General features: G+C 71.0%; 52 protein-coding genes and 1 pseudogene (1 of these 53 running past the window's edge). 39 read left to right on the forward strand and 14 right to left on the reverse strand.

The window, feature by feature from the left end:
• Positions 1-126 precede the first annotated feature (126 nt).
• The 9 genes from sigJ to ACGFYQ_RS32670 all read left to right on the forward strand — a co-directional run bounded on the left by sigJ (position 127) and on the right by ACGFYQ_RS32670 (position 7,075).
• Positions 127-1,080 carry an RNA polymerase sigma factor SigJ gene (gene sigJ / locus ACGFYQ_RS32630; protein ID WP_393749790.1) on the forward strand — a complete coding sequence of 318 codons (954 nt, stop codon included), beginning with the start codon at positions 127-129 and terminating at the stop codon, positions 1,078-1,080.
• A gap of 80 nt (positions 1,081-1,160) precedes the next feature.
• The gene (locus tag ACGFYQ_RS32635) at positions 1,161-1,742 is read left to right on the forward strand and encodes a hypothetical protein (protein ID WP_393749791.1); all 582 of its coding nucleotides are present in this window, start codon (positions 1,161-1,163) and stop codon (positions 1,740-1,742) included.
• A 183-nt stretch (positions 1,743-1,925) separates the two neighbouring features.
• Positions 1,926-2,867, forward strand: coding sequence for a hypothetical protein (locus ACGFYQ_RS32640; protein WP_393749792.1), 942 nt, complete (start codon positions 1,926-1,928; stop codon positions 2,865-2,867).
• 49 nt (positions 2,868-2,916) lie between these two features.
• The gene (locus ACGFYQ_RS32645) at positions 2,917-3,396 is read left to right on the forward strand and encodes a hypothetical protein (protein WP_393749793.1); all 480 of its coding nucleotides are present in this window, start codon (positions 2,917-2,919) and stop codon (positions 3,394-3,396) included.
• A 67-nt stretch (positions 3,397-3,463) separates the two neighbouring features.
• Complete coding sequence (locus tag ACGFYQ_RS32650) at positions 3,464-4,015, forward strand: hypothetical protein (RefSeq protein WP_393749794.1); 552 nt, start codon at positions 3,464-3,466, stop codon at positions 4,013-4,015.
• Positions 4,016-4,108: 93 nt separating this feature from the next.
• Entirely contained in the window at positions 4,109-4,441 is a 333-nt protein-coding gene (locus ACGFYQ_RS32655; protein WP_393749795.1) for a DUF1330 domain-containing protein, read from the forward strand.
• Between the two features lie 458 nt (positions 4,442-4,899).
• Positions 4,900-5,241 (forward strand): hypothetical protein, encoded by a 342-nt coding sequence (locus ACGFYQ_RS32660; protein ID WP_393749796.1) that lies wholly within the window; start codon positions 4,900-4,902, stop codon positions 5,239-5,241.
• A 100-nt stretch (positions 5,242-5,341) separates the two neighbouring features.
• Positions 5,342-6,307: a glycosyltransferase family 2 protein gene (locus tag ACGFYQ_RS32665; RefSeq protein WP_393749867.1), complete on the forward strand. Its 966-nt coding sequence runs from the start codon at positions 5,342-5,344 to the stop codon at positions 6,305-6,307.
• A 405-nt stretch (positions 6,308-6,712) separates the two neighbouring features.
• Entirely contained in the window at positions 6,713-7,075 is a 363-nt protein-coding gene (locus ACGFYQ_RS32670; protein WP_393749797.1) for a transglycosylase family protein, read from the forward strand.
• A 60-nt stretch (positions 7,076-7,135) separates the two neighbouring features.
• Here the strand turns inward: ACGFYQ_RS32670 and ACGFYQ_RS32675 are convergent, their stop codons facing one another.
• Together ACGFYQ_RS32675 and ACGFYQ_RS32680 are read right to left on the reverse strand one after the other, a co-directional pair.
• A complete protein-coding gene (locus tag ACGFYQ_RS32675; protein WP_393749798.1) occupies positions 7,136-7,480 on the reverse strand; it encodes a peptidase inhibitor family I36 protein in 345 nt (114 codons plus the stop codon).
• A gap of 884 nt (positions 7,481-8,364) precedes the next feature.
• Positions 8,365-8,736: a hypothetical protein gene (locus tag ACGFYQ_RS32680; protein WP_393749799.1), complete on the reverse strand. Its 372-nt coding sequence runs from the start codon at positions 8,734-8,736 to the stop codon at positions 8,365-8,367.
• Positions 8,737-8,954: 218 nt separating this feature from the next.
• Here ACGFYQ_RS32680 and ACGFYQ_RS32685 point away from each other — a divergent pair, with 218 nt between their 5' ends.
• From ACGFYQ_RS32685 to ACGFYQ_RS32705, 5 genes and pseudogenes are all read left to right on the forward strand, one after another.
• The gene (locus tag ACGFYQ_RS32685) at positions 8,955-10,319 is read left to right on the forward strand and encodes a rhodanese-like domain-containing protein (RefSeq protein WP_393749800.1); all 1,365 of its coding nucleotides are present in this window, start codon (positions 8,955-8,957) and stop codon (positions 10,317-10,319) included.
• A gap of 279 nt (positions 10,320-10,598) precedes the next feature.
• The gene (locus ACGFYQ_RS32690; protein WP_393749801.1) at positions 10,599-11,192 is read left to right on the forward strand and encodes a potassium channel family protein; all 594 of its coding nucleotides are present in this window, start codon (positions 10,599-10,601) and stop codon (positions 11,190-11,192) included.
• A 324-nt stretch (positions 11,193-11,516) separates the two neighbouring features.
• Positions 11,517-11,871: pseudogene (locus ACGFYQ_RS32695) on the forward strand (alcohol dehydrogenase catalytic domain-containing protein); the annotation flags it as partial.
• Between the two features lie 16 nt (positions 11,872-11,887).
• Positions 11,888-12,646: an HAD family hydrolase gene (locus ACGFYQ_RS32700; RefSeq protein WP_393749802.1), complete on the forward strand. Its 759-nt coding sequence runs from the start codon at positions 11,888-11,890 to the stop codon at positions 12,644-12,646.
• Positions 12,643-15,033, forward strand: a complete 2,391-nt coding sequence (locus ACGFYQ_RS32705) for a glycoside hydrolase family 65 protein (RefSeq protein WP_393749803.1) — start codon at positions 12,643-12,645, stop codon at positions 15,031-15,033. The genes ACGFYQ_RS32700 and ACGFYQ_RS32705 overlap by 4 nt, the downstream gene beginning before the upstream one ends.
• A gap of 155 nt (positions 15,034-15,188) precedes the next feature.
• Here the strand turns inward: ACGFYQ_RS32705 and ACGFYQ_RS32710 are convergent, their stop codons facing one another.
• Positions 15,189-16,043 carry a universal stress protein gene (locus tag ACGFYQ_RS32710; RefSeq protein ID WP_393749804.1) on the reverse strand — a complete coding sequence of 285 codons (855 nt, stop codon included), beginning with the start codon at positions 16,041-16,043 and terminating at the stop codon, positions 15,189-15,191.
• Between the two features lie 330 nt (positions 16,044-16,373).
• Between ACGFYQ_RS32710 and ppk2 the strand changes: the two genes are divergently transcribed.
• Together ppk2 and ACGFYQ_RS32720 are read left to right on the forward strand one after the other, a co-directional pair.
• Positions 16,374-17,168 (forward strand): polyphosphate kinase 2, encoded by a 795-nt coding sequence (gene ppk2, locus ACGFYQ_RS32715; RefSeq protein ID WP_393749868.1) that lies wholly within the window; start codon positions 16,374-16,376, stop codon positions 17,166-17,168.
• 604 nt (positions 17,169-17,772) lie between these two features.
• Complete coding sequence (locus ACGFYQ_RS32720; protein WP_393749805.1) at positions 17,773-21,318, forward strand: S8 family serine peptidase; 3,546 nt, start codon at positions 17,773-17,775, stop codon at positions 21,316-21,318.
• A 150-nt stretch (positions 21,319-21,468) separates the two neighbouring features.
• Here the strand turns inward: ACGFYQ_RS32720 and ACGFYQ_RS32725 are convergent, their stop codons facing one another.
• The 6 genes from ACGFYQ_RS32725 to ACGFYQ_RS32750 form a co-directional block, all read right to left on the reverse strand.
• Positions 21,469-22,947, reverse strand: coding sequence for an ABC transporter substrate-binding protein (locus ACGFYQ_RS32725; RefSeq protein ID WP_393749806.1), 1,479 nt, complete (start codon positions 22,945-22,947; stop codon positions 21,469-21,471).
• A 4-nt stretch (positions 22,948-22,951) separates the two neighbouring features.
• A complete protein-coding gene (locus ACGFYQ_RS32730; RefSeq protein WP_393749807.1) occupies positions 22,952-24,952 on the reverse strand; it encodes a hypothetical protein in 2,001 nt (666 codons plus the stop codon).
• A 214-nt stretch (positions 24,953-25,166) separates the two neighbouring features.
• Entirely contained in the window at positions 25,167-26,318 is a 1,152-nt protein-coding gene (locus ACGFYQ_RS32735; protein ID WP_393749808.1) for a hypothetical protein, read from the reverse strand.
• Between the two features lie 74 nt (positions 26,319-26,392).
• Entirely contained in the window at positions 26,393-26,638 is a 246-nt protein-coding gene (locus ACGFYQ_RS32740) for a hypothetical protein (RefSeq protein WP_393749809.1), read from the reverse strand.
• A gap of 57 nt (positions 26,639-26,695) precedes the next feature.
• Complete coding sequence (locus ACGFYQ_RS32745) at positions 26,696-27,082, reverse strand: VOC family protein (RefSeq protein WP_393749810.1); 387 nt, start codon at positions 27,080-27,082, stop codon at positions 26,696-26,698.
• Positions 27,079-27,372 carry an ArsR/SmtB family transcription factor gene (locus tag ACGFYQ_RS32750; protein ID WP_393749811.1) on the reverse strand — a complete coding sequence of 98 codons (294 nt, stop codon included), beginning with the start codon at positions 27,370-27,372 and terminating at the stop codon, positions 27,079-27,081. The genes ACGFYQ_RS32745 and ACGFYQ_RS32750 overlap by 4 nt, the downstream gene beginning before the upstream one ends.
• Before the next feature lie 171 nt (positions 27,373-27,543).
• Between ACGFYQ_RS32750 and ACGFYQ_RS32755 the strand changes: the two genes are divergently transcribed.
• Entirely contained in the window at positions 27,544-28,725 is a 1,182-nt protein-coding gene (locus tag ACGFYQ_RS32755) for an FAD-dependent monooxygenase (RefSeq protein ID WP_393749812.1), read from the forward strand.
• A 586-nt stretch (positions 28,726-29,311) separates the two neighbouring features.
• A complete protein-coding gene (locus ACGFYQ_RS32760; RefSeq protein WP_393749813.1) occupies positions 29,312-30,568 on the forward strand; it encodes a DUF6923 family protein in 1,257 nt (418 codons plus the stop codon).
• A gap of 298 nt (positions 30,569-30,866) precedes the next feature.
• On the opposite strand, the gene ACGFYQ_RS32765 is transcribed toward ACGFYQ_RS32760, so the two are convergent.
• Positions 30,867-31,490, reverse strand: coding sequence for a class I SAM-dependent methyltransferase (locus tag ACGFYQ_RS32765; protein WP_393749814.1), 624 nt, complete (start codon positions 31,488-31,490; stop codon positions 30,867-30,869).
• A 497-nt stretch (positions 31,491-31,987) separates the two neighbouring features.
• Between ACGFYQ_RS32765 and ACGFYQ_RS32770 the strand changes: the two genes are divergently transcribed.
• Entirely contained in the window at positions 31,988-32,839 is an 852-nt protein-coding gene (locus ACGFYQ_RS32770; protein ID WP_393749815.1) for a GNAT family N-acetyltransferase, read from the forward strand.
• Between the two features lie 208 nt (positions 32,840-33,047).
• Here the strand turns inward: ACGFYQ_RS32770 and ACGFYQ_RS32775 are convergent, their stop codons facing one another.
• The 3 genes from ACGFYQ_RS32775 to ACGFYQ_RS32785 form a co-directional block, all read right to left on the reverse strand.
• Entirely contained in the window at positions 33,048-34,316 is a 1,269-nt protein-coding gene (locus tag ACGFYQ_RS32775) for a M20 family metallopeptidase (RefSeq protein WP_393749816.1), read from the reverse strand.
• Between the two features lie 355 nt (positions 34,317-34,671).
• Positions 34,672-35,670: a type I glyceraldehyde-3-phosphate dehydrogenase gene (gene gap / locus ACGFYQ_RS32780; RefSeq protein WP_393749817.1), complete on the reverse strand. Its 999-nt coding sequence runs from the start codon at positions 35,668-35,670 to the stop codon at positions 34,672-34,674.
• Between the two features lie 105 nt (positions 35,671-35,775).
• A complete protein-coding gene (locus ACGFYQ_RS32785) occupies positions 35,776-36,732 on the reverse strand; it encodes a GlxA family transcriptional regulator (protein ID WP_393749818.1) in 957 nt (318 codons plus the stop codon).
• 412 nt (positions 36,733-37,144) lie between these two features.
• On the opposite strand from ACGFYQ_RS32785, the gene ACGFYQ_RS32790 reads away from it, so the two are divergent.
• The 3 genes from ACGFYQ_RS32790 (at position 37,145) to ACGFYQ_RS32800 (ending at position 39,472) form a co-directional block, all read left to right on the forward strand.
• Entirely contained in the window at positions 37,145-38,173 is a 1,029-nt protein-coding gene (locus tag ACGFYQ_RS32790) for an alpha/beta hydrolase (RefSeq protein ID WP_393749819.1), read from the forward strand.
• A gap of 238 nt (positions 38,174-38,411) precedes the next feature.
• A complete protein-coding gene (locus tag ACGFYQ_RS32795) occupies positions 38,412-39,014 on the forward strand; it encodes an O-methyltransferase (RefSeq protein ID WP_393749820.1) in 603 nt (200 codons plus the stop codon).
• Between the two features lie 65 nt (positions 39,015-39,079).
• The gene (locus tag ACGFYQ_RS32800; RefSeq protein WP_393749821.1) at positions 39,080-39,472 is read left to right on the forward strand and encodes a RidA family protein; all 393 of its coding nucleotides are present in this window, start codon (positions 39,080-39,082) and stop codon (positions 39,470-39,472) included.
• 271 nt (positions 39,473-39,743) lie between these two features.
• On the opposite strand, the gene ACGFYQ_RS32805 is transcribed toward ACGFYQ_RS32800, so the two are convergent.
• The gene (locus tag ACGFYQ_RS32805; protein ID WP_393749822.1) at positions 39,744-40,346 is read right to left on the reverse strand and encodes a TetR/AcrR family transcriptional regulator; all 603 of its coding nucleotides are present in this window, start codon (positions 40,344-40,346) and stop codon (positions 39,744-39,746) included.
• Between the two features lie 169 nt (positions 40,347-40,515).
• On the opposite strand from ACGFYQ_RS32805, the gene ACGFYQ_RS32810 reads away from it, so the two are divergent.
• The 17 genes from ACGFYQ_RS32810 to ACGFYQ_RS32890 form a co-directional block, all read left to right on the forward strand.
• Positions 40,516-41,679 carry an FAD-dependent oxidoreductase gene (locus ACGFYQ_RS32810; protein ID WP_393749823.1) on the forward strand — a complete coding sequence of 388 codons (1,164 nt, stop codon included), beginning with the start codon at positions 40,516-40,518 and terminating at the stop codon, positions 41,677-41,679.
• Between the two features lie 211 nt (positions 41,680-41,890).
• A complete protein-coding gene (locus ACGFYQ_RS32815) occupies positions 41,891-42,685 on the forward strand; it encodes a class I SAM-dependent methyltransferase (protein ID WP_393749824.1) in 795 nt (264 codons plus the stop codon).
• On the forward strand, positions 42,682-43,974 hold the full coding sequence (locus ACGFYQ_RS32820) for a hypothetical protein (protein ID WP_393749825.1): 1,293 nt from the start codon (positions 42,682-42,684) through the stop codon (positions 43,972-43,974). The genes ACGFYQ_RS32815 and ACGFYQ_RS32820 overlap by 4 nt, the downstream gene beginning before the upstream one ends.
• On the forward strand, positions 43,952-45,253 hold the full coding sequence (locus tag ACGFYQ_RS32825; RefSeq protein ID WP_393749826.1) for an MFS transporter: 1,302 nt from the start codon (positions 43,952-43,954) through the stop codon (positions 45,251-45,253). Before ACGFYQ_RS32820 ends, ACGFYQ_RS32825 begins: the two co-directional genes overlap by 23 nt.
• Before the next feature lie 9 nt (positions 45,254-45,262).
• Positions 45,263-46,549, forward strand: a complete 1,287-nt coding sequence (locus ACGFYQ_RS32830; RefSeq protein ID WP_393749827.1) for an ATP-grasp domain-containing protein — start codon at positions 45,263-45,265, stop codon at positions 46,547-46,549.
• A gap of 154 nt (positions 46,550-46,703) precedes the next feature.
• The gene (locus tag ACGFYQ_RS32835) at positions 46,704-47,813 is read left to right on the forward strand and encodes a DUF3419 family protein (RefSeq protein ID WP_393749828.1); all 1,110 of its coding nucleotides are present in this window, start codon (positions 46,704-46,706) and stop codon (positions 47,811-47,813) included.
• Positions 47,810-48,730, forward strand: coding sequence for a hypothetical protein (locus tag ACGFYQ_RS32840; RefSeq protein ID WP_393749829.1), 921 nt, complete (start codon positions 47,810-47,812; stop codon positions 48,728-48,730). Before ACGFYQ_RS32835 ends, ACGFYQ_RS32840 begins: the two co-directional genes overlap by 4 nt.
• A gap of 10 nt (positions 48,731-48,740) precedes the next feature.
• Positions 48,741-49,019 (forward strand): phosphopantetheine-binding protein, encoded by a 279-nt coding sequence (locus ACGFYQ_RS32845; RefSeq protein ID WP_393749830.1) that lies wholly within the window; start codon positions 48,741-48,743, stop codon positions 49,017-49,019.
• Positions 49,016-50,194, forward strand: coding sequence for an acyl-CoA dehydrogenase family protein (locus ACGFYQ_RS32850; protein ID WP_393749831.1), 1,179 nt, complete (start codon positions 49,016-49,018; stop codon positions 50,192-50,194). Before ACGFYQ_RS32845 ends, ACGFYQ_RS32850 begins: the two co-directional genes overlap by 4 nt.
• Positions 50,191-51,030 carry an aminoacyl--tRNA ligase-related protein gene (locus tag ACGFYQ_RS32855; protein ID WP_393749832.1) on the forward strand — a complete coding sequence of 280 codons (840 nt, stop codon included), beginning with the start codon at positions 50,191-50,193 and terminating at the stop codon, positions 51,028-51,030. Before ACGFYQ_RS32850 ends, ACGFYQ_RS32855 begins: the two co-directional genes overlap by 4 nt.
• Complete coding sequence (locus tag ACGFYQ_RS32860; RefSeq protein ID WP_393749833.1) at positions 51,027-52,133, forward strand: SDR family oxidoreductase; 1,107 nt, start codon at positions 51,027-51,029, stop codon at positions 52,131-52,133. Before ACGFYQ_RS32855 ends, ACGFYQ_RS32860 begins: the two co-directional genes overlap by 4 nt.
• Before the next feature lie 2 nt (positions 52,134-52,135).
• Positions 52,136-53,041 carry an alpha/beta fold hydrolase gene (locus tag ACGFYQ_RS32865; protein WP_393749834.1) on the forward strand — a complete coding sequence of 302 codons (906 nt, stop codon included), beginning with the start codon at positions 52,136-52,138 and terminating at the stop codon, positions 53,039-53,041.
• Positions 53,038-53,346, forward strand: coding sequence for a phosphopantetheine-binding protein (locus tag ACGFYQ_RS32870; RefSeq protein WP_393749835.1), 309 nt, complete (start codon positions 53,038-53,040; stop codon positions 53,344-53,346). Before ACGFYQ_RS32865 ends, ACGFYQ_RS32870 begins: the two co-directional genes overlap by 4 nt.
• Positions 53,343-55,040 (forward strand): class I adenylate-forming enzyme family protein, encoded by a 1,698-nt coding sequence (locus ACGFYQ_RS32875; RefSeq protein WP_393749836.1) that lies wholly within the window; start codon positions 53,343-53,345, stop codon positions 55,038-55,040. Before ACGFYQ_RS32870 ends, ACGFYQ_RS32875 begins: the two co-directional genes overlap by 4 nt.
• Complete coding sequence (locus ACGFYQ_RS32880; RefSeq protein ID WP_393749837.1) at positions 55,031-55,783, forward strand: 4'-phosphopantetheinyl transferase superfamily protein; 753 nt, start codon at positions 55,031-55,033, stop codon at positions 55,781-55,783. Before ACGFYQ_RS32875 ends, ACGFYQ_RS32880 begins: the two co-directional genes overlap by 10 nt.
• A gap of 16 nt (positions 55,784-55,799) precedes the next feature.
• A complete protein-coding gene (locus ACGFYQ_RS32885; protein WP_393749838.1) occupies positions 55,800-56,555 on the forward strand; it encodes an alpha/beta hydrolase family protein in 756 nt (251 codons plus the stop codon).
• Positions 56,556-56,808: 253 nt separating this feature from the next.
• Positions 56,809-57,076, forward strand: partial view of a helix-turn-helix transcriptional regulator gene (locus tag ACGFYQ_RS32890; protein WP_393749839.1) — the beginning only. It continues 473 nt past the right edge of the window; the window shows 268 of its 741 coding nt (coding positions 1-268); it begins with the start codon at positions 56,809-56,811; the stop codon falls past the right edge of the window.

The raw sequence follows: 57,076 nt of genomic DNA on the forward strand, positions 1-57,076 counted from the left end.
TCGGTGGTCCGACGACGCAGCTCCGCGAAATGTGAGGCGAGGCGCCGACCTCACACTCCGGTGCGGTGTTTCGTCGAAGTGTCGAGAGCGGAATCGGACGAGAAGAACCAGGGAGCGGTCGCAACCATGAGCACCCCATCCGAGCCAGGGCATGAACGGTCCGAGCCGGGCCTGAGCGCTGTCGTCGACGAGCGGCGCCAGCTGATCAATCTCGCCTACCGGCTGCTCGGTTCGCTGGCCGAGGCCGAGGACGCCGTGCAGGAGACCTACGCCCGCTGGTACGCGATGTCGCGCCAACGGCAGGAGGCCATCGAGTCTCCCGGTGCCTGGCTGACGACGGTGGCCGGCCGCATCTGCCTGGACATGCTCGGCTCGGCGCGGGCCCGGCGCGAGCGCTACGTCGGCGAATGGATACCCGAGCCGCTGCCCGACCGTACGGAGTGGTTCAGCGGGCGGGCGGGCGGCGGCAGGGCCGAGCCGGCCGACCCCGCCGACCGGGTCACCCTGGACGAGTCGGTGAGCATGGCCTTCCTCGTCCTACTGGAGTCGATGACGCCGGCCGAGCGCGTGGCGTTCATCCTCCACGACGTCTTCCGGTACCCCTTCCCCGAGATCGCCGAGATCGTCGGCCGGACGCCCGCGGCCTGCCGGCAGCTGGCGTCCTCGGCCCGTCGGCGGATGCGCGCCGCGCAGGCTCCGGCGGTTCCGAGGGCCGGGCAGGCCGGTCTGGTGCGGCATTTCAAGGAGGCGTGGGAGGCCAGGGACATCGAGGCCCTCGTCGGCCTCCTCGACCCCGGCGCCACGATGATCGCCGACGGCGGCGGCCTGGTCGGCGCCGTCCTCCGCCCGGTCGAGGGCAGCGAGCGCATCGCCCAGTACCTGATCCACATCGCCGGCAAAGCCCCTGGGCTGACGCTCCTGGAGCGTACGGTCAACGGCCGGCCCGGCCTGGTCGCCCAGCACGCCGGCGTCACCGTGACCGTGGCTGCGTTCGACCTCACTGGTGGCCGCATCACTCGCATCTGGGCGGTCCGTAACCCGGAGAAACTCCGTCCGTGGACCGAGAACGGACGGAGCTGACCCGGCGCCTTGCGATGCACCGCATCTGACGCCGTGCGCTGATCCACCGGGGATTACGGGACTGCCCTTAGGCTCGTGTGATGGGCAGCTTCACGACACATCGCCTGCGAGCGTACGACCGTACGCGTTCACCGGTGCAGCGCTTCGTGGCGCTGCGCACGTGCATCGCGGAGTTCGCCCCCTACGGCTTCAAGGCGACCTACCACCACCTCTGCCGCAGCGCCGGTATTCCGGCCGAGCCCGAGATGGACTCGGAGGCGGTGGTGCGGGCCGTCGAGGAGCTGCACGCCGCGCGGGAGATCTGGCTGGCGGAGTTCCGTGTGTGGCAGGTCCACCGCCATGCGCAAAAGGCCGCCGGCGTACGCGTTCCCGACCCGCCCGAACCACGACGCCGGCTCTGGTACCCCGACCCGGAGTCCCACCCGGCCGAACCGCTCACGGTGGTGATGCCGCGCATCCTGCGCGCCCCTGCCGGGGATCTGGCCGAATGCCCGGTGTGCGCGACGGGCCGCGGTACGAAGTTCTGGCACGACGGGTTCACGGAACACCTGCTCTGCGCGGGATGCGGGGTGAGCCTCGCCGGACGGCCCACCGTGCCCCCGCCCGGCGTCGAGACCGCACGCGCGGAACGCTGGAGGCTGGTCTGGAGGCGCCGGGTATGAGGACGGGCCGGATCGAGTGGGCTTGCCGACCGCCCTGGGCTTGACCATCACACGGTGTCAGGGTCTGCACTGGATGGCGTCGTGTTGACCATCTGTTTGGGCTGCCCCCAGGAGACCACCGCATGGGTGACGCGGCTGCAGCGGCCCATCATCGCTTCCTGACCGAAGCAGACAGGACAACCAGTGACGCACTACATCGGCTCCGGCCCGTACTGCTACGCCAACTCCCTGGCCATGGTCCTCGGCGAGGCGGCCCCGCCCCCGGCGGTCATCGAGGTGCTGACCGGTTCGCCGTTCGGCTTCGAGTTGATCGGCGGCACTCTGCCGCTGTTCGACCCCTACGGCTGGGACCCGGATCTGGGCCTGGACGCGGCCATCGCCCTGCTCGGCGTGCGCTGTGCGCGTACCGCCGGCGGCACGGCCGAGGAGGCCGAGGAGCGGCTGCGCGAGGCCTCCGCCCAAGGGCCCGTCCTGGTCGGACCCGTCGACATGGGGCTACTGCTCCACCAGCCGGGCACACCCACCGCCGACGGTGGCGACCACTTCGTGGTCGTGCTGGAAGTCGAGGGCGGCACGGTGGTCTTCCACGACCCGCAGGGTCATCCCTGTGCGACGCTGCCGGTCGCGGACTTCCTCGCCGCGTGGGAGGCGAAGGCGGTCGGCTATGTCGACGCCCCCTACGTGATGCGCGCCGGCTTCGTCCGGGAACGGAAGGTCACACCGGAGGAGGCGCTGCGACGGTCGCTGCCCGACGCGGAGCGGTGGCTGACGGGCCGAGGCGACCGGCCGGTGCCGCCGGGGACGCTCGGAGGTGCCGCAGGTTTGGAGGTCTTGGCCGCCCGAGCGGAGGGGGGACTCGACGCGGGTGTGCGAGGGTTCCTGGCGCACTTCGCGATCAGAGTCGGCGCGCGCCGACTCGCCGACGCCGCGCACTGCCTGGACTCGCTGGGGCTCCCCGAGGCGGCGGCTGTCGCGTCCGGGCAGGCGCGGCTGGTCGGCGGGCTCCAACACCCCCTGGTCACGGGCGACGACCGGGCCCTGGCGGACGGTCTGCGCCGGTTGGCTCCGACCTACGAGCAGCTGCGGACCGCGCTCGCCGGGAGGGCTCGCGGTCCAGTAGGCTGAACGCGTTGAATTGAACGCGTTCAGCCGAAGTGGCTGTGGGGGAGGCGTCGTGAGAGCCGTCGTGGTGACCGGCAGGGGTACTCCCGGTGGAGGTGCTCGCGATGGCGCCCGGAACGGGGCCCGGGACGGGGCCCGGGACGGGGTTCACCCGTGGCAGTTCGGGCTCGCCGTGTGCGCCCTGCTCGCCCCCGTGCCGCCGGCGTTCATGTTCAGCGCCTACACCGAGGGCATCGGCTACCCGCTGGTCTGCTCCGTCACGGCCGCGCTGGTGGCGTGGCCGCTGCTCCTCCACCATCGCCGGGCGGCGTTCGTACGGGCTTCGGCGATCGGAGGGCCCGTGCTCATGATGTGGTCGTACATAGGAGCACTGGGCGGGCTGGGCGTCTTCTTCCTCTCGGTGCCCCTGATGTGGTCGGCCGCCTTCGCGGACCCGCGCCGCAGGCCGGTGTCCGCGGCCGTCACGACCGGCGCCGGTGCCCTTCTGATGGTGGCGATGGCGACCGTGCCCGGCTTCTGGTGGCGCGTCTGACCCGGACAGGGCCCGGCCCTGTCATATCCGGTGGCCCGGGGAGGGCGGCCCCGGCAGGATGGCCCACATGACCCTGCCGACCGGCCCGCATCCCCCGGACCCCGCCCCGCACCGCGTGGAATTCCTCCGTCAACCCCACCCCGGCTACACCCACCTGTCCGCGTGGGGAATCCGGATCGACGGCACCGATCTGCGCATCCTCGTCGCGCACGCCACCCGCGAGCTCTGGGAACGGGAGCTCGACGAGGACGACGACACCCCGCAGGAGCGCGAGGAGTTCCTCCTGCGTCAACACGCCCCGCTGCACCTGGCCGACGACACCCGGGCCCGGGCCCACTTCCTGGGGGACCCGGAACCGGAACTCCGCCACCCGGAGAGCGGTGCCCTCGTCCTCCTGGGCTGCCCCTGCGGGATCGACGCCTGCTGGCCCCTGCTCGCCACCGTCACCGCCACCGAGCGGACGGTCACCTGGTCCGCTTTCCACCAGCCCCACCGTCCGCAGTGGGGTGAACTGCCCCTCGGTCCCTACACCTTCCCGCGCGCGCCCTACGAGGAGGCCCTGGCGGCGCCGCTCCACCTCACCGAGGACCCTCTCGCCCCGCTGCTGGGGGCGCCGTAGGCCGTCGATTACCCCTGGGGTAATCGCACCGCCCGACCACCCTCGGCTACGTTCCGGTCATCGCTCACACCCCCGGAACGAAGGAGCTCCACCGTGTCCGCTTACGGCTTCGCTCATCTCCGCAGCCGCCGGAATCACTCCGACATCATCGAGTACCTGGAGCGCATCCAGGCAACCCTCGACCCTTTCGCGGGCCGCTTCGTCATCCACGGTCCGCCGGCCGAAGTCGTAGAGGGTACGTGGCCCGGCAGCATGGTGCTGATCGAGTTCCCCAGCCTGGCCGAAGCCCGTGCCTGGTACGACTCTCCGCCCTACCGGGCCATTCTGAGTTTGCGTACCGACCACGTCGAGGGCGACTTGCTGCTGATCGAGGGCGTCGGGCCGAACTACGACCCGGCCGAGCGAGCCCGCACGCTGCCACGCTGACCTCGCTCCTGGATCCGGACATCGGGCCGCCCCGGCACCAACCGTAGAACTCCACTCCGACCACGACAGACAGGAGCATCTGCCGTGCCGGACGCCGAGATGCTCATCCATGCCTGGCACTCCATCGGCCGCGACCAGGACCACAAAGCCACCCTGCACACGGTCTACTGTTCCTTCGGTGACGTACGGGCCACCTGAGTCCTCGTGCTGGTCGACGAATCCGGGACTGTCCGAGCGGCCCCGCGACACGGCGCGGCGCACCCTGCCCGCCGAAGGCCCCTGCGGTGCCCACGACCGACGGCGAGACGGACACCGTCGTCTCCCTGCACAGCACGGGGAGGACAGGGACCGAACCCTGCGGGACAAACAGACGAGTCGGCGGTCTGAGTACGGCGCACACCCGTGAGGTGAGTACCCGGACGGCTGTGCCGGGCCCGCTGAACGCGTTGGATGGAGGCATGAACGCAACTGCTCCCTCTGCGGCATCCTCTGTGCGGGTCGACGGAGGAAGGGACCGCTCCCGGTTCTGGTCCGTCCTGTCCGCCGCCCTTTTCGTGCCGGCGGCCCTGGCGGCCGGTTTGCTGACCTTGTCCTCCGAGCGGGCGTCGCGCTGTGTGACGTACGGGGAGCAGTGCAACACGGGGCTTCCCGGATGGCTGTTCGCCTGGGGTGTCGGCCTCGGCGCCGTGGCGTTCGTCGTCGTCCTGGCCGCTCCCGCCCTGCGGGTGCGGCAGACGGCGCTCGCCGCCCAGCTCCTCGCGGAATGCACGGCGCTGCTGGTGATCCTCAGCCACGCATGACCCGCCGCTGGAAGCAGTGGAAGCAGTGGAAGCAGTGGAGGCACGAGGCGGGACGGCGCTCCGGTGTCCCAAAATGCCGGCTTCAGGTGCTTCCCGCATGATGAGTGCTGTGTATGACACACGCAGGGAATCGATCGCGCTGTCGATCGTGGTTCCCATTTTTAACGAGGAGGAGGCCCTGCCCGTTCTGGCGGCGCGGCTCCGGCCGATCCTCGACGGGTGCGGCGAACCATACGAGGTCCTCGCCGTCGATGACGGCTCGACCGACAGGACCGCCCCTCTGCTGGAAGATTTGCGCACTGTCTGGCCCCAGCTGCGCATCGTGGCCCTCCGGCGAAACAGCGGCCACCAAGCCGCCCTGACCGCCGGACTGCACCGTGCCCTCGGTGCCTATGTGATCAGCATCGACGCAGACCTCCAGGACCCGCCGGAAATCATCCCCGACATGCTCGCCCTGGCCCGGGCAGATGGTCTGGACATCGTCTATGGCGTCCGTGTCGACCGCTCCACCGACACCGGATTCAAACGCCGGACAGCCGCCGCCTACTACTGGCTCATGCGCCGCCTGGCCGGCTCCTTCGTTCCCGCTCAGGCAGGCGACTTCCGCCTACTGTCCCGTCCTGTCGTGGAAACCCTCAAAACTCTCCCCGACCAGCAACAGATCTATCGTCTGCTCATCCCTTGGCTCGGCTTCCCCGGCGGCCAGATCACCTATCAGCGCGGAGAGCGGGTGGCCGGCACCACCAAATATCCCTTACACAAAATGATCCTCCTGGCATGGGACAGCGTCACCAGCTTCTCGGCAGCCCCACTGCGCCTGGCCACGGCGATCGGCGCCTTCAGTCTCGTCGTCTGCCTCGCGTTTCTCACCTGGACCCTCATCGTCTACGCCACGGGAAGTACCCTGCCCGGTTGGACCTCCTTGATCACCACGGTCTTGTTCTTCGGTGCTGTTCAGCTTTTCTGTTTGGGAATGCTCGGTGAGTACGTGGCCCGCATCTACACTGCCGTCCAAGCCCGTCCCACCTATTGCGTAGCTCGTGACACAGACGAAGAACAGCGGTAACCGGCAAAACCGCACACCGGGCTCCACATGGTCCTGCGCCGACCGGTCTGGTCAGTCACCTTTTCTCTGATGGCGCACGCGTGGCGGGCTTCATTTCGGCTGATCAGCCGAAATGGGGAGGCCGGCTGAAGTTCCCGCTGCCCGGTCCGCGAAGGTCCCGCTGCTCCAGGGCGTTCTCGACGCGAGTCGCCTTGTGTCACGTCCGGGGTAGGGGCGTTTTCCCGCGATGACGGCCTCACGAGGGGCCTTGGAGCGTCCGTTCGGGTGGCGTCGTCCCTTCTCCGATGGCAAGTGCCGCTGTATGGACGTCGGTCCGTGCTGTGCTGTGGCAGCGGTCCGAACAGGGCCGTACGCGGGCCCGCCCGCTGTTCGTGGCATGCCCGCCCCAACAGCGAAGGAGGACTGATGTCGCGCCACCGGAACGACCGGCGAAGCCGGAGAACGATCGGTCAACTGCTGGTTGCCGGGGTCTTGTTGACCGTGGCCCTGCTGGATGTCTCCGGGGCGCACGCCGCCGCGGTCCACTCCAAACCCACTCCTGACTGGGACGCCATCGCCCGGTGTGAATCCGGCGGGAACTGGAAGGCGAACACCGGTAACGGCCATTACGGGGGGTTGCAGTTCACCCGGTCGAGCTGGAACGCGGCAGGAGGCCGCAAGTACGCACCACGCGCAGACCTCGCGACGAAGACGGAGCAGATCGCGACGGCGAGGAGGCTCGCCAAGATGCAGGGCATGGGGGCCTGGACCTGCGCACGCCGTCGCTGAGGGGACCCTCCGACAGGGCGGCGCGACCGCCCTGTCGGGCCCGGCTGGACGCGCCGACCGTCAGCAGGTGTTGCCGACCGCGTCGATCTTCCCGCCGAACCGCCCCTGGTAGTTGGAGGCGTAGTCGCCGACCCGGACCGGACGGCAGTCCTTGCCGGTCGCCCAGTCGATGAAGGCGCCGGTCCTGTTGGCCCGGAACGAGCCGACGTGGTCCACGAACCTGCTGGGCAGGTCCACGTAACCGCCGCGCCACACGTACACGTCCCCCGTCCCGTCCTGGAAGCGCCACAGGCAGATGGCGTTGCTCGGGCACGCGGGCAGGGCCTGCGCCGCGGTGGGGGAGCCGAGAGTGGCCAGGACGACCGTCCCGGCCACGAGCAGAGTGCGCACCGTACGTGCCCTCATGTGTTTCTCCTTTGCGGCGTCGTTCCCCCATCGTCCACGCCCATGCGTGCATGGGGGAAGACGGCCTGCCCGCGCGCACCCACCGCCGGCTCAAGAGCGAGGCCCTCGGCTGACGTACGACGTTCGAAGCTCTGGAGTTCCTCAAGTGGGGTTGGTCCGGCGGCCGGGCGGGGGATCCACCTGGCACGGACCGGATGGGACCGGAACGGGGAACGGGGAACAGAGAACGGGGGTAGGGGACATGGAGTTCCTGGTGATCGCGGGCTTCATCTTCTTCGTGCTGATCGTGGCAGCGATGGGGGGTAGCGGTGGGTCGTCGCGCAAGCGGGGGCGCGGAGGCTCGTGGAGCGAAGGCGGCGGGGGCGGCTGCGGGGGCGGCGGCTCGTCCTGCGGAGGCGGCGGAGGCTGCGGTGGCGGTGGCGGTGGTGGCGACTGACATCCGACGTGGACCAGCGCGGAAGCGAGTACTCCAGGACTCGGCCACCCACGGTGCCGCGGAGCAGGTTGCGGCCGGGGGCCGAGGCAAGGAACGGCGGTGCGTCCGCGGCCAACGGGATGCAGCGGATCGCCCCTTGCCGGCCGCATAGAGCCACCGGCCCTCGGGGTGGATCGTGGGTGTCTGCATCAACGATGCCGTCCAAGGCCGACTCGCTGTCGCCCCCCGAAGGGGCCGGGTCGGCACGGTCGGCTGCCCTTCCACATCCAAGCCCCTGGCCAGCACACGCAGGGCCGGCTCACGGTCGGTGACGATGCCGCGAAGCGCCCCACCATCCGGGACCACCACGGAACCGATCCCGCAACTTCGACCTCCTTGCGCATCCGGGTCCTCCACGCCCTTTGATCTACGGACCGTCGCGAGGCCATCAGCGCCGGACACGACCTCGTCAGGTGGCCGGACTCCGGCCGGCGCCCAGGAAGCGCGTGACGGAGGAGTCGAGGAGGCTGCCGAACTCCTCCGGGGTGGTGATCTGCGGGCATTCGGTGGTGACCTCGTTGTCGGTCAGTGCGTCGAGGTCTGCCCAGCCGCCTCGATACAGGACGAGGTGCAGCTCGGTCCAACCGTCGGCGCCCAGGATGCATACGCCGATCGAATCCGGGTCGGCGACGAGGGCCCGCTCGGTCTCCAACCGCTGAGGCCAGAGAGCGGCCTCGTCCCGCCAGGTGATCGGTCTGGGGCTGAGTCCAGACGCAGTCCAGGCGGGAAGCCGTGCGGCGATCTCAGCGGCAGCTTGGTCGAGGTCGATGACGTGGTCCATGGAGCGATCTTCGCTTGGTGGAGCTCAGCCACGAAGTGCCGGCCGTGGTCTCGTGACAGACGACACGGGTGAGGCACACACGGTTGGCCGCCACGAGATCAGTGCCAGAACCCCTCCGTGCGGCATCTCCCCTCGCATTCTCCATAGATCCATGGAATATGTATCCACGGGCAGGTACTGAGACCACACGGCGTCTACCGTGACAGGTGGAGGACCTCATGGGCTTCGTCGACGATCATCTGATACCGCTGGTCGACAAGGGTCTGGGCAACAGCGCCTACCTCGTCGACCTCGGTGACGGCCGGGCCTTGGCCGTGGACGCGAGCCGGGATCTGCGTGCTCTGCGCGCGGCAGCCGACCGGCGCGGCCTGACCGTCGCGTACGCCGCCGACACGCACCTCCACGCCGACTTCCTCTCCGGGGCGGTGCAGCTGGCGGCCGACGACGGCGCGACCGTACTGGCCTCCGCAGCGGGAGACCGCGCGTTCCCGCACATCCCGCTCGCCGACGGCGACGAGACCGATCTCGGCGGCCTGACCCTGCGCGCGCTGGCCACCCCCGGCCACACCGACGAGCACCTCTCCTTCCTGCTCCTGGACAGCACCCGCGAGCTGGGCGTGTTCACCGGCGGTTCGCTGATCGTCGGCTCGGCCGCCCGTACGGACCTGCTCGGCGCCGACCGAGCCGAGGAGCTGGCCCGCGCCCAGTACCACTCGCTCAGGCGGCTGGCCGAGCTGCCGGACACCACCGACGTCTGGCCGACGCACGGCGCGGGCTCGTTCTGCTCCGCCCCGCCCGGCGCCGAACGCACCACCACCATCGGCGACCAGCGACGGGCCAACCCGCTGCTCTCCGCGCCGGATGAGGATGCCTTCGTCGCGCAGCTGCTGGGAAGCCTCGGCTCCTACCCCGCCTACTTCGACCGGCTCGGCGAGGCGAACCGGCGCGGGCCGACAGTCATCGCCTCCACCCCGGTGCTCGCCGCGCTTTCGCCCGCCCAGGTCCGCGCTCTCCTCGACGAGGGCGCTCACCTCGTCGACGTACGCCGTTTGGCGGACTTCGCCCACGGACACATCCCGGGAGCCGTCTCCATCCGGCTGCGGGACCAGTTCGCCACCTGGCTGGGCTGGCTACTGCCCGACGACACCCCGATCGTTTTCGTCGCAGCCCCCGGCCAGGACCTCGCGGAACTCACCTGGCAGGCACTGAAGATCGGGTACGAGCGGCTGGCCGGCCACCTCGACGGCGGCATGGAAGCCTGGACGGCCGACGGAGGCCGGCAACAGCGCATCGAGCTGCTCCCCGCCGACCGCATCGCCGAGCGTCCCGTACTCGACGTCCGGCAGCGGGCCGAACACCTCGACGGACACATCCCGGACGCCGTCCACATCGAACTCGGAGACCTCGACGAGCGTTCCGCCGAAGCCCCCGCGGGCGCCGTGGTCGCCTGCGGTCACGGCGAACGCGCCATGACCGCCGCCAGCCTCCTCCAGCGCGCCGGACACCAGGACCTCGCCGTCCTCGACGGCGGCCCCGCCGACTGGGCCAAGGCCACCGGCCGAGCCCTGGAGGAAGGTGCGTGACCACTCGCGCCAGCGGCGGGACCGGCTCCGGCATACCCCTTGGACTGCGCGCCAACCCGCCCGGTCCAGCCTGCTCGTCGCCGTCGACGCCCCGCCCCCCAACCGTCGGCGCATCCTGGACCGGAACGGCGCGGCCCGGCCATGGGCGGCGTCGAGGGACGCGTGCAGGGTGCTGGATCACGCATCCCCGCGGCGGATGGTTCGACGCTGTGCGCGGCTCCGGCGGACCGGTGCTCCCGTACGGAAGGGTGAGTGGCCGACGCAGGAAGGGGAAGCCGGATGAACTGGCTGTTCAACGTCGCGGGTGCGGCCCTGGTCTTGTTCGTCCTGCGGGACGTGTTCCACACGCTGTGGCATCCCACGCGCCACGGTGGCTTGAGCCGACTGGTCATGACCAGTCTGTGGCGGCTGTCCTCCTCTCTGACGCCACGGCGTCGGGCATCCGGCCTGACCGGCCCCCTGGCCATGGTGGCCGTGGTCGCGGTGTGGGCCCTGACCGTGGTCGTGGGCTGGGCGCTGATCTACTGGCCGCACATGCCGGACGCGTTCACGTACACCGCCGGACTTCGGCCCGCCGAGCATGCCTCGTTCGTCGACGCGCTGTACATCTCCTTGGTCAACGTCTCCACCCTCGGTCTCGGCGACATCGCGCCCACCGAGGGATGGCTGCGGATCTTCGCCCCGCTGGAGGCCCTGGCCGACCAGGCGTCCGTCGCCCGCCATCCTGATGTCCGCCTCTCGGCCGCCGTACTCCGCGCCGCTCTGGAGGACCTCGCCGCCATCCTCGACCAGCGCTTCCTCCACACCCGTGGTGCGGCGTGTCAGGTCTTCGAGGCCTTCGCCCGCGACCACGGACACCATGCCGGCGCCTGAGGGCGCATCGCCGCGTCGCACGGAAGCTTCTCCCAGTTGCGGCGGCGTGGGTCTGCGAAACCCTGGAAGAGGCCGCGGTCGACCAGGATGCGGGCGTGACCGCCCCCGACCAGGAACGTGCTGCCGGTGACGGTACGGACACCGCCCCGGAACCGCTGCGGTACGGGCCTGGAGGCGGCTTCCACCATGGCATCGCCGGTGCCTGGTGGATGGGCTCGACAGGCCCTGCCGGGGGACCGACCGGCCCATGCGCGGGGTGGCCGTCGCGGGCCGGCCTTGCGGTGACGCCCACTGGACCACCGAACAGGAAGAAAGGGCGATGTCATGAAGGCACTCGTCTTCCAGGGACCGGGAGAGACCGCGTGGCAGGACGTCCCGGATCCCGGTCTCACGGATGCGGCGGACGCGATCGTCCGCGTCGACGCAGTGACCATCTGCGGCACCGACCCGCACATCGTCAAGGGTGATGTGCCCGAGGTGACCCCCGGCCGGATTCTGGGCCATGAAGCCGTCGGCACCGTCGTCGAGACCGGAGGCGACGTACGCACGGTCCGCCCCGGCGACCGTGTGCTCGGCCATCGACGGCACCCGGGCCGCATACGTACGGGTGCCCTTCGCGGACCCTTCCGTGAACCCGCTGCCGAGCTCCGTGGACAGCTGCGACGCGCTGCTGCCGGCCGCCGCGTGGTGAACCGATGACCGGACCGGGCGCGGTCGTCTTCGACACCGACGGAGTGCTGCTCGACTCGGCACCCCTGCACGCGGCAGCCTGGAAGACCGCCTTCGACGGCTGCCTGGCCTTCTGGGCGGAGGCCGGGAGCGGAAGTCGCCGGCGCCCCTTCGACGTGGAGGGTGAGTACAGGGAGCTGGTCGACGGGAAACCCCGCTACGACGGCGCGCTCGCCTGGCTCAGCGCCCGCGCGATGGATCTGCCACCCGGCGCACCGGGTGACCCACCGGGCTGCGGCACGGTGTGGGCCGTCGCCGCGCGCAAGGAACAGGCCTTCAGCCGGATACTGGACGCTGGCGCCGTGAAGGCCTTCGAGGACGCCGCTCCCGCACTTCGCGCGCTCAGGACCGAACGCGTACGGTGCGCCGCAGCGTCATCATCCCGGCACGCCAGGGCGTTGCTCGAAGCCGCCGGATTGGTGAACCTCTTCGACGCGGTGGTGGACGGCACCGACGCCGCGCGGCTGGGCCTGGCGGGCAAGCCCGACCCCGCGCTCTTCCTCGAAGCCTCGGCACGTCTCGGTGTGGCCCCGCGGGACGCGGCCGTCGTCGAGGACGCCCTGGCCGGGGTGGACGCCGGCCGCCGGGGCGGCTTCCGCCTCGTCGTCGGCATCGAGCGGGCGGGCAACCCGGACGCGGCGAAGGCCTTGGTGGCGCGAGGGGCCGACATGGTGGTCGCGGATCTCCTCGCCGTAGTGGAAAAGGTCTGTGGGGCGAGGCCGTGACCAGCGTCTGGACCTGGCAGTACGACCACTACGACCCGAAGCAGGAGAGGCTCGTCGAAGCGCTGTGCACGCTCGGCAACGGCAGGTTCGCCACCCGGGGCGCCGCCCCGGAGACCGACGCTGGGCCGGTTCACTATCCCGGGACCTACGCCGCCGGCTGCTATGACCGGCTCACCTCACAGGTGTCCGGCCACCGGGTCGAGAACGAGGACATGGTCAACCTGCCCAACTGGCTTCCCCTGCGCTACCGCTGTGTTCCCGAGGGCGGCGACCCGGGGGAGTGGCTGACTCCGGACGATCCCAGCCTGCGCCACTACCGGGTCACGCTCGACATGCGCACCGGAACGCTCACCCGCCGCATGCTCTTCCAGGACGGCCGAGGACGCCGCCTCGGTGTCACCCACACCAGGCTCGTGCACATGGGCGACCCGTACCTGGCAGCCCAGCGAACGGTGTTCCACGCGTACGGCTGGCGCGGCGCCGTCGAGGTCGAGTCCCGCCTCGACGGGAACGTGACCAACGCGGGGGTGGCGCGCTACCGGGATCTCGACGGCCGCCACCTCACCGCCCACCGGGCCGGCGTCGAGCGGGACGGCATCGCCTGGATCTCCTGCCGGACCGCCACGTCCGGAATCGATGTGGCCGTCGCCGCCGCAACGCTGACGCGCCCCCTCGTGCCCGCCACCATCAGCTGCAGGGAGACCGGCACGGCCCAGAGATTCACCCTCCCCATCGCCCGCAGTCGCCCGGCCAGAGTCGTCAAGTCCGCGACGCTGCACACCTCGTACGACCGGCCCACGGGCGATCCGCTCCGGCGCGCGATCGACCACGTGACGCGGCCACCCTCCTTCGCCGCGCTCCTCACGTCCCATCGAGCCGCCTGGCGACGTCTGTGGGACCAGGCCGAGCTGCAGGTGCCCGGCGAGGCGGGACGGATTCTCCGGCTCCACCTGTTCCACGTCCTGCAGACCCTCTCCCCGCACACCGCGGAACTCGATGTCGGGGTACCGGCGCGCGGCCTGCACGGAGAGGCGTACCGCGGCCACGTCTTCTGGGACGAGCTGTTCGTCCTGCCGTACATGACCCTGCACTTCCCCGAAGTGGCGCGCGCTCTGCTCATGTACCGCCACCGCCGGCTGCCCGCGGCGCTGGACGCCGCACGCGAGGCCGGGGGCAGCGGGGCGATGTACCCGTGGCAGAGTGCCGGTTCGGGCCGCGAGGAGACCCAGGCGCTGCACCTCAATCCGCGGTCCGGCCGGTGGCTGCCCGACCACTCGCACCTGCAACGTCACGTCGGATCCGCCATCGCCCTCAACGCCTGGCGCTACGGCCTGGCGACCGGTGACCGGGGCTTCGCCCACGGCCCCGGCGCGGAACTGTTCCTGGAGATCGCCCGGTACTGGGCCGGGGCGGCCACCTACGACGCGGGACTAGAGCGCTACCGCATCCGCGGGGTTCTGGGACCGGACGAATACCACGATGCCTACCCGGACGCCGTCGCACCGGGGATCGACGACAACGCGTACACCAATGTGACCGCGGCCTGGGTGCTCGCCCGCGGACTCGCCCTGCTGGCCGACCTGCCGGTCGCCCGCCGTGTCGAGCTGTCGGGTCAACTCGGCCTCGACCCAGTGGAGCTGGAACGCTGGGAAGACATCTCCCGCCGTCTGAACGTGCCCTTTCACCAAGGGGTCATCAGCCAGTTCGAGGGCTACGGGAATCTGGCCGAGCTGGACTGGGACGCCTACCGCGCCCGGTACTCCGACATCCTCAGACTCGACCGCATCCTGGAGGCCGAAGGGGACACGGTCAACCGCTACCAGGCATCGAAACAGGCGGACACCCTCATGCTGGGTTATCTGTTCCGCCCGTCCGACCTGCGCGCGCTCTTCGCCCGCCTCGGCCACCGACTCGACGACGAGACCTGGAACGCGACGGTCTCGTACTACATGCGGCGCACCAGTCACGGATCGACCCTCAGCAGCCTGGTGCACGGCTGGATCCTCGCCCGCGGGCAGGGGCCCGATGCCTGGCGGTACTACGAGGAAGCCCTGCGCAGCGACGTGAACGACGTCCAGGGCGGGACCACCGCCGAGGGCATCCACCTCGGCGCCATGGCCGGTACCGTCGACCTCGTCGAGCGCGGCATCACCGGGCTGGAGGCGGGCCCGGACGCCCTCCGCATCGACCCGGTACCGCTGCGCGAGGTTCCCCACCTGTCGTTCACGTTGTGCTACCGCGGCCATCGGGGGGTCCGTCTCCGGCTCCTGCCCGGTCGGCTGGGTGTCACCGTCCCCGTATCCCCAGAGGGCCCGCTCAAGCTGATCCTGCCCGGCGAGCGCCACGTCGACGTGGCCGCCGGCGAGCAGCACTGGTTCCACCTGTAGACGTCCCCTCCCCGTGCTCGCCGACCCGGCACAGGGTGACCGCCGGCATCGCGGAGGAGTTCCTCGTCCGAGAGGGCTCGCAGCCACAGGATCCCCCCGGCCCCGGCCACGCCGGTGCGGGCCGCGGACACGGTCGGCCTGTCTGTGCGGGCACTTCAGTCGTGCGCTACGACGGCTACCGGCGCGGCACAGTGGTGCATGACCGCGTGGGCGACCGGCCCGATGTGGGTGCCGAAGGCGGAGGTGCGGATACGGCGGCCGACGACGACGAGTGCTGCGTCGTGCGAGGCGTCCAGGACATGAACGGCTGCCTGGCCGATGGGCGTGCTGCAGACGACCTCGACGGTGGGGAACTTGTCGCTCCAGGGCTTGACCATGTCGTCCAGGGCGGTGGCGGTGCCGTGGCTCATTTCCTGGAGGGCATCGGGATGGAGGGCGGGGGCGTAACTGAGGATCGGGGGCGGTTTCCAGCCGTGCACCACGTGGAGGCGGCTCCCGCGACGCGAGGCCTCGTCGAACGCGAAGGCCAGCAGCTTGTCGCAGGGCCGCCGGACGTCGACTCCTGCGATGACGGCACCGTCGGTCGAGGTGTCCGTCGAGGCCCGGACGAGGACGACCGGCTGCCGCGCCTCGGCGATGGTCGCCGAGGCGACCGATCCCACGACGAAACCGGCCACACTGCCGAGTCCGCGCGAACCGATGACGAGCACCGAGGAGGAGCCGGCGGCCCGCGCGAGCGCCTCGGAGGGGAGGCCGCCCAGGCGAGACGTGGTGACCTCCAGCCCGGGATGGGCGGCGCGGAGTTCTTGCGCGGTCTCTTCGAGCAGGGCATCCGCCCATCGCCGGGTGATCTCGGTCGTCGAGACCGGGAGCGGTGGGTGTTCGAGCCACTCCTCCACGTGGACGATCTCCAGCGGCACGCCCCGCAGGAGGGCCTCGCGGGCGGCCCACCGAGCGGCCGCGGAGCTTTCGGCGGAGCCGTCCAGGCCGACGGTCACGTGGTGCGTCATGGTGCCCATCTCCCTCGGGTGACGTGGGGTGCCGATGTCCAGCGTCCGCCTTCCACGGGTACTCGCCCGGCGCTCCCCTCATCGGCTCACCTCGCCCTTTCTCATCATCCTGGCTGCGCGCACCGCACTCCACTCGGGAGGGGCAGTGTTCGCGGCGCGCCCTCCCGCGCCGGAGCTCGTCCAACAACTCGTCCAGCCGCATCCGCGGTACCCGCGTCAACGGATCGCCGGCGTATCGACACGCCCGGGCCCGAAGGACATCGTTGCGCGCGGATGCCCGCCGTGACTGACTTGATCGAAGCGCCGGACGACGACGGGGAGGAAACGGCCATGGGTCTCAAGAAGGCGGTCTACGAGAAGGAGCTGCTCCGGCTCCAGACGGAGCTGATCAAACTCCAGGAATGGGTGCGTGTGGAGGGTGCCCGACTGGTCGTCGTCTTCGAGGGCCGCGACGCGGCGGGCAAGGGGGGAACGATCAAACGCGTCGCCGAACACCTCAACCCCCGCGTGGCACGCATCGCGGCCCTTCCGAAGCCGACGGAGCGGGAGCGCACCCAGTGGTACTTCCAGCGCTACGTGGAGCACCTGCCGGCCGCCGGCGAGATCGTGCTCTTCGACCGCAGCTGGTACAACCGCGCCGGAGTCGAACACGTCATGGGCTTCTGTACGCCCGCCGAGCACCAGCGCTTCCTGCGCCAGTGCCCCGTCTTCGAGCACATGCTGGTGGAAGACGGGATCCTGCTCCGCAAGTACTGGTTCTCCGTCAGCGACGCCGTCCAGGAGGAGCGCTTCCGGCGCCGTACGGAGGACCCGCTGCGGAGATGGAAGCTCTCTCCGATGGACCTGGAGTCCCTCACGCGCTGGGAGGCGTACTCGCGGGCCAAGGACGAGATGCTCGTCCACACGGACACGGTGGACGCCCCCTGGTACGTGGTCGAGAGCGACGACAAGCGCAGCGCGCGGCTCAACATGATCGCCCACCTGCTGTCCTCGGTCCCCTACGAGGACGTGGCCCTGCCGTCGATCGTCCTGCCGCCCCGGCCCGAGTCGACGGGATACGAGCGCCCGCCCAAAGAGCTCCAGACCGTCGTGCCCGATCACGCGGCCACGCTCCGGAAAGCCTGATACGGGGCGGGCGCGGCGGCCGCCCCGCCCGGCGCACCGTCGGCGAAGAACGTGATGCCCGCGCGTGGACGATCGCCCGGGTCAAGCAGGACCTCCGCGAGAATCTCGACGTGGGCGCGGCCCGGGCGTTCACCGCGGGCGTACCACCCTGGTTGTAGCCGGGCGCTCCCCCTGGTGGGAGGAGGGGTCACCTCCTGGTGGTAAGGCGGAATCAACCCCTGGTGGGCCGACCCGGGCGGTGGCCGGCGGCTACGTTGTCGTTCGTTCCGCACCATCCAACACCCATGACCGCGGGATCGCTTCGGTGGTGTCGCGGCGGTGGATCCTGTGCCGGTGCCGCGCGCGGCCGGGGGCGGTAGGGCTGGTTGGTTCCCACCCTTGCCCACGATGCCCTCGACGCCGAAGACATCCGTCCAGGACCCCAGCGACTCACGTGCCTTGGCCAGGTCCGTGGCAACGGGCCCTCACCGAGGCCGAGTCGGAGCACAGCGAGCCCCTTCACACGGCCCACCGTCCTTTCCCCATGACCTGCGCACGGCGTACGAGGAGACCACACGTGGCACAACGCGACAGCCGACGATCCTCACGAGCACGCCGGCGACCTTTGCGCGCGACGCTCGCCGCCCTCGCCGCGGCCCTGCTCCTGCCCGTCGGTACGGGCGTCGCCGCGGCCGCCCCGGACCCCGGACCCACCCCGGGCACGGCCGAGCGCAAGATCGAACCCAAGCTCCGCGCCCAGCTCGACGGCTCCGCCAAGGCCGTCTTCTGGGTCTACCTCGACAGCGCCGCCGACCTCACCGCCGCGGGCAGGCAGCAGACCCGCGCCGCCAAGGCCGCGACCGTGCTGATGGCCAAGAAGGACCACGCCGCGCGCAGCCAGAGCGAGATGATCAAAGCCCTGAACCGCGCGAAGGCCGACTACACCTCGTACTGGATCGTGAACGCGGTCCGCGTCGTCGGCAGCGAGAAACTCGCCGGGGCCCTGGCCCAGCGTCCCGAGGTCTCCCGGATCGACGCCGACGACAAGATCGTCCTCCCCGAGCCCGTGGCCGGCAAGCAGGAGAAGGCAGCCGCCGACGCCGTCGAGTGGAACATCGACCGGATCAAGGCACCGCAGGTGTGGGACCAGCTCGGTGTGCGCGGCGAGGGCATCGTCGTCGCCAACATCGACACCGGCGTGGACCACACGCACCCGGCCGTGGCCAACGCGTACCGTGGCCGGAGCGCGGACGGGTCCTACGACCACGGCTACAACTGGTTCGACCCCGCGGGCGTGTGCCCCACCGCAGCCCCGTGCGACAACGACGACCACGGCACCCACACGATGGGCACGATGGTCGGCGACGACGGCGGCGCCAACAAGATAGGTGTCGCCCCGGGCGCCACGTGGATCGCCGCCAAGGGCTGCGAGACCAACTCCTGCTCCGAGGCCTCGCTGCTCGCCGCCGGCCAGTGGATCGTCGCCCCGACCGATCCGAGCGGCCACAACCCCCGCCCCGACCTCGCCCCACACGTCGTCAACAACTCCTGGAGCGGCCCGGGCGGCGACACGTGGTACCAGGAGATCGTCGACACCTGGCGGGCCGCCGGCATCTTCCCGGCCTTCTCCAACGGGAACAACGGACCCGACTGCGCCACCAGCGGCTCGCCCGGCGACTTCGCGAGCTCCTACAGCTCCGGCGCCTTCGACATCAACGGCGAGATCGCATCGTTCTCCTCGCGCGGCGCGGGCCCCGGCGGCATCATCCAGCCGAACATCGCGGCCCCCGGCGTGAACGTGCGCTCCTCCATCCCCAGCGGCAAATACAAGATCTTCTCCGGCACGTCCATGGCCTCGCCGCACACCGCCGCGACCGTGGCCCTGCTCTGGTCCGCCGCGCCGACGCTCGAAGGCGACATAGCGCAGACCGAGGCGCTCCTGGACGGCACCGCGCAGGACACCGGCAGCAGCGAGTGCGGCGGCACGCCCGCCGACAACAACGTCTTCGGCGAGGGCAGGCTCGACGCGCTCGCCGCCGTGAACGCCGCGCCGCGCGGCGCGATCGGCGCCCTCGGCGGCACCGTCCGCTCCGACGGCCGGCCGGTCGCCGGGGTGAAGGTCGTCGCGGACGGCCCGACCGACCGTACGGCGAAGACCGCCGCCGACGGCACGTACCGCTTCCCGGCCCTGTCAGCGGGCGCGTACACGGTGACGGCGTCGAAGTTCGGCTACGTGCAGCAGAGCGCGACCGTGACGGTCACGGAGAACACCACCGCCACCGGCGACCTCACCCTCACCGAGGCGGCCTCCGGGAAGCTCACCGGCACGGTCTCCTCGGCCGCCGTTCCGCTGGCCGGCGCCGCCGTCACCGTCGCCGACACCCCGGTGACCGCGACCACCGACGCGCAGGGCCGCTTCGAGGTCGTCCTGCCCCACGGCACGTACCGCGTGAACGCCACGCACGCCTCCCGCTGCCTGGCCGGCGGCACGGCCGAGGTCACCGTCGCCGGGGACGCCACCGTCGCGGTGGAGCTGCCCGCCCGCACCGACGGCTACGGCTACGCCTGCGCGGCCGCGTACGACCGCCCCTACCAGGCGGGAGAGCGGCGGCTCGCACTGAACGGCGACGACGCCACCGAGCGCGTGGACCTGCCCTTCCCGGTGCCGCTGTACGGCAAGACGTACGGGCAGGCCTGGATCAGCACGAACGGCGTCGTCGGCTTCGCCGGACCCCACACCGACCCCGACGACGTCAACCGGGAGATCCCGATCGAGGACGGGCTGAACGCGGCGTTGTACCCGTTCTGGGACGACCTGGACGTCGGCGGCCCCGACAGCGATTCAGGGGTCTTCACGGCGGTCACCGGTACGGCGCCGCACCGGAGCTTCGTCATCGAGTGGCGCGAGGTGTTCCATGCGTGGTCCGACGAGCCCGGCATCTTCTCCTTCTCCGCGGCGATCAGCGAGGACGGATCCGTGCGGTACTCCTACAAGGGGGTCGGCGGCACCGGCCCCAAGGGCGGCTCCTCGGGCACGATCGGCCTGGAGAACGAGACCGGCACCGACGCGTTCCAGTACTCCTTCGACACCGCCGTCCTCACGGAAGGGTTGTCCATCGCCTTCCGCACCACCAAGACCGGTGTGGTGGCGGGCCGGGTGCTCGACGCCAACGACGGCAACGGCGTCGCCGGAGCCAAGGTGACCGTCGGTACGGGCGACACGGCGGTCTCGGCCACCACCACGGCCGACGGCGCCTACGCGGTCCAGAGCCCGTTGGGCGTGCGGGAGCTCGCAGTGACCGCGCCGCAGTACGAGCCGGTGGCGGCCACCGTGGACGTCAGGGTGGCCGAGGTCACCCAGGTGACCCGGTCCCTGCGCACCGGCAAGTTGACGGCCGCGAAACCGGGGGTGGAGATCGTCCTTCCGCCGGGCCAGAAGCGGACGCGGACCCTGGACCTCACCAATCCCGGTCTCGGCACGGCCTTCACCGTGGCCGAGGACGCGCCCTGGCTGGCGGTGGCGCCGGCCTCGGGGGACCTCCCGACGGGCGGGAAGGCCTCGCTCACGCTGTCGGTGGACACCACGGGCCTGGCCCCGGGCGCCGTCATCACGGCGGGCTTGTCGATCACGTCGGCCAGCGGCCGCGCCCCCGTGCTCACCGTTCCCGTCAAGCTCGTGGTCCCGCGCTACCAGGCCGCCGTGGACGCCGGGGCGACCGGCGCGAGTACCGACGCCCTGGGCGACGCCTGGTCACCGGACCGCAAGTACACGGCGGGCTCGTACGGCTACCAGGGCAGCAGCTCGGTCCAGTCCACCAGCCGCACGATCGCGGGCACGGACGAGCAGCTTCTCCTGCGCAACGCCCGTCAGGGCATGTACGAGTACCGCTTCGACAACGTCCCGAACGGCACGTACACGGTGGAGCTGGGCTTCGCGGAACTCTCGTCCACCAAGCCGAACAAGCGCGTCTTCGACGTCCTGGCGGAGGGCACCGAGGTACTGCCGTCGCTGGACATCTCCCTGGAGGCGGGCACGTACACGGCCCTGACCCGTACGTACACGGTCACGGTCACGGACGGCGTCCTCAACGTCCGCTTCGTCGCCCACAGCGGCTACGGCAAACCCCTGCTGAACACCCTGCGCGTGACGGACCGCCCCGACAAGAACTGACCCCTGGCAGTGATTCCACCGGGCGGGGCGTCCTCGGACGCCCCGCCCTTCGCCGTCGGGCGACGGGGGCCGCAGTACGGTGCGCGTCGGGGTACTCGGATCCGCCCCGGTCCCCGTCGCATGCGGCCGCGCCCCACCGGGTCGGCCGCGTCACTGTTCCTGCGGCGGCTTGCCCTCCGCCGAGGACACCTCGACGAACTCGACCTGGCCCTTCCCGTTGAGGCGCAGGATCGGGACGGCCTTGTTGCGTGGATTGCCGTTGTTCTGGAAGGAGATGAACCCGCTGGCCCCGGCGACCTGCTGGGTGCCGTCCATCTGGTGGAACATCCGGGCCACCGCGTCGCCGACGACCTGCCCCTGCCAGCGGGCGGCCATCTGGATGCCGTGGGCCGCGGCGAGGACCGCGTCGTGGCCCATCAGGGCCCCGCCGTCCTCACGTGGGTCGTGCGGGAACCACTGGTCCAGCAGCCCGCCCGGCTGGAAGTTCTTCGCGGACGGCGCGGACACCGCCTGCGGCGCCGAGCGGTACATGTCGGGGTGGGAGAGGCCGGTGTAGAGCACCTCGATGCCCGTCTCGGCGGCGTGGGCGAGCTGCTCGGCGCTCAGATTGGTCGTGTCGTCCCCGGCGAACACGGTGAACTGCTGGTCGGTGCAGCTGCGGTTGGAGAGCGCGTCGAGGAAGTGGGTGAGGTGCCGGCCGCGGCCCGCGAAGTACACGAGCTGGGGGCGCTGCTGACACAACTGTCCGGGCATGTAGCGCAGTTCGTTCTGCCAGGCGCTGCTGACGGAGGAGTCGTAGGTCATGCGCTCGGCGACGAGTCTGTGCTTGTCGCCTTCCTGGAACGCCTTGGTGAAGGCGGTGCCGAGGGTGGAGGCGTAGAGGTTTCCCTCCGCCACGTCCTGGAGGACGACGGCGGTGGCGACGCCACGCCGTTTGAGGTAGCCGGCGGCCGCGTACGCCTCGTCCTCGTTGGTCGGGGCGATCCGGACGAAGCCGTTGATGCCCTGGATGTTCGTGGCGGTCATGGTGGCACCGACCATGGCGATGCCGTGTTCGGAGAGGCGCTTTATGGCCGCGAGGTTCTCATTGGTGCTGGGGCCGAGGCCGGCCACCGCGACGAGCCGGTCCGGGGAGTCCTTGCGGGCGATCAGCTCGTCGACGGTGTGCTTCCACTGCGTGGACCTGCTGCCCGGATTGGCTATCAGCAGGCGGATCTTGGGGGTGGCGGCGAGGTCGCCCTGGTTGTGCCGGTACTGGGCGAGGTAGGCGCCCTGGAGTTCGTGGCGGACGCCCTCGTCGGAGTTGCTGTCCTCGGCGGTGGTGGTGAAGGAGGTGAAGTAGGCGACGCTGACGTACGGTTCCTTGTCCGCGTTGGCGAGGACCCGGCGGTTCTCCTCCTCGATCTTCCTGCTGACGGCGTCGAGGTGCGGTGCGAAGACGTAGGAGCCGTCGGTCACGCCGACGCACTCGTCGTCCGGGCCCTGTTCGACGACCCCGGCGGCGCATCTGGACTGGCGTTCCTGAAGCCAGCCGACACCCAGCCAGAGCGCCGCGACCAGGGCGACGGCGGCCGCGGTGGCGAGGGCGACGCGGCGCACGACGTGCAGGGGCCATTCGAGTCTGGGCACGCGCTCAGCCCTCCCAGCCGGCGGTCTGGGGACCGCGCCAGTGACGGTACCGCTCCGCCTCGTTGAACAGGGCCACGATGTCGTTCCTCCGCAGTTGGGACAGCTGGGTGTAGCCGTCGGCGATCATGTCGTTGAGCCGCATGGCGGGGTCGGCGAGCGGATCGCTCCACACCCAGCGGGTGGTCACCAGAGTGTGGATCACGGACTCGGTGTCCATCACGCGTCCGGGCCGGCGCGGGACGAGCCCGGCGAGGAGTTCCAGCGGTCCGCTGTCGGCGGGGAGGCGGTTCGGTGCGGCCGTGATCGCGTCGAACTCGGAGATCCACTGCGCGGCCGGTACGGCGGTGAAGCGCCTCGTCAGGTGGGCGGTGACCTCCTCGGTCCGCCCGCAGGCGAGCTGGTGGTACATCTCCTGCACCGGCTTGCCCTCGCCGCGGTAGTACTCCGCGAGGAGTTCGTGCACGGCATCCCATCCGTCGGGGCGTTCGGCCAGCCGCCACAGGAGCAGCCGGCGCAGCCACGGATGGAGTACGGGGACGACGGCGACGGGTCCGGTGAGCAGCCAGCGGGAGCGGATGTCGCCGAACAGGGAGTCGTCGGGGCTGAGCAGCCGCGTGGCGACGGAGAAGTCCCGGGCGGCGGCGCATTCGGCGAGGGCGGCGCGCTGGGTCCCGTCGAAGTCGCGCAGGAGGTGGCCGAGGGCGGTGTCGGCGAGGGTGGCGGAGTCCTCCCCGGTGCGCAGCGGCCGGTCGGGCAGGGTGCGCAGCCATCGGTCCTGCTGGGGGCCCGAGTCCGGGGGCGGCCCGGCCTGGCGCAGTACGTCGAGTACCTGGTGGACGGCGCGCGGCAGTCCTCCGGTGAGCCGGTGCACGAAGGGGGTGAGGCGGGTCAGCGGGGCCAGGTCGCTGTTCCCGCCGAGCTGGAGCTCTATCCGGATCCGCACCTCGTCCAGGTTGAGGTCGCGCAGGCGTAACGGGTACCACCAGGTGTCCTCGCTGTCGCGGGTCGGCCGGTGGGCGTTCCAGTCGGCCAAGGAGGCCCGGTCGGGGCCGCGCAGCTGCCAGGGCCAGGAGTCCCCGGTGGCGGGGCCCCAGCGGGGCAGCCAGCGGTTGGAGCTGGCGACGACGGTCAGCGGGTCGCTGGCGTGGCCGGCCACGACCGTCTCGTCGTGCCGGGAGCGCAGCAGCAGGTCGAGGAAGCGGCGGCCGTACTCGGTGTGGGAGTTGTCGAGGAGCAGCAGGTAGGAGCGGGGCATGAAGTTGCGGGCGGTGTTGCGTCTGAGGTCCTCCAGGAAGGCCGAGAAGAGGACGAGGTCGAGCCGCTCCTGTTCGTTCTCGTCGCCCTCGTGGCGCCAGAGGTTGAGCTCCACGAGGGCTTCCATGGGGTCCGCGCTGCGGGTCATGGGGTGGCGTCCGTACCAGTGGGCCCCGGCGGTGAGCCGGCTGCCCAGTCTGCCGCCGAACAGGCCGGGCATGGTGCGGCGGCTGCGCCGCAGGGCGTCCTGGAAGAGGGCGAGTGCGGCGGTGGAGGCGCCTTCGGGCATGCCGACCGCGCCCATGCCCACTTCGAAGAAGGCGGCCAGGTAGTCGCCGTGCCGGGCCTCGTTCTCCTCCTGGAACCGGTCGAGCTGGCGCTGCACCGCACGCCGGCCCTCGGCGAGGCTGCGCATGCGGAGTTCCTGGTCGGAGGCGAGCAGGCCGAGGCTGAGCAGTGGGAAGTGGGAGCGGCCGTAGCGGGGCAGTTTCCGTTCGAGCTGGCGGGCCAGGAGCCCGAGGGCGTAGCGCGGCAGCAGGGACTGGGCCCCGCCGAAGTTGACGAAGGCGAAGGGGTAGTCGGGCCCGAAGTGCTCCATGAGCGCGCTGTGCGCCTCACTGGCTCCGCTGCCCGCCGGGCCGAGGAGCATGGTCAGGGGCCTCTCGGCCGCCGGGTTCTCCTTCAGGCATGCGTCCACCAGCGACAGGATGCCGCTGCGGCCCCGCAGGCCCATGCCCGTACCCGGCTCCATCACGTGTGATCCCCCCCAGGACAACGTTTCCGAGGAGTAGAGACTGCCATCCGGAGCCGGAGTCAGACAGGGGTTTCCGCTCCTTGATTCGTTTCGGTCCACTCCGCGCGGGGGCGGGCTCCGCCGTCCGCGGTCGGCGGGGCGGTGGCCGCGGGGTCCAGGAGCTGGTCGGGGACCAGGGGGGAGGGCACGTCGGCCCTGTCTGAAAGACCGGTTACACGAGCACGCCGGCGAAAAACATCGCCCCCAACAAGGCGTACTGGATCGAGCAGAACACCAACAGTGATACCTGAACCCATCGGGGCATGCGCCTGACCAGTATGAGCCCGACAAACATTTGCGCATGATTGCGATACCACGACATTTCCGCGCCGGCGAAGAACGGAAGCAAGAAGATTGCCACCGTCAAGATCAAGGCGGCCCACTCCTCGACGTCGAGCCGACGGTTCCGGAGGAGTCGAACTGCGGCCGTCGCCAGAATGAGCAGGAAGAACGTGATATTCAGGCAGAGCTGGGTCCGGTGCGCGGCGAGACTGTGCTCCACCAGCCACGGCAGGGGGCCCTCGGGCCTGTACCAGTCGCGGAACGGAAAATAGTAGGCCTTCCTCATCTCGTCGAAGGGTTGACGTAGGTCACCTTGCTGGTAGCTGGATTTCTGGATGACCTCGTACGCGTCCCAGCGGCCCGTCGCCTGCCACATCAGCCATTTGGCCCAGAGCACGCCGCAGCCGGCGAGAGCTGCTGACGATCCGGCCTTCGCGCACCGTACCGGCCACGTGTGACCTTGCCACGCGAAGAACGCGCTCAACAGCAGCATGCCGGCGGCGGCAGCGCCGACCGGATAACAGGAGGCCGCCACGAAACCACCGGCAGCAGCAATTCCCCAGGAGCCGCGTTTCACTCCGGCGATACAGACGAGCAGCGCCAACGTTCCGGTGGCGATCGGGAATATTGCATGGAGGTAGATACCGCCTGGGAACACCGCACCAATGGCGAGGGTGAGGCCCGTGGCCCAGGTGAGCCGGGCGCCGAGCAGCCACCACAACACCGCGAACATCCCGAACAGGGACGCTTCAGTGACGACAACGGCGGATATCTCATAGGAAAGTCCGGTGGCAGAAACCGCCCGGACCGACATGGGGTACCCGGGAAACCAGGCGACATTTCCGCACATGACATCGCGAAAGTTCGGGTAGCGCTCCCGGCACCAAAACATTTCGTAGCCGGTCTTGGCTATGGACAGGTAGTGTCCGGAATCCCAGCGATGGCGACCGTCTGTGGACCAATAGGCCACTTTGGATCCATCGCCGGCCACGGATCCTTTCGCGACCAGCCAGGTGATGAGGTTCGTGATCAGCCATGCCACGACTGGCGGCAGCAGTCCATGGCGCGCATCGCGGCGCACCGGCGGGGTAGGTTCCGCCGGTGCGGAGTCAGGCATCAGGCGCCGTACCGATCACCAGCGGCACTCGCCAATCCGGCCTCGCTGTCACTGCGGCAGCGCACGGACATGGGGAATTCGATCATCTCCAGCTCCGTGATCGTCTCGTCGGTGAGCTCGATGGACCGCAGCGCGTGCCGCATCGCCCGGGCGGTGTCCACGACAATGAACTCGTCGCGGGGATCGCCACCGGGCGCGGTGCCGTGCTTCTCGATCAGTTTGGCGAACGCCTCGCCGAGCTGCACCCGGAAGTGCTCCTCCGGCGGACAGCGGGTCGCTGCTGGGGCCCGCGCCGGGGGTCCTTACTCGCTGTGCGCGATCTGGATCAGGTTGCCGCAGGTGTCGTCCAGAACCGCGGTGGTGACCGGGCCCATCGTCAGCGGCTCCTGGGTGAAGTGCACCCCGAGCTCGCGCAGCCGGTCGAACTCCGCAGGTACGTCGTCCACGGCGAAGGACGCGGCCGGGATGCCGTCCTCGACCAGTGCCGTCTTGTACGGCTTCACCGCGGGATGGCCGTCGGGCTCCAGCAGCAGTTCGGTCCCGTCGGGATCCTCCGGCGAGACCACGGTCAGCCACCGGTCCTCGCCCAGCGGGACCTCGGTCTTCTTCACGAAGCCCAGCACGTCGGTATAGAAGCGCAGGGCCTTGTCCTGGTCATCGACGAACACGCTGGACAAGTGGATCTTCATGGGGTGCCCTCCGGTGCATCGGGCCTGAGCCATCGGGTCACGATGCGCTCAAGGGGTTGGGTGTTCAGATCGTGGAACTTGTAGCGGCCCTGGCGTCGCGAAAGGACCAGGCCCGCGGATTCCAGTACGGCCAGGTGCTGGCTGATCGCCTGGCGGGACAGCCCCAGACCGTGCTTGGTCACCAGCCGTGCGCAAATCTCGAACAGGGTCTGGCCGTCCCGTTCCACCAGCTCGTCAAGGATGCGCCGACGGGTGGGGTCGGCCAGTGCCTTGAAGACATCCTCCGTCATGCCCGACACCATAGGCAAGTGATGACTTGCCTATCAAGGGACGCAAGATTCCGACGCCGGGGCAGCCGCCGAGGCCATCATCGGCGCGGCTGGACATGTCCTCACTCTACAGTTGTAGAGTGAGGGCTCTATAGATGTAGAGGGTGCTCGAACCGAACGGAGTGGTTTTCCATGCCGAAACGTCACGCGGTGGTGGCCGGGGCCGGAATCGGCGGCCTCACGGCCGCCATCGCACTGCACCGCCGCGGCTGGCACGTCACCGTCTGCGAACGCGCCCCCGAACCCCCCACCACCGGCGCCGGCATCGGCCTCGCCCCCAACGCCCTGCGCGCACTCGATGCCATCGGCGTCGACGCCGCCCGCGCCGCCGGCGGCGCCGTACCCACGACGATGGGCCTGCGCCGCTCCGACGGCCAGTGGCTCACCCGGACCGGCACCGCGGACATGGCGGCCCGCTACGGCATGCCCCCCATAGCCGTCCCGCGCCCGGCCTTCACCGCCGCCCTGGCCGCCGCTCTGCCGCCGGAGGCCATTCGCTACGGCACCGCCGTGACCGCCGTCGACGACGCCGCGGGCCGTCCGACCATCCGTACGGCAGTCGGCCCGGACCTTCCCGCCGATCTGGTGGTCGCCGCCGACGGCATCCACAGCCCGCTGCGCCGCGCGTACTTCCCCGCCCACCCCGGCCTGCACTACATCGGCGAGACCGCCTGGCGAACCATCGTGGACGCCCCGGACCTCCGGATACCGGCCATGAGCGAGACCTGGGGGCGGGGCGAGCGGTTCGGCGTGACCCCGCTCTCCGACGGCCGGTTGTACCTCTACGCCACCGCGGTCGTCCCGGCCGGCACCCGGTCAGCCGACCCCCGCGCCGAACTCCGGCACCGCTTCGGCTCGTGGCACGACCCGATTCCGGCTCTGCTGGACCGCGTTCGCCGACTCGACCCCGCCGACGTCCTCCAGAACGACCTCTACGACCTGGCCGTTCCGCTACCCAGCCTGCACCGCGGCCGGATCGCCTGGCTCGGCGACGCCGCCCACGCCATGGCTCCCAACCTCGGACAGGGGGGCTGTCAGGCCATCGAGGACGCGGTGGTCCTCGCCCACCTGCTTCCCGCCGGAGACAGCGGGGACAGCACGGACTCCGTCCCGGCCGCCCTCGCCGCGTACACCGCGGCCCGCCGTGACCGCACCGACGCCGTGCGCGTCCGCGCCCGCCGGGTCGGCCGCCTGGGCGCCCTCCGCAACCCGCTCGCGGCGGCTGCCCGCGACCTCGCGGTCCGTGCCACCCCCGCCCGCCTGGCCCTGCGTGGCATGGACGACCTCTTCAACGGCTTCCGCCTCCCCGGATAGCAGGGACCCGCAAGGTCCTGTCCGGCGGATCTCGGGGGGCAGGTCCATGCTTCGGCTCGCGGCCGCCGAGTGGGTCGCCCGGCTGCAGAAGGCGGCCGCGAGCACAAGAAGCCGGCCCGTCCGGCACGCCCGAGCGGGCCCCCGGAACGCCCCTGGCCGGCGGCCAAGGCACGCACCGGGCCATGCACGGCTCCCGGATGGTCACCGTCGCCGGGGGAGAGAGGGGCGCATCGTCTACGGCTCCAACTCCTGTGCGGAAAAGAGCCTCACGGCCTATCCGACCACGGGCAGGCTCCCGGCCAAGGACCTGATCTGCCACGTACCGGCCGGGCAGCAGGAGAAATCCGGCGAGCGGTAAACGGCGGCGGTCAGTCAACGGCACGATCGGGTCAACTTTCTGATGATCTGACAGAATCTGCCCAGGCATTTGCCTGGTGCATTGGAGCGAACTCCATTCCCGAAACACGAGCCGTGATATCCGACGCAACATCACTTGTGCTGATCTGTGTCTGTCACATCCGGCACACACTGAGGGGGTCGCCGTCGTGGGGCCCTGTCTGCCTTTAGCAGTGAAAGGTGCATGTTCGTGATTCGAGAATCAAACGGGCGGAACCGCGGAAAGCGGCGGCTGCGCGCGCTTTCCGCGCTGGGCGCGGTCGGTATCGTCGCCGGGCTCGCTTCCAGCCTGCCGGCGTCACCGGCCGGTGCCGTCCCGGCCCCTGCGGCGGCCGTCGCGCAGAAGTACCCCAACGGGGACCCCGTTGCGTGCGACGGAAAGGTCTACGTCTCGTTCGGTGACCCGAACCAGCTGTACACCGCCGAAAGAGGGGCCGGAACGGTCCAGTTCACGCCGCTGGGCGACCCGACGCCGTTCCTCTACAACGCCATCGGGGTGAACCCGCGCGATCGCTTCCTCTACGGCACCACGTTCGGCACCGGGAACAACGAACTGGTCCGCTTCGACGGCAATGGCGACTCCACCAACCTCGGTGCCATCTCCGGTCTGCCGCCGGCCCTCTACATCTCGGGAACGTTCGACAAGGAGGGCAACTACTACGTCCTCGCCGACAACACGGGGGAGATCTACCAGATCGACGTCACCTCCCGCTCGGTCACGAATGTCATCAACGTCCCGGAGCTGGCCGACCCGGAGCTCGACGTCTTCGACATCGCGTTCCGTGACGGATTCCTGTGGGGATCGACCGACGACGGTGCCATCACGCGGATCGACATCGCCAATGAGAGCGTGGCCTTCTTCCCGGGTGTTCTTCCGGGGGGTGAGGACTTCGGCGGCGTCTTCACGTACGGCAATGGCGATCTCGGATTCTTCCGCAATTCCGGACAGCTCATCCGGGTACACGTGAAGAACGCGACCGGTTCCAACCCCCGGTTCACCGTACTGTCCACGCAGACCACGACCCCGGCGACGAACCTCGACGCCACCTCCTGCTTCCTCGACTCGTCCGCCGACCTGGCGGTGCGCAAGCACGGCACCAAGAGCGTCGAGGCGGGCGGCCAAGTCACGTACCGCATCACCGTGAAGAACGAAGGGAAGGGCGACTCCTCCGGCTGGTCGCTGACCGACGACCTCCCGGCGAAGATCCTGTCGCCCACCACGCCGACCGAAGGGTGCGACATCACCGACGGCCTGCTCTCCTGCACGGGAGGTCCGCTGGAGAAGGGCGACCGCGTGGAGATCGAGGTGACCGGCACCGCGGCCAACGTTTTGAAGCCGACCACCGTGAAGAACACCGCCAGGGTGTTCGGCGACGACGCGGACCCGCACAAGGACAACAACACGGACACCGCGTCCACCCGCGTTCTGCCGGGGGACGGCGCCTAGGTCGTTTCCTTCGGAATCCGCTGCAAGGCCTTGACCCGGGGACGTACCGAATCCTCCGCCTCGTCGGCACGGTTCGGCGAGGGTAAGGCCGCAGCAGCCGGCTGACCGTGTCCGTCCGGCGGGCCGGGGTTCCACCCGTGGGTGGGACCCCGGCCCGATGTCATGTGGCATGACCGAGGCGCGGATGACGGCCGTGCACGAGGCCGGGCGCCGGCTGCGGCATGCCGGGCGAGGATTCCGCCGGCCACCGGGGACTCGTCGTCGGGGTGGGCGAAGACACCCATCATGCTCGGCACGGTCACGGGTTCTCCAGGGCGACGGATGGGGGGTTCCTTGCGTCGGTGACCGTGGTGCAGGGACCGTGCAAGAGCACCACGGTGCTCTCCGCGGCGTCGACCCGCTCGGACCGCTCCCAGCCGTCGGCGAGCGTGTCCAGCTCGGCGTCGTCGAGGCAGATGGAGCGCAGGTCTTCCGGCATCCTGGCGGCGTGCGGGGTGATCACGCACAGCGTTCCGTCCGGGCCCAGGAGGGCGCCGAGGGCGGCGACGACGCGGGTGCGGTCGGGCAGGTGGGCGAGGGCCCGGCAGACGGTGATCAGCGCGTACCCGTCGGCCGGAGTCAGAGCGGTGAGGTCGCCGTCGGCGATGTCGAGACAGTGGAAGGCGATCTCCGGCGGGGAGACCTCCCTCGCCCGGTCGATGGCGGCGCGCGCGTAGTCCACCGCGTCGACCCGGTAGCCTGCCTCGGCCAGCAGACGGGCCAGTTCCCCGGTCCCGCAGGCCACGTCCAGGGCTCTGCGACCCTCTGCGTCGGCTTGCAGCCGCAGGTGCTCGTCCAGCACCGCCCGCACGGCACCGGTCATCGGCCGGAAATCCTTCCCGGCCTCGTAGTGGCGATGCCAGGCCTCAGCGGAAAGCGTCACAGGGTCCTCCACGATGGGTCAACGACTCGATCAAGGATGGGTGTTGGTGTGTAGCCGCGCTCGGCGACCTCCGGGTCCCGGAAACTGCGTCGAGTGGGCGCTGGGCAGGGGCCCGGCCGCTCTCCAGCGCCCGACCCGCCGCTCACCGACCGACTGCCGTCGGTGTGGAGGCGCATCCCGACGACGGTGAGGACGGCGCTCATGCCCCGCCTCCCGCGACCGCGCCGCCGCGCCGTGTTCCGGCGTTGTCCGGCGGGGTCGTGGGGACCGCCGCGTCCACGCTGCCGGTCGGGGCAGGCAGGGGTGTGGTGTTCATCGGCTCGACGGAGCTCGCTCGGGGGACGGGGGGAGGTGCGGGCATGGCCCGCAGCGCGCGGACGGGGGAGAAGTACAGGACCGCGCAGGGGACGACCAGAGCGGGAGCGCCGACCGCGAGGGCGGTACGGACGCCGAACCGACTGCCGATCCCCCCCGGCGCCCCTGCCTAGAGTGGGCGGATGAACGAGATAGAGATCGTGGCCGGTCAGGGCGAGTGGCGAGGCGGGTTCGAGGAGCGGGTGCTGGCCGGGTACCGGGCCGCCGGGTGCTCGGAACCGCTGGCCCAGGCCCTGCTGGAACGGGCGGTGAAGGGAATCGACGACTGGACGGTGGCCACGGACGGCGCCGGGTGGATCGCGGTCGGGGTGACGGAGGACAACGGGGCGACCGTGGGGCGGATCCACGAGCTGACGGTGCCGCAGGGGCGCGAGTGGGCCGAGCGGTGGTGCGTCGAGCAGGGCGCGCAGCGGGTGGAGGTCCGGCTCATGGGCGGGGCGGGAGCGTTCGCCGACTACCCCGTACGGGGGCAGATCCGGATGCGTGCCGTGGCCGAGCAGCCGGAGCTGCCGCCGGGCCTGACGGTCCGCCGGCTCACCGAGGAGGAGTATCCGGGCTGGTATGCCGGTGAGGAGGCCGCGTACATCGCGGACATCGTCCGGGCCGGAGCTCTGACCCCGGAGCAGGCCAAGGCGAAGTCCGACGAGGACTTCGCCCGCTACCTCCCGCAGGGATACCTGACCCCGGGTCACGCCTTCTACGCGATGGAGGCCGACGGCCAAGTGGTCGGCACCGGCTGGGTGAACCACGGCTTCCTGCCGGGCGTGACCTTCGGCTTCTCCCTGGAGGTGTACGAGGAGCACCGCGGCAAGGGCTACGGCCGGGCCGGGATGGCGGTCGGCGAGTGGGCCACCCGGCAGGGCGGCGACGAAGCGATGATGTTCAACGTCTTCGGCGGCAACGAGGTCGCGATGAGCCTGTACGACAGAGTCGGGTTCGCCGTGCTGGACGAGTACCGCTCGATCGACCTCTAGTGCTGTGACCGGCAAGGTTCACCGGGTCGCGACGCCAACCCTTTCCGGCCACAGCACTGGCGCTGCCGTCGGCGTACGTGGTCATGTCGGGGCCTATGCGTACGGCGCCGCACGGACCGCCGGGCGGGCGGCGCCCGTAGGGTGGTGAAACCGCCGTACTAGGCGGGCAGCAGCGAGCACTTGGCCTCATCCATCGGGCGCGGGGCGGTCATCTCCTCGGGTGCACGCGCGTGCCGTCACCGGAGGAACCGGCTAGCAGGGCCGCGGCCGCGGCCGCGTAGAGGGCGGCTCCCGTGGCCAGGGCGTCCTCGTCGAAGACGACGCGGTTGGAGTGGCAGTCGGGGGCTTCCGCGGGCGCGATGCCGGGCGGGCGTGCACCGAGGAAGCCCATCGCGCCCGGCACCCGCTGCAGGATGTAGGAGAAGTCCTCGGCGCCCATGAACGGCTCGGTCAGATGGTGGACCCGGTCGGGCCCGAGGAGCGTGGCCGCGCCGGCTTGGAGGGTCGCTGTGCACGAGGCGTCGTTGACGACGGGCGGGTAGCCCTCGGTCAGGGTGACGTCGGCGTGCGCCCCGTGAGCGGCGGCGACATGGTGGGCGACTCGGGTGATGCCGTCGCGTACCAGCTCCCGGGCGGTGGGGGAGAGGGTACGGAAGGTGCCGCGGATCTCGGCGGTCTCGGGGATGACGTTGGCCGTCGTGCCGGCGTGGATCGAGGCGACGGTGACCACGGCCGGATCGAAGACGTCGACGGTCCGTGTGACCATGGATTGCAGGGCCTGGACGATCTCGCAGGCGACGGGGACGGGGTCGAGGGCCCGGTGAGGCGCCGAGGCGTGTCCGCCACGGCCGCGTACGGTCACGTGAAGGCCGTCGGAGGCGGCGAAGGTGGGGCCCGGCCGCAGGTGGAAGGTGCCGCTGTCGAAGCGCGTGGTGATGTGCAGGGCGAACGCGGCCGCCACTCCGCTGCCGTCGGCGGTCTCCAGCACTCCCTCGTCGATCATGTGCCGGGCGCCGCCGCCGGATTCCTCCGCGGGCTGGAACATGAAGACGACGCGGCCCGCCAGTTGTGAGCGGCGGGCCGCGAGCAGCCGGGCGGCCCCGACGAGCATGGCGGTGTGGGTGTCGTGTCCGCAGGCGTGCATGGCGCCCGACAGCCGGGAGGCGAAGCCCAGACCGGTGTCCTCGTCCAGGGGCAGCGCGTCCATGTCGGCGCGCAGCAGGACTGCCGGACCGGGCCGGCCGCCTTCGAGTGTGGCGGTGACAGAACTCAGGCGGGAGCCGGTGGCCAGGTCCAGCCCGAGCCCGCCCAGTGCCTCCAGCACGGCCTGCTGCGTGCGGGGCAGATGCGTGCCCAGCTCAGGGAAGCTGTGGATGCTCCGGCGCAGCGCCACGATGCCGGGCAGGGTGGCGTGCGCCTCGGCCAGCAGCCCCGCGAAGTCCCCCTGGGGCGCGCTGTCGCTGCCTGCTGCCGTCACCGCGCCACCGCCACCACGTCCCCCGCCGGCGGGAGCGCGTTCGGGTACGGGGCCTGGCAGGTGTCCGGCTCGGCGAAGCTGCCGGCCAGCGGGGCGACACGCACGGCATCTCCTCCACGAGAACGGGTCATGCGGCGACTGTCATGTCTGCCCCGCATCCCGTGTCGCCACGCCGATGCCCCTCTCGGCGGCGACAGGTGGCGACAGGTGGCGACAGGTGGCGACAGGGCGGTGACGCGCCGGGCCCGGTCGCGGACAGCAGCCGCCCCCCGGCGTCATGCCGGGGGGCGGGGGAGGGAACCCCGGACGACCGGGCAGCGCGGTCTCCGTGTTCGGGACTGCTGCGTCGTCGGGTTCAGCGAGTCGCGAGCAGCGTGAGCGTGTCGATCACGCGGTTCGAGAAGCCCCACTCGTTGTCGTACCAGGCAACCACCTTGATGTGGCGGCCGTCGACGCGGGTGAGGGCCGAGTCGAAGATCGACGAGGCCGGATTGCCCGTGATGTCGGACGACACGAGCGGGTCGTCCGAGTACTCGAGGACGCCGGCCAGCGGTCCCTGCGCCGCGGCGCGGTACGCGGCCAGCACGTCGTCGAGCGTCACGTCGCGGGCGACGGTCGTGTTGAGTTCGACGATCGAGCCCACCGGAACGGGGACGCGGATCGAGTCGCCCGAAAGCTTGCCGTCGAGGTTCGGCAGTACGAGGCCGATCGCCTTGGCGGCGCCCGTCGTGGTCGGCACGATGTTGACGGCGGCGGCGCGGGCGCGGCGGGCGTCGCGGTGCGGGCCGTCCTGCAGGTTCTGCTCCTGGGTGTAGGCGTGCACCGTCGTCATGAAGCCGTGCTCGATGCCGGCGAGCTCGTCGAGTACCGCTGCCAGCGGCGCGAGCGCGTTCGTCGTGCACGAGGCGTTCGAGACGATGGTGTGCAGGGCCGGGTCGTACGCGTCGTTGTTGACCCCGTAGGCGAGCGTGACATCGGCGCCGTCCGACGGCGCACTGACGAGGACCTTCTTCGCCCCCGCCTTGGTGTGGGCCCGGGCGGCCTCGGCCGACGTGAAGCGGCCGGTCGCCTCGAGCACGATCTCGACGCCGAGCTCGGCCCACGGCAGCTGCTCCGGCTCCCGCTCGGCGAGCACCGTGATCCGGCGGCCGTCGACGACCAGGGCGTTCCCGTCGACGGTCACCGGGCGGCCGAGCCGTCCGGCCGTGGTGTCGTAGGCGAGCAACCGTGCGAGGGTCGCGGGTTCCGTGAGGTCGTTGACGGCGACGACCTCGAGGTCGGTGTCACGTTCGAGCAGTGCGCGCAGCACGTTGCGTCCGATGCGGCCGAATCCGTTGATGGCGATGCGAGTCATGAGCGGTGTCCCCTTCTGTTCGCCATCAGGTTCGCCCGCGGCATCCGCCCGTGACAGCGGCGAGATTGCCATGGTTCGAAAGTATCTCGCCACGTGGGTGGCGGGCTACCTGCCCTTGGTGAAGGTGCGCCGGTACTCGGTCGGGGTGGTGCCGAGGATGCGCTGGAAGTGCAACCGCAGGTTTGCACCGGTGCCGAGGCCGACGTCGGCGGCGATCTGCTCGACGCTCCGCTGCGAACGCTCGAGCAGCTCACGGGCCATGTCGATCCGGGCGCGCATGACCCACTGCATCGGCGTGTACCCCGTGTCCTGGGCAAAGCGCCGGGAGAACGTGCGGGGCGACACCGCGGCGTGCTCGGCGAGCGCCTCAAGAGTGAGAGGCTCGCCGAGACGGTGCAGCGCCCACTCGCGGGTGGCGGCGAACCGCTCGCCGAGCGGTTCGGGCACCGTGCGCGGCACGTACTGCGCCTGGCCGCCACTGCGGTAGGGGGCCGCGACCAGGCGCCGGGCCGCGTGGTTCGACGCGGCCACACCGAGATCGCGGCGCAGAATGTGCAGGCACAGGTCGATGCCCGAGGCGGCGCCGGCCGAGGTCAGCACGCTGCCCTCGTCGACGAACAGCACGTTCTCGTCGAGCCGAACGAGCGGATGCTTCGCCATGAGCGCCCGTGTGTAGTGCCAGTGGGTCGTGGCGCGCTTGCCGTCGAGCAGGCCCGTGGCGGCGAGCGCAAACGCGCCCGTCGAGATGGCGGCGAGTCGCGCGCCCCGGTCGTGGGCGGCGATCAGCGCGTCGATCACGGCCGGTGGCGGGTCGTCGCGGTCCGGGAACCGGTAGCCGGGGACGAAGACGATGTCGGCCCAGGCAAGTGCGTCGAGCCCGTGGGACACGTAGTACGAGAGGCCGTCGCCGCCGGCCACGAGGCCGGGTGCCGCGCCGCACACGCGCACCTCGTACGGCATGCTCGCCCGGCTCGTGAAGACCTGCGCGGGAATGCCGACGTCGAGCGGTTTCGCACCGTCGAGCACGAGGACGGCGACGCGATGCAGACGGGAAGCGGACACAGGACAGAGGGTACGCGGGCTGTCGAAAGCACCAGGTCAGTGGCCTGGCGGTCCGAGCGGGCGAGGTGGCGTCCCGGGGTCTTCCAGGCCACGCCTGTCGGCCGGCCCGCACGGCCGACAGGCGACCCGGCTCCGCCGGAGTCCGTAGTCGGCAGCCCACTGGGTGATGACCTCGGTGGTTCTGCGGCGTGGCTGCTTGCCTCGATGCGGATGCGGGGCGTGTCATGTGTTCGGTCCCGTGAACGCCCGGCCGCGTGAGGGAAGAAGCCCTCGCAGCTCCCTCGCCTGGGACCGGCTACGAGCATCGCCTGCTCGCCCACCCGGCACGGGCGTGGGTTTCGCCGCGTCCGGACCGCCGGGCACGCGCGGAGGACGGCCGAGACGAACATCCGGTGCCGATGGTGAGGGAACCATGGTGAAACTTCCCGCACGCCGTTCCCTGCTCGCGGCCGGGGCCGGCGGATCGGTCGCGGCCGTCATCTCCGCGGCCTTCCTGCTGCGGGGCGGCCCCGGGGCGCAGGGACCGGCGCCGCCCTCCACCCCGCCCGCTTCGTCGGCCTCCGGGACCGCCTCGCTGCGCACCGACCTGACCGTGCGCAGCCGGCTGCTCGGCAGGGACGTCCCCTACAGCCTCTACCTGCCCGCCGGGGTGACCTCCGCGCCCCGGGGCGGCGGGCCGGACGGCGGGATCCCGCTGCTCTTCCTGCTGCACGGCGCGAGCGGGAAGCACACCGACTGGGTCGTCAAGGGCAGCATCGTGCCGACCCTGGAACGGGCCATCGCGGCGGGCCGGATCCCGGCGTGCGCCCTCGTCATGCCCGACGCCCGGCGCGACCCGAACAATCCAGGGGGAGGCCAGGACGAGACGTTCTACATCAACGACGCCGGATCGGGCGTCGACGCCCTGCGCTACGAGGACATGTTCGTGTCGGAGTTCGTCCCGGCCGTCGAACAGGCCCACGGGCTGGGCGGCCGGGCGGAGAAGAGGGCCGTCGCCGGGCTGTCCATGGGCGGCTACGGCGCGCTGATGTACGCCCTTCGGTACCCGGGCCTGTTCGGCGCCGCCGCCGGGCTGAGCACGGCACACTTCACCGACGAGGGCTACCGCGTGATGCCGATGGAGGAGTGGAACCGCTTCTACGGCCATGCCTTCGGCCGGGACCTGGCCGGATCCGCCCGGCTGACGGACCGCTCCCGGGAGTACAACCTGGCCGACACCATCCGGCGCACCGCGCCCGACCGGCTCCGGCGCACCCGCTACCGCCTCGCCTGCGGGACCGAGGACACCAACTACCTGCCGGGGACCCAGGATCTGCGCACCGTGTTCGCCGCCCGCGGCGTGGACGCCGAGGTGGTCCTGGAGCCGGGCACCCACGGCTGGTCGTACTGGAGCGTCGCGGCGGAGGGGATGCTGGACTTCCTCGGGCGGCAGCTCGGTTGACCCCGGTCAGAGGCTCTCAACGTGTCGTTCATCCGTCTCGGGGTTCTGTGGCTGATGGAGCCGGGCTGCCCTGATGAGATGGACGACTTGCTTGCGCAGACAGTCGAGCGCGAGGAGATCTGCCGATCTCTGGGCAGCGGGCGAGGCGAAGCCGGCCAAGTGGGAATGGCCGCGGACGCCTTTTGAGGGGGCAGCAAAAAGCGTTGCGTGGGACGCACGGCGGCTGCATGATCCCCGGATGGACGACACGCCGAGCCGGTTCCCGGTTTCTCTGCCAGCCCTGCGTGCTGCGGCGCGCGAAGCGGGCTTCGCCATGTCCTGCGAGGAGCGCACCGGCAGCTTGCTGGCCCTCCTCGCGGCTGCCCGTCCCGGTGGCCGCATCCTCGAACTCGGCACGGGTGTGGGCGAGGGCACCGCTTGGCTCCTCAGCGGGATGGACGGCGCCTCTTGTCTGGTCACGGTCGAACTGGACGAGGCTGTGCAGAAGGTCGCCCGCGAGCAGTTGGGGTCTGATCCACGGGTGACCTTTGTGGCCGGAGACGGCGCTGAATGGCTGCAGACCTACGACGGGGAACCGTTCGACCTGGTGTTCGCAGATACCTGGCCCGGCAAGTTCACGCACCTGGAACGGACCTTGGAACTCGTGGCCCCCGGCGGAACCTACTTGATCGACGACCTCTTGCCGCAGCCCGGTTGGCCTGAGGGCCACGGCGCTGCGGTCGAGCGCCTGCTGACCGACTTGGAAGAGCGCGAGGACTTTCGCTCCGTCCGCATGTCCTGGGCGACCGGGCTCCTCATGGCAGTGCGGTCAGCCAACGCCGGAAATGCACCGCTCCGCTGAGAGACAGACTGTCGTCGGCGACACACCGGTGGTCGGTCATCGAACACGTCTGACAGCATGACGTGATGGAACGCATTCGACAGACTGTCAGCTCGGGGTCACCGCTGGAACCGCAGATCGGCTTCTCGCGGGCGGTGCGAGCGGGCAACCACGTAGCGGTCGCCGGCACAGCCCCCATCGGGGATGACGGCTCCACCGTGGGGCCAGGTGACGTCTATGCGCAGACGGTGCGGTGTCTGGATATCGCCGAGCGTGCCCTGGAGCTGGCCGGGGCATCGATGGAAGACGTCATACGAACGCGCATCATGCTCACCGACGTGGCCCGGTGGAAGGAGGCCGCGCGAGCGCACGGTGAACGGTTCGCATCCATCCGGCCTGTGTTGACGGTCGTTGAGGTCTCCCGCTTCATCGACCCCGCCTGGCTGGTCGAGGTGGAGATCGACGCTGTTCTCGATTGAATCGCTTCAGATGTTCTGTTCGCTGGTGCACCGGACTGCTTTCCGTCTGCGGGGATGCGCTCGGTCCAGGTGATCTTCTGGACTCGTTTCGACTTTGCGGACACCCCTAAGGGCTGTCCCGTAATCCCCGGCGGGCGCACGACGCCAGCTACGACACCTCGCTGCGTTGTCGGGAACGCCCGAATACGCCCAGTATGGGGGCGCCCCTCCGCCTTGCGATGCACCGCATCTGACGCCGTGCGCTGATCCACCGGGGATTACGGGACAGCCCTTAGGTGCTGCGGGGCCCCGTCGGCTTTCGGGGTGGTTCCCAGCCGTGTGCAAGCATGTCGAAGATCGCCTCGACGGCGGCTGGGCGGTCCTGCCGGCCCCGAGCGAGGAGCGGGATCTCCAGCACGAATCGAGCGAGAGCCACACATGCGAGGTCGTCGTGGTCCACGCCGACCTCGTCGGCGATGGCCGCACTGAGGCTGTCGGTGTGCCGGGTCCACATGCGTTCGGCGTATGCGCGGAGCGCGGGCGTGGACTCCACCAGGCTGAGGAACTCGGCACTCTGCGGATGCGCCGCGATCGGCAGCCAGGTGTCGAGGGCGTGCTGCCGGAGAGCGTCGAGGATGCTCTGACCGGCGGCTCGCTGCCGCACCGCGGCCACCAGTTGCGACTCCCGGTCCTCGTCCTGGTCGAATACCAGCGCTTCCTTGCCGGTGAAGTGCTTGAACACCGTCGTCGTCGACACGTCGGCCGCGTCGGCGATGTCACGGATGCTCACCTGATCGTATCCGCGCTCCAGAAAGAGCTGCAGTGCGGCGTCGGCGATCGCTTGCCGGGTGGCCGCCTTCTTGCGTTCGCGGCGGCCGGGAGGAGGCACGGTCATGACGTGAGCATAGCCAATGGTTGCATCAAGAGAAAAGTTGACTCATTGCACTTTTCTACTTGGTCTGCTCTTCTGGATTCCGCGACCACCTCTGCGAAGCGCGTCCGAGACCGAGCTCAGCGCCGGCCGGCCACCCAGCGCCCCTCCTCGCCGACCGAAGGGAACAACCGTGGAATCCCCGGAACCCGCTCACTCCAGAATCAGCATCATCGGTGCCGGACCCGGCGGACTGACCTGCGCCCGCATCCTCCAGCAGCGCGGCCTGGCAGTCACCGTCTACGACCGTGACCCGGGCCCCGACGCCCGCGACCAGGGCGGCACCCTCGACCTGCACGCCGACAACGGCCAGATAGCCCTGCGCGAGGCCGGCCTGCTCGACGAGTTCTTCGCACTGGCCCGCCCCGAAGGGCAGGAGATGCGCCAGATGGACCCGGCGGGCACGATCACGTTCCATCAAGTCCCGGAGGCCGACGAGCTCTTCAAGCCGGAAATCGACCGCGGCCAGCTACGCGACCTGCTGCTCGACTCCCTGCAGCCCGAAACCGTGCGTTGGGGCCACGCTCTCGAGATGATCAGCGGCCCCACCGACGGCCCACGGCAGCTGCACTTCGCCGACGGCACGACCATCGAGACCGATCTGGTCGTCGGCGCCGACGGTGCCTTCTCCCGGGTACGCCCGGCCGTGTCCCTCGCCGTCCCCGAACACACCGGGGTGAGCTTTCTGGAGGCATGGTTCTCCGACGTCGAGAACCGGCACCCCGACATCGCCGAGCTGGTCGGCATGGGCAGCGCCGCTGCGGCCGACGGCGACCGCGGACTGTTCGCCCAGCGCAACAGCGGAAACCACATCCGCGTCTACCTGATCCGGCGAGCACCGGTCGACTGGATCACCGCGGCCGGCCTCACCGCCGACGGCACCGACGGAATCCGCGCCCTGCTGCTCGACGAGTACGCCCACTGGTCACCCCGTATGCGCCGGTTGATCACCGACAACGAAGGCTGCTTCGTCGACCGCCCGCTCTTCGCCCTCCCGGTCCCGCACACCTGGGAACCCAGCCCGACGGTGACCCTGCTCGGCGACGCCGCCCACCTGATGCCCCCGCTCGGCGTCGGTGTGAACCTCGCCATGCTCGACGCCTGCGAACTCGCCCTCGCTCTCGCGAACGCCGCCACCGTCGGCGACGCCGTCCGCACCTACGAGAAATCCATGCTCCCCCGATCCACCGAGATGGCCAGGGCGCTCGAAGGCGCCGCCGAGCACCTGCTGTCCGGCGATGTACCCGGCTTCGGCAACGACAACGCCCAGCCCGATGATCCGAACGACACGGCATGAACGTGACGACGGAGGGCGCGCCGGTGTTCGGGGCGGGCCCGGCCGCCCGTCGGCGCCGACGACGGCCATCCACCACCGGCCGACCGGAACAGCTTCTGCTTCCTTGATCACTTCGCGGCCCACTCCCGGATGATCAGTGATAACTTTTTCAGGCCTTGTTTCAACAACGTGTCAACACCCCGTCCGACCCGCACCGTTGAGGAAGAGGATCGTGAAGCCGTCAGTGGAAAGCGCCCCCGGACAGACCGAGCTGGTGCACAGGGAGTTCGCCCGACAAGCGAGCACTTTCGAGGACTCGCGGCTCAACGGCGCCTTCACGATGCACCTGCGGCGTCTCGTCGACTTCATCGCACCCGACGCGGACGCGGTCTGCCTGGACTCCGCCTGCGGCACGGGTATCGTCGCCCGCGCCCTGGCCCCGCGGGTCCGCCAGGTCACCGCCCTGGACACCACGCCGGAGATGCTCGCGCAGGGCAAGGCACAGGCGGACGCGGAAGGCGTCGCCAATCTCGTGTTCCAGCAGGGCGACGCGGCCCGGCTGCCCTTCCTGGACGGCTCCTTCCCTCTGGTCGTGACGCGCTTCTCGCTGCACCACGTCGCCTCCCCCGAGCGGGTCGCCGCCGAGCTGGTGCGGGTATGCCGCCCCGGCGGGCGGGTCGTCGTCGCCGACATGGTGGCGCGCCCCGATCTGCCCGGCGACGCCGACCGGCTGGAGCGGCTGCGCGACCCCTCGCACGGCACGCTCCTCACCGCGGACCACATCACCGGCCTGCTGACCTCCGTCGGCGCCGCCGCCGAGCGCGCCGACGTCTTCGACGTGGTACGGCCCCTCGCCCCGTGGCTGGAGCAGTCCCTCACCCCCGACGACACCGCGCGCGCCATCGAGCGGGAGCTGATCGCCGAGCTCGACGGCGGGCCCGCGACCGGTCTGCGTCCGCTGCGCAGGGACGGCGAGCTGTGGTTCACCCAGACCTGGGCACACCTCGCCGTACGGACAGCCGCATGACGATACGTCAGCTCACCCCGGCTCCCGACCGCTTCTTCGACGGCATCGCCGGCGCCGACGGCGCGTGGCGCCCCGTACGGCCCTTCTTCCTCTCCGCGGACCGGTTCCGCGAGATGGGCGAGCTCACGCTGCGCGCGAGCCGCCTCGTCCTGGACGCCTGCCGCCGCCGCGCCGCCACCGCCGGCGAGCTGCGGCGCGCCCTCGCCGTACCGGCGGGCCGATGGCCGCTGCTCGGCGACGACGAGCCGCTGGGCGACCACCTCCTGGCGGCCGTGCGCCCGGACATCCTCGTGCAGGGCGGCACGCCCAAATTCGTCGAGCTGAACATCGACAGCGCCTTGGGCGGTGCCTCCCACGCCGCGCTGCTCGGCGAGCGGTTCCTCGCGCTGTACCGGGACACGCACGGGCTGAGTGTGCCGCCGTCGGCCGTGGACACGAGGTCCGAGGCGGTACGCACCACCCTCCGCCTCACGGACGGCGCCCGCGTGGTCGTGCCCGCCTTCTCCGCGGGGGCCACGCCCGGTCTTGAGGACCTCGCCGCGTTCACCGCGTGGATGCGTCCGGTGTGCGAGAGCGCCGGGCGGCAGGGGCTGGACGCGGTGACGTATCCGCTGGACCGGCTCGCCACCGACGAGAGCCGGCGGCTGCTCGTGGACGGGCGGCCCGTGGACGCCGTACTGCGGATGTTCGTCAGCCACAGCCAGCCGCCGAGCGCGGGTATGGAGGCTCTGGTACGGGCCCTTCGGGCGGGCACGGTCCGCATGTTCACCTCCGAGGCGGCCATGCTGCTCGCGCACAAGCTGACGCTGGCCTGGCTCTGGCAGGACGCCGATGAACTGCCGTCAGCCGACCGGGACTTCATCCATCGGCACATCCCCTGGACCTGTGACGCGGGCGACCGCACCGCCAGGCCGTCGGAGCGCCGCGCGGAGCTCGTGCTCAAGCCGGCCGACGGCTACGGCGGCAGCGGGGTCGTCCTCGGCGCCGCGGTGGGCGACGAGGAGTGGCGGGCGGCGCTCGACCGCGCCGCGCGGGACGGCGGGCACATTTTCCAGGAGTACATCGCCGGGGACCTGGTGCCGCTCGACTTCCGTCATGCGCCCTCCGGCGAGATACGCACCGCCGAGGTCCCCTACGTCATCGGCCCGTACGTCTTCGGGGGGCAGCCATCCTCCGTGCTCGTCCGGCACGGCACGCCCGACGGCGGCACCGTACTGAACGCCCGGCACGGCGCGTTCCTCAACACCGCACTGCTCACGGTGACGCATGACGACCTCTGCGACCTCTGACCGCGGCGGGACCGGTGCCGCGGCTTCCGACGGCATACGACTCGACCGCCGGTTCCGGATCTTCCAGTCGGCGGTGCTCTCCTCCGACCTCGCCGACGGCGTCTACCGCGTCGCCGTACCCCTGCTGGCCCTGCAGCTGACCCACTCGGCCCTCGCGATCAGCGCGGTGGGCGTGGCGATGCGCATGCCGTGGCTGCTGGTCACCCTGCCGGCCGGAGTGGTGGTCGACCGGTACCACCCGCATCGCGTGATGCGCGCTGCCTCCTGGCTGCGGATGCCGCTGGTGCTGCTGCTCGGCGTGGCCGCGTTCACCCATCACCTCTCCGTGTGGGCGCTGGCGCTGGGCGCGTTCGCGGTCGGGGCCGCGGGCACCGTGGTGGACATCGCCGCGCAGTCGCTGGTGCCCCGCCTGGTGAACGGAGCCGCGCTGCCGCACGCCAACGCGAGTCTGCAGTCCGTGCAGACGGTGATGGCGCAGTTCCTCGGGCCCGCCCTGGGCGGCGTCGTCGCCGCGCTCGGCGCGGGCGGCGGCATCGGCTCCGCGGCGGTGCTGTACGTGGTGACCCTGCTGGTCCTCGGCGGTCTGCGGGTGCCCGGCGACGGGCCCGCCGCCGAAACCCGCGGCGGCTCGCCGAAGTCGGTGCTCGCCGACCTACGGGAAGGCCTCGGCCACTTCCGGCGCCGCCGCGACCTGCTGCACCTGGCCGCGGTCACGGCCTGCGTGAACCTCGCCTACGCGGCCGCGATCACCATCCTGCCGCTGTGGGCCATCGCCCCGGGCCGCCTCGGGCTGCCGTCCTGGGCTTACGGCGTGCTGCTCGCCGCACCGGCGGTGGGCGGCGTGCTATCCGGGCGGTTCGCGGCGAAGGCCCTGACGCGGTTCGGCGGCGGAGGCGTCCTGCGCGTCTGCGCGCCCCTGGTCGGCGTCTGCTACATGGCGCTCGCGATCCCGCACGTCGCGGTGGCCGCGGTGGCGCTCACCGTCTCCGGGGCCCTGCTGATGGCGATCAACGTCATGAGCGTCACCTACCGTCAGTCCTCCATCCCGCCCGAGCTGTTCGGGCGGGTCAACGCCGCCTATCGCTGGATCATCTGGGGCGTGCTGCCGCTCGGCTCGCTGGTCGCGGGCGTGCTGGCCGACGGGCTCGGCGCGCCCTCGGTGTTCCTGTGCACGGGCGCGCTCGCCCTGGCGACCGTGCTGCTGCGGGCGCCGCGGCTCACCGAGGACGTGGCCACCGCGACGCCGGAGGCCTCGCCCGCGACGCCCTCAGGATCGTAAGGACAACTCATGCACATTCTCTTCGTGGACTCGAACTCCGCCTCCCTGGAGGCGCTGCGCTGCGCCAAGGAGGCCGGCCACCGGGTCGGCTACGTGCAGTCGCACACCCCCTACTACCGGCTCGGCGAGCGCGAGCGCGAACTCATCGGACTGGCCGACTGGTTCAGGGACGGCGTGGCCACCACCGACGCCGCGGCGGTTGCGGACGTCATCGCCGAGTGCCATGCGGAGCACCCGGTCGACTTCGTCTCCACCCACTTCGACCTGACGGTCGAGGCGGTGGCACTGGCCTGCGAGAAGCTGGGGGTGCCGGGGCCCGCGTCCAGACCGGCGCTCACCGCGCGCCGCAAGGACCTGTGCCGCCGGGCGCTGCGCGACGCCGGGCTGCCCTCGGCCCGGTTCGGCACGGCGGACTCCACCGCCGAGGCCCTGGTCGCCGCCCGGGACGTCGGGTACCCGGTCGTGATCAAGCCCCCGTCCGGCGCCGACAGCGCGCTGTCGTTCGTCGCGCACGACGAGGAGGAGGCGCGGGCCGCCTGCGAGCAGGTGCTGCATCGGCTGGACTCCGTACCGGAGTTGTGGCGCGAGCAGTACTCGCGCGGCATCCTCGTCGAGGAGCTTCTGGTCGGTCCGCTGGTCTCGGTGGAGATCGGCGTGCGCGGGGAGGAGTTCTTCGCGTTCTGCGTCAGCGGGCGCACCCGCTCGGCCGACGACCAGGTCATCGAGCTCGGCGCGCACATCCCCGAGCGGCTGGCCGCGGTGGAGCGGGACGAGTGTGTCGCCTACGCGCGGGAGGTGTGCCGCGCCGTCGGTCTGGACCGGGGGATCTTCCATCTGGAGCTGATCCGCACGGAGCGCGGCCCGGTCCTGGTGGAGGCGAACGCCCGCATCATGGGCGGGGTGATGCCCGCGCTCTACCGGCACGCCACCGGGCGGAGCATCTACACGGCCTACCTGGACCTGCTGAGCGGCGCGCCGGTCACGGTCCCGGAGACGGCGGGGGTGGCGATGAGCCGGCGGCTGCTCACCCGCCGCGCGGGTGTGCTGCCCGACCGGCTCGACGTGGCGTGGCTCGGGGAGTACGGGGACGCACTCGTCCAGTACGACACCTTCGCGCAGTTCGGTGTGGGGCCGGGCAGTGAGGTCGCGGCGGGTGCGTCGATCGGCCGGGTGATGCTGCTGGGCCGGGACCATGCCGAGGTCTCGGCGACCATCAGGGAGATCACCGGGCGCTTCGAGCGCATGCTGGGGCTGCCGTTGATGCCGGGAGAGCACGACCCGGAGCGCACCGAATGAGGAAGTAGGAAGTACCGCGTCCGCTATTCAGGATGACGGTTTGTGAGATTACCCATAGGTCACTTGATCAAAAAGAACGTTGAATTCTGGCGGCCAGGCTGTTGAGGTGGTGCCCGACAGCTTCAAGGATCATGGAACGAGGGAGAGTTCAGCGTTGCACGGCACGTTCGGCAGTATCACGGCGCTTCCCCCTGTCTACAGCGAGGTCCTGGAGGACGAGCAGCCCATCCGCTCCTGGCTGCGCGCCGGCTCGGCCGACACGGTCTTCAGCATCGCCTCCGGCGGTGACAACGTCCTCAACCTGGCGCTCGACGGGCCGGCGAAGGTCTACGGCCTCGACATCAGCCCGGCCCAGACCGCGTACTGCCGCGCCAAGTCGGCCGTGCTCGGCGGACTTTCGTACGACGCGGCGATGACGCTCCTCGGCGTCCACGAAGCCCCCGCCGAGGGGCGCACAGCGCTGCTCGACGAGGTGCTGACGGCCGCTGGAACCACCATCGAGGATCCTGCGGCAAGGGAACTCGCGCTTCAGCATGGCCTGTTGCAGATCGGTGCGTTCGAGCAGCTGGTCGGCGTGGTCCGGGCCGAGATCCACAAGGCGGTGCCCGACCACGTGCTGCGCACCCTGATGACAGAGCCGGACCGGGCCGAGCGGGTCAAGCTGTGGAAGGGCGAGGACATCGCGGCCAAGCTGCTGCCGGTCTTCCAGCTCTTCTTCGCCGAGGACTCGCTGAAGGACGTCTTCACCCCGGCGAGCTTCCACGACATCTTCGACTGCTCGCCCTTCCCCGAGTTCCTGCTCTCCGTCATCGAGCAGCGTCTGGTCGAGGACGACCCGACCGGCAACTACTACATGCACCGCTGGTGCTTCGGCGGCTACCTGCCAGGCGGCGCCCTGCCGCCGTACCTCGAGGCGGACCGGAACGACCGGCTGAAGGAGGCCCTGCCGCGCATCGAGTGGGCGACCGGGCACCTGTTGGAGTTCCTCGGCGGTCTGGCCGACGGCGAGGTCAGCGGCTTCAACCTGAGCAACGTCCTCGACTGGTGCGAGAACGACTACGTCGAGCAGACCTTCGACCAACTCACCCGCACCGCCACCCCGGGCGCCCGCGTGTTCGTCCGGTCCTTCCTCAAGGAGCGCCCGTTCACCGCGCACGCGGCGAAGCTCGGCTGGGTCCGCGACACGGAGGCCGAGGCCGCGGCCAAGGGGGCCGACCGCGTCGGCTACTACCCGCATTACCAGCTCTGGGAGCTCAAGGCGTGAGCCTGCTCGAGCTGGCGCCCGCCATCACCGGCACCGCGCCCTTCGGCAGCTGCTACCAGCAGTGCGCCGCGAACCTCGCCTCCTGGAAGAGGCTCGGGCACGCGGCGGAGACCCTCTGCACCAGCTGGGGGTTCTCCTGGGGCGGCGGTCCGGTCCTGGACGGCAGCGAGCGCTGGAGCGCGGCGGCCGCCGCCGTCCACCACATGGACCTCGCCGACCGCACCTTCGACTCCTGGGACGCGGCCGAGCGCGCCGAGCGCGAGTCCCTGGCCGGTGAACACCCCGTGGCGGCCGCCGTGGACGCCTTTCACCTGCCGTCCTCGTACGAGGGCAAGGAGCACATCGCGCACTGCGTGCTGCTCCTGGCCCACGACGGGGACCGGGTGTGGATCAGCGACCCCATGAACCGGCCCGAGCCCACGGCGTACTCCGCCGAGGAGTGGCGACGCATGCGCTCCGCCGAGGTGGCCGGCTCCTTCCGCACCCTGCTGCTCACCTCAGGGCCCCGGCACAGGGCCACCGCCCTGGAGCTGGCCACGGCGGTGCGCGAGGACGCCCTCACCCACCGGAGCGCCGACCGCGCGGCCTTCGAGGGCTACCTCGCCGCCTGCGAGGCGGGGACGGCGGGCGTGCTCGACGTCAGCGGGGTGGCGGCCGAACGGCTCTACCTGGGCAAGCTGTTCAAGCATCTGGCGGCCGACGCGCGGACCGGCGAAGAGGCCGCCGTCGTCGCGGAGGGCTTCACGTCGCTCTCCCGTCGCTGGTACCTGCTGCACACCCTGTCCCGCGAGAGCGGCGGCGGCGCCACGGGCCATGCCCGGCTGTTGCGCATGCTGGCCGAACTCGGCGACAGAGAGACACGCCTGACGGTGGCGGTGGACGCGCTGGTGTCCGCCCTCACCGCACAGGCTGAGTGAAGAGGAACTGATGGACGACAACGCACGGCAGTACGACCGCGTCATCCGCGAGGCGCTCGTCGCCCACTCCGACCTGGGCGACGCCGCCCGGGAGGTGGAGCGCGACGCCGACCTGTACGCGATCGGCCTGACCTCGCTCCACTCGGTCCGCGTCCTGCTCGCCGTGGAGGACGCGCTCGACGTGGAGATCCCGGAACAGCACGTGGGACGGGCCCTGTTCAGCTCGATCGGCCACTTCAGCGGCGTACTCCTGGACATCACCGGCGCCACCTCGGGAGCCGAACGGTGACGGCAACCGACTGCGCGCTGTCGTTCGCCGAAGCACGCGAGGCCGCGCTGCGTGCCCGGGACGTCCTCGTCGAGCACGCGCCCGCCACGGACCGCGACGCCGCGTTCCCCGCCGAGCCGCTGGCCGCCCTGCGCGCGGAGCGGCTCCTGTCCGCCGCCGCTCCGCAGGAGTACGGCGGCCACGGCTTCACCCCGGCCGAACTCGCCGCGCTGGCCGCCGTCCTGGGCGGCGGATGCGGTTCCACCGCGATGGTCTGGGCGATGCACCAGCTGCAGCTCGCCTGCCTCGCGGGCGCGGCCGCCACGTCGCCGGAGCTCGCCGCGTACCTCCGGGAGGCGTGCGCCGAACAGCAGCTGGTGGCCTCCATCACCTCCGAGGCCGGTGTCGGCGGCAGTCTGCGCGAGAGCCGATGCGCGCTGGTGCCGGACGGTGAGGAGCTGCTCCTTGAGAAGCAGGCCACCACCGTCTCCTACGGTGCCTACGCCGACAGCTTCCTCGTCACGGCCCGCTCCCGCCCGGACGCCGCGCCCACCGACCAGGTGCTGGTGCTGGTCAGGTCGGGGCAGGCACGGCTCACCCGGACCGGTGAGTGGAACACCATGGGCATGCGCGGCACCTGCAGCCCCCCGCACTCCCTCACCGCCCGCGTCCCCGCCGCCCAGGTGCTGCCCGAGCCGTTCGGTGACATCGCGACCCGCTGCATGGTGCCGCTGTCGCATCTGCTGTGGGCCGGCGTGTGGACCGGCATCGCGGCCGACGCGGTGCGCCGCGCCGCGTCGTTCGCCCGTGCCCGCGCCCGTGCCCAGCTGAGGTCCGGCACCGTCGTGGACGACCCGCGCCTCGGGCAGGCGTACGCCTCGCTGCGTGTCCTGCAGGACTCCGTACGGCAGTTCGGCGCGGACTACACCCGGTTCACCGCCGAGCCGGACACCGACCCCACCCCGATCACCGTACGGGCCAACGCCCTGAAGACCTCGGTGTCCGTCGGCTGCCTGCGGGTGGTCGAGCAGACCCTGGAGATCTGCGGCATGGCCGGCTACAGCGAGTCCGGTCCGTACTCGGTCGCCCGCCATCTGCGGGACCTCCACTCGGCGCGGCTGATGATCGCCAACTCCCGTCTGGACCAGTCCAATTCCCAACTTCTCCTCCTCGGAGGGAGTGTGATCGACGCATGACCGCGTACGAGCGGACGCACGGCGGCTGGACCGCCCCCACCGGGCTGCCCGGGACCCTCGGCCTCTCCCCGCGCTTCGAGGAGGTGATCGCCGGACTGCAGCAGGCCCTGAACACCGCCGGCGCGGTGCCCTCGCCAGGCCCCGTCTGGTACCCGCCGGTCGTCGCGCAGGAGCTGGTGGAACGGGCGGAGTACGCCGAGTCCTTCCCGCACCTGCTGGGCACCGTGCACGCCCTCGCCGAGGGGTCCGCCCCGGCCGAAGGCCCCTCCTCCTCGGGCGTGGTGCTCGCGCCCGCTGCCTGCTACAGCGTCTATCCGTCGTTCGCCGACCGGGAGTTGACCGAGTCGGTGCACGCGGACGTGGCCGGCTACTGCTACCGGCACGAGGCGACCACCGAACTCGGGCGTTTCCGCTCCTTCCGGATGCGTGAGTTCGTCATGGTGGGCGACGCCGATGCCACGGTCGACTGGCGGGACGAGTGGATCGCCCGCTGCGAGGCGCTGTTCTCGCGGCTCGGAGTGAAGGTCGACGTGCAGTCGGCAACCGACCCGTTCTTCGGTCCCGGCGGGCGGTTCATGCGCGCCAGCCAGCTGGAGCAGTCCCTGAAGTACGAGTTCGTCGCCAGGCTTTCCGACGACGACCGGGGCACGGCCATCGCCTCGGCCAACTGCCACAAGGACCACCTCGGCGCCCGGTTCGGCATCACCTACGCGGGCCGGGGCACCGCGCACAGCGCGTGCACCGCCTTCGGCCTGGAGCGCGTCACCCTCGCCCTCATCCACGCCCACGGCGACGACCTCGCGAACTGGCCGTCCCTCACGGAGGCCGCCGAATGAACGCACACCACCTGGTGACCGGCGCGACCGGCTTCGTCGGCGGCGCCCTGGTCCTGGAACTGCTGCGCCGTACCGACGCCGACATCACATGTGTCGTTCGGGAACGGCCGGGCCGCCCCGCGCAGCAGCGGCTCGAGGCCGCGCTCACCGCGGCGGCCGAGGCCTACGGCGAGCAGCAACTGATCCCGCTGATCGCCACGCGTTGCCGGGCGCTGCCCGGCGATGTGACGGAGGAGCGCTGCGGCGTGGACACCACCGGGCTGCCGGACGTCGACGAGGTCTGGCACGCCGCGGCCTCCCTGGACTTCGAGGAGCGCCGCAAGGACGAGATCCTGCGCGACAACCTCGACGGCACGCGACACGTCATAGGCCTCGCCGAGGCACTGAACGCGCCCCGCTTCAACTACGTGAGCACCGCGTACGTCGTGGGCGAGCGGACCGGCTGGATACCGGCCCGGCCCGTGCCCGTGGACACCGTCAGCAACAACGCGTACGAACACAGCAAGATCCAGGCGGAGGCGGCGGTGCTCGCCGCCGGCTTCGACCGCACCCGGATCTTCCGGCCCAGCATCGTCATCGGACACAGCCGCACCCTGGCCGCGACCAGCTTCACCGGCATGTACGGCTTCGTGAACGGGCTGTCCGCCGCGCGCGCCGAAGTGCGCCGGCACCTCGGCGACATGCTGGTCTTCCGGCCGCTGCGGATCCGCGCCGCCGCCGAAGCGCGGATCAACTTCATCCCCGTGGACCGGGTGGTGGCGGCGGCGGTCGGCGTGAGTCTCGCCGACGGCGACTCGGACGTCTACCACCTGGCCAACTGCCGCCAGCCCACGGTCGGCGAGTCGCTGTCCGTGCTGTGCGAGCTGCTGGCCATCCGCAAGCCCGTGTACGTGACGGACGCGGAGGAGTTCACGCTGATCGACGAACGCGTCGACGAGCGCCTGGAGTTCTACCGCTCGTACATACACGGCTCGAAGGACTTCGACCTGGCGAGCGTCAACAAGCTCGTCGGCGACGACGTTCTCGACCACCCCCTGCCCCCGGAGCGGCTCGCGGACTTCATGGGCTGGTACCTGGACCGCCGCGGGCTGAGAGGAGACTGACCATGCACGTCAAGGGCATCGAGTCGTGGGACCTCGCCTACGACGGCAGGCAGGCGCTGCACCGCACCGAGGACGGCAGCGAGCTCTACTACGAGCTGCGAGGCACCGAGGGACCGGTCGTCACGCTGGTGTCGACGATCTACGTGGTGAGCACCGCCTGGCGGAACTTCACCGGGAACCTCGTCGGCGACCACCGGCTGCTCTCGTACGACCTGCGCAACCAGGGCGCGTCCGAGGGGCATCCGGCGGAGTTCGCGCAGCACACCGAGGACCTGAAGTCGCTCCTCGACGACCTCGGAATCGAGCGCACGTATCTCGTCGGCACCTCCATCTCCACACTGATCTGCCGGGACTTCGCCAACGCCTACCCCGAGCGGGTGGCAGGTCTGGTACTGGTCGGTCCGCCGTTCAGCCCGCGCGGCTCCTCGCGCCGCCGGCGTATCGCCAAGTCCTGGCTGGCGGCGCTGGACGCCGGCGGCCCGCGGGCGCTGTTCGACCTGATCTATCCCCTGGTGTTCGGCGACAAGGCGATCGCCGAGGGCGGATCGGGCGCGTATCTCGCGCTGCGCGAGCGGTTCCTCGCCATCAACTCGGCGGCCCAGCTGCGCGCCAACCTGCGCGAGGCGCTCGGCGCCGGCGACCAGGTGGAGCGGCTCACCGGCATCGAGGCGGCCACGCTGCTGCTCTCCGGTGACGACGACTTCTCCACGACCGAGTCGACGCTGGACGCCACGGCGGCGATCATGCCGAACGCGGCGGTGGAGATCATCCGGGAGTGCGGCCACCTGCCGTACTTCGAGCAGCCCGAGGCGTTCCAGGATGCCGTCGCGCGCTTCGTCGCCTCGGTGGAGGGCGGGACGTTCCCCGCGCCGTGGACCGCCCCCGCGACCGAAGGGAAGGACCGATGAGCACCCCGGTGACGGAAGACCGGCAGGCCCTCCTCGCACGCCTCGTTGCCCTGTTGGAGCGTGTGGCCGCCGATGTGCTGGAGGGGCCGGTCACCGAGACCGGCCCCGGTTCGCTGCGCCGGCTCGGTCTGACCTCCGTGAAGCTGCTTGAGTTCCTCGTCGCGATCGAGGACGAGTTCGGCCATGTCTGGGACGACGACGTGGAGGAGTCGGTCATCGGCTCCCTCGACGCGATGGCCGCCCACATCAGTGCCGCCGGTGCCACCCCTGCCACCCCCGCGACTCCGAATCGAGACCTGACGTGACCTCGACATCCTCCGACCGTACGCTCCCGAAGTTCCTCACGGACTACGCGCCGACCCGCTTCCGGCGGCGCCTCACGCCGTTCTCCCGGGTGCCCATCACCGGGCGGATCGGCGAGGTGTGGCACCTCGCCGCGCAGCGCAACCCGCGCAACCCGGTGATCGTCGACCGGGCCCCCGACGTGGACCCGGAGGGTCCGCAGGAGCGCAGCTACCGCCAGTGGGCGGCCCTCGTCGACGAGCTCGCCACCAAGCTGGTGGCGCTCGGCGTGCGGCCCTGGGACCGGGTGGCCGTCGTCAAGGAGAACCACCTGGACGTGGCGCTGCTGGCCTCCGCCGCCGCCCGGATCGGCGCCGTGCCCGCGCTGATCACCAACAACCACGCGCACGAGACGATCACCGTGATGCTGGGCCGCCTGGAGCGGCCGTATCTGATCACCGACGCGGCGACCGTCGAGCGGATGCGGCTCGACAAGGACACCCTCGCCGAACTGACCGTGGCCACGGCGTGCGTGGGCGAGGTGCCCCAGGACCGGCCGGACCTCCGCGTGTTCGCGGAGCTCGGCGGCGGCCCGGTGCCCGCGCCGGCGCTGCGCGCGCACCACGAGCCCATGGTGATCACCCACACCTCCGGCACCACCGGCATCCCCAAGCTGGTGCTGCACTCGGCCGAATCGCTGTACTCGCTGGCCCTGGTGGAGGCCGAGCGCTGGCCGTTCTTCCGGCTGCGCGAGGACGACACGGTCGCGTTCTGCGAGCCGTACTCCCACCAGCGCGTCATCACCGGACTGCTGCCGCTCGCGACCGTCGCGCCCAAGCTGGTCATGATGTCCGATCCGCTCTCGCCGCGAGTGCGCGAGCTGCTGGTCGAGCACCGGCCGACGCTGGTCGAGACGCTGCCCAACGCGTTCCTCGCCTGGGAGGCGCTGGCGCGCGACCCCGAGCGGCCCTTCCGGAACGTACGCGTGTACGTGAACTCCTTCGACGCCATCCACACCCGTACCGTGCGGACCTTCCTCGCGGCCACCGACCGCAAGCTGCCGGTCTGGGTGCAGTCGTGGAGCCAGACCGAGGCCGGTGCCGTGGCGATCCGCCCGTACCTGCGCGGCTCGGTGAAGCGGCTCGGCCACCGGCCGCCGCCCACCCAGGTGCTGGGCTGGCCGGTCCCGGGCTTCGGCAAGATCCGCGCCCTCGACCCGGACACCGGACGGCCGGTGCGCCGCGGGGAGATCGGCCTGATCCAGTTCTCCGCGCCGGGCCGCTGTCTCGCGTACGTCGGCGAGCAGGAGCGCCACGACAACAAGCGGGACGGCCAGTGGTGGAACCTCGGCGACCTGGCGCTGATCAACCGCTGGGGTGCGGTGCGGCTGATCGACCGGGAGATCGACCGGATACCCGGCGGCAGCGCGCTGGAGATCGAGGACGTGCTCCTCGACCGGCTGCCGGAGACCACCGAGGTGATCGTGCTGGCCGTGGCCGGCTCGAAGCCGCAGCCCGTGTACAGCACCCAGGGTGACGAGCCGGTCCCCGCCGAGGCGTGGGCACGGGCCACCGCGGATCTGCCGACGATGTCGGAGCCGATCCACATCCGCTGGGACGAGTTCCCGCGCACGGCGACGTGGAAGGTGCGCCGGGTGATGCTCCGGGAGCAGCTCTTCGAGGGCTCGTCGGCCATGGGCCTGGGCAATTGGACCTGACGGTCGCAGCGGACCGGGCCGTCTTCGGTGATCCCCTCACCGGAGACGGCCCGGTCGGCGTGCCCGGGCCGGATGTCATCGACGTCCCGGGCGCGGGAGTCCTCACGCTCGCCTTCGCCCGGCTCGACGAGCACGCCGAGCTGTTCGCCGGGGAGCGCGCGCTGCTCGACCTCGAGTGCCGCACCCCGGCCCGGCGCCGCGAATTCGCGGCGGGCCGGCTCGCCGCCCGCCGGGCCGTGGCGGCGCTGGGTGGCAGGCCCGGGCCCGTGCTGCGGGCGGGCTGCCGACCGCTGTTCGCGCCGGCCGTCGAGGGCTCGCTGAGCCACAGCGGCGGCTGGGCGGTGGCGGCGGTCGGCCCCGGTCGGCGGTTCGCCGGGGTGGGCGTCGATCTGGAGACGGGCGCGAGCCGCCCGGTGCTCGGGCCGCGCACGGCCCGGCTGTTCTGCTCCCCTGACGACGACGCCTCCGATCTGCTCGCCCTCTTCTCCGCCAAGGAGAGCGTGTACAAGGCATGGGGCGGGCAGGCCCCGGACGGCGGTGAGCTGAGGTTGCCCCGCATCGTCTGCACGGCGGCGCCGCACGGCTTCACGGCGCGTGTCGCCGATGAACCTCCCCTTCATGTACGGGTCCTGCGCGGCCTCGACGGCTCGGTGCTCACCGCCACGGCCCGTCCTGCCACGCGGGCGACGGGACCTGCTGCCCGTCGCGCGGCTCGGGTAGAGGATCCCCTCCCGCACGACTGACCGACCGAAGGACAGGATGAACGTCACTCTGCTGACCCGCGACGGCGAGCGACTGGACGCCACCCACCTGCGTGGTCCGGCCGGTTCGGACCTCTGCGTCGTCATGGCGCACAGCTTCGCGGGAAGCCACCGTCGGTCCGCCTTCCGCCGGCTGGCGGCGGAACTCAACCGCACAGCGTCGGTGGTGGCGTTCGACTTCCGGGGCCACGGCCGCTCGTCGGGCCTGTCCACGGGCGGCGAAGAGGAAGTCCACGACCTCGCGGCCGCGGTGGAGTTCGCCCGCGCGGAGGGCTACGCCAAGGTGGCGGCGGTGGGTTTCTCGATGGGCGCGGCCTGTGTGATCCGCCTGGCCGCGGCCCACCCGGACCTGCTGGAGGCCGCGGTATCGATCAGCGCACCGGCTCGCTGGCAGTACAGGGGAACCACGCGGATGCGCCTGGTCCAGAGACTGATTTCGACGACCCCCGGCCGCGCCGTCATGCGCCTGGCGACCGGCACCCGCCTCTCCTCCATCCCGTGGAACCCGGCGACGGAATCCCCGCTGGACGCGGTCCCAAGGGTCGCCCCCACCCCACTCCTCCTGATCCACGGCGACAGGGACCCGTACTACCCGCCCGAAACGGCCCACGCCCTCAAGGAGGCGGCGGGCGCTCCCACGTTCCTCTGGGTGGAAGCAGCACAGTCCCACGCGGAAGCAGGCACCGCCCCTGCCCTGATGCATCGCATAGCCAGGTGGCTCACGGAATCCGTCACCCCAGCCGGCTCGACGTGATCGTCGCGCAGGGAACGGGCGTCCGCGACGGAGCTCAGAGAGCGCACTGAGCGTGGATCGGCTACGGCTTGGTGGCTCCGGTCAGTGGGTGGCTGGGGGGCTTCCCATGGGGAAGCCGCTGGGCGGGACCGCTGGCCAGTCGCCGTCGCCGGACCCGGTGCGGCCGACCGGCTGGGGGCGTTCCTCGGGGCGCACCAGCCGCGGCGGGTCCCGCCTTTCTATCTCCAACCTGTGTTGTTCCTAGAATGGCCATGTGAAGGACATCGATGCGATCGCGGTGTTGCAGGATCCGGTGCGGCGCCGCCTGTATGAGTACGTGGCGGCACAGGGCCGTGAGGTCGGCCGCAACGAAGCCGCCGAGGCGGTCGGGGTGGCGCGCACGCTCGCTGCGCACCATCTGGACAGGCTGACCGAGGCCGGACTGCTGGAGAGCGGTAGCCGCCGCCTGACGGGCCGCTCGGGGCCGGGGGCGGGCCGTCCCGCCAAGGTGTACACGCGGGCGCGGGCCGAGCGGTCGGTGT

Origin of the sequence: Streptomyces sp. NPDC048258 (genome assembly GCF_043201995.1) — a bacterium.
Lineage (GTDB): Bacteria > Actinomycetota > Actinomycetes > Streptomycetales > Streptomycetaceae > Streptomyces.

Coding starts and splice junctions, on each gene's coding strand:
- ACGFYQ_RS32750 (WP_393749811.1), bottom strand. CDS start 27,372: ATGACGGAGGATGTCTTCAAGGCACTGGCCGACCCCACCCGTCGGCGC.
- ACGFYQ_RS32700 (WP_393749802.1), top strand. CDS start 11,888: ATGACCGGACCGGGCGCGGTCGTCTTCGACACCGACGGAGTGCTGCTC.
- ACGFYQ_RS32680 (WP_393749799.1), bottom strand. CDS start 8,736: ATGGACCACGTCATCGACCTCGACCAAGCTGCCGCTGAGATCGCCGCA.
- ACGFYQ_RS32825 (WP_393749826.1), top strand. CDS start 43,952: ATGACGACCTCTGCGACCTCTGACCGCGGCGGGACCGGTGCCGCGGCT.
- ACGFYQ_RS32685 (WP_393749800.1), top strand. CDS start 8,955: ATGGGCTTCGTCGACGATCATCTGATACCGCTGGTCGACAAGGGTCTG.
- ACGFYQ_RS32650 (WP_393749794.1), top strand. CDS start 3,464: ATGACCCTGCCGACCGGCCCGCATCCCCCGGACCCCGCCCCGCACCGC.
- ACGFYQ_RS32885 (WP_393749838.1), top strand. CDS start 55,800: ATGAACGTCACTCTGCTGACCCGCGACGGCGAGCGACTGGACGCCACC.
- ACGFYQ_RS32745 (WP_393749810.1), bottom strand. CDS start 27,082: ATGAAGATCCACTTGTCCAGCGTGTTCGTCGATGACCAGGACAAGGCC.
- ACGFYQ_RS32795 (WP_393749820.1), top strand. CDS start 38,412: ATGGACGACACGCCGAGCCGGTTCCCGGTTTCTCTGCCAGCCCTGCGT.
- ACGFYQ_RS32675 (WP_393749798.1), bottom strand. CDS start 7,480: ATGAGGGCACGTACGGTGCGCACTCTGCTCGTGGCCGGGACGGTCGTC.
- ACGFYQ_RS32665 (WP_393749867.1), top strand. CDS start 5,342: ATGAGTGCTGTGTATGACACACGCAGGGAATCGATCGCGCTGTCGATC.
- ACGFYQ_RS32710 (WP_393749804.1), bottom strand. CDS start 16,043: ATGACGCACCACGTGACCGTCGGCCTGGACGGCTCCGCCGAAAGCTCC.
- ACGFYQ_RS32845 (WP_393749830.1), top strand. CDS start 48,741: ATGGACGACAACGCACGGCAGTACGACCGCGTCATCCGCGAGGCGCTC.
- ACGFYQ_RS32800 (WP_393749821.1), top strand. CDS start 39,080: ATGGAACGCATTCGACAGACTGTCAGCTCGGGGTCACCGCTGGAACCG.
- ACGFYQ_RS32855 (WP_393749832.1), top strand. CDS start 50,191: ATGACCGCGTACGAGCGGACGCACGGCGGCTGGACCGCCCCCACCGGG.
- sigJ (WP_393749790.1), top strand. CDS start 127: ATGAGCACCCCATCCGAGCCAGGGCATGAACGGTCCGAGCCGGGCCTG.
- ACGFYQ_RS32660 (WP_393749796.1), top strand. CDS start 4,900: ATGAACGCAACTGCTCCCTCTGCGGCATCCTCTGTGCGGGTCGACGGA.
- ACGFYQ_RS32790 (WP_393749819.1), top strand. CDS start 37,145: ATGGTGAAACTTCCCGCACGCCGTTCCCTGCTCGCGGCCGGGGCCGGC.
- ACGFYQ_RS32690 (WP_393749801.1), top strand. CDS start 10,599: ATGAACTGGCTGTTCAACGTCGCGGGTGCGGCCCTGGTCTTGTTCGTC.
- ACGFYQ_RS32770 (WP_393749815.1), top strand. CDS start 31,988: ATGAACGAGATAGAGATCGTGGCCGGTCAGGGCGAGTGGCGAGGCGGG.
- ACGFYQ_RS32635 (WP_393749791.1), top strand. CDS start 1,161: ATGGGCAGCTTCACGACACATCGCCTGCGAGCGTACGACCGTACGCGT.
- ACGFYQ_RS32865 (WP_393749834.1), top strand. CDS start 52,136: ATGCACGTCAAGGGCATCGAGTCGTGGGACCTCGCCTACGACGGCAGG.
- ACGFYQ_RS32805 (WP_393749822.1), bottom strand. CDS start 40,346: ATGACCGTGCCTCCTCCCGGCCGCCGCGAACGCAAGAAGGCGGCCACC.
- ACGFYQ_RS32820 (WP_393749825.1), top strand. CDS start 42,682: ATGACGATACGTCAGCTCACCCCGGCTCCCGACCGCTTCTTCGACGGC.
- ACGFYQ_RS32755 (WP_393749812.1), top strand. CDS start 27,544: ATGCCGAAACGTCACGCGGTGGTGGCCGGGGCCGGAATCGGCGGCCTC.
- ppk2 (WP_393749868.1), top strand. CDS start 16,374: ATGGGTCTCAAGAAGGCGGTCTACGAGAAGGAGCTGCTCCGGCTCCAG.
- gap (WP_393749817.1), bottom strand. CDS start 35,670: ATGACTCGCATCGCCATCAACGGATTCGGCCGCATCGGACGCAACGTG.
- ACGFYQ_RS32830 (WP_393749827.1), top strand. CDS start 45,263: ATGCACATTCTCTTCGTGGACTCGAACTCCGCCTCCCTGGAGGCGCTG.
- ACGFYQ_RS32670 (WP_393749797.1), top strand. CDS start 6,713: ATGTCGCGCCACCGGAACGACCGGCGAAGCCGGAGAACGATCGGTCAA.
- ACGFYQ_RS32730 (WP_393749807.1), bottom strand. CDS start 24,952: ATGGAGCCGGGTACGGGCATGGGCCTGCGGGGCCGCAGCGGCATCCTG.
- ACGFYQ_RS32870 (WP_393749835.1), top strand. CDS start 53,038: ATGAGCACCCCGGTGACGGAAGACCGGCAGGCCCTCCTCGCACGCCTC.
- ACGFYQ_RS32860 (WP_393749833.1), top strand. CDS start 51,027: ATGAACGCACACCACCTGGTGACCGGCGCGACCGGCTTCGTCGGCGGC.